The 57,671-nt window shown below is 37.1% G+C and carries 55 protein-coding genes, 1 pseudogene and 3 riboswitches (2 of these 59 cut by a window edge); of the genes and pseudogenes, 37 read left to right on the forward strand and 19 right to left on the reverse strand.

Annotation, left to right across the window (positions count from 1 at the left end; all coding sequences use genetic code 11):
- On the reverse strand, positions 1-251 hold the start of the coding sequence (locus N784_RS06605) for an MATE family efflux transporter (protein WP_036833503.1). 1,111 nt of this gene lie to the left of the window's left edge; only the first 251 of its 1,362 coding nucleotides appear in the window; its start codon is at positions 249-251; the stop codon falls past the left edge of the window.
- Between the two features lie 109 nt (positions 252-360).
- On the opposite strand from N784_RS06605, the gene N784_RS06610 reads away from it, so the two are divergent.
- From N784_RS06610 to N784_RS06620, 3 genes are all read left to right on the forward strand, one after another.
- Positions 361-1,425 carry an undecaprenyldiphospho-muramoylpentapeptide beta-N-acetylglucosaminyltransferase gene (locus N784_RS06610; RefSeq protein ID WP_036833505.1) on the forward strand — a complete coding sequence of 355 codons (1,065 nt, stop codon included), beginning with the start codon at positions 361-363 and terminating at the stop codon, positions 1,423-1,425.
- A gap of 116 nt (positions 1,426-1,541) precedes the next feature.
- Entirely contained in the window at positions 1,542-3,803 is a 2,262-nt protein-coding gene (gene helD, locus N784_RS06615; RefSeq protein WP_036833507.1) for an RNA polymerase recycling motor HelD, read from the forward strand.
- Positions 3,804-3,872: 69 nt separating this feature from the next.
- Entirely contained in the window at positions 3,873-4,706 is an 834-nt protein-coding gene (locus N784_RS06620; RefSeq protein ID WP_036833509.1) for an aldo/keto reductase, read from the forward strand.
- A gap of 35 nt (positions 4,707-4,741) precedes the next feature.
- Here the strand turns inward: N784_RS06620 and N784_RS06625 are convergent, their stop codons facing one another.
- The 3 genes from N784_RS06625 to N784_RS06635 are packed head-to-tail and all read right to left on the reverse strand — an operon-like array spanning position 4,742 to position 8,474.
- Positions 4,742-5,854, reverse strand: coding sequence for a Ger(x)C family spore germination protein (locus N784_RS06625; protein ID WP_036833510.1), 1,113 nt, complete (start codon positions 5,852-5,854; stop codon positions 4,742-4,744).
- Positions 5,851-6,969 carry a GerAB/ArcD/ProY family transporter gene (locus tag N784_RS06630; RefSeq protein ID WP_232305983.1) on the reverse strand — a complete coding sequence of 373 codons (1,119 nt, stop codon included), beginning with the start codon at positions 6,967-6,969 and terminating at the stop codon, positions 5,851-5,853. The genes N784_RS06625 and N784_RS06630 overlap by 4 nt, the downstream gene beginning before the upstream one ends.
- A gap of 8 nt (positions 6,970-6,977) precedes the next feature.
- Positions 6,978-8,474 carry a spore germination protein gene (locus N784_RS06635; protein ID WP_036833512.1) on the reverse strand — a complete coding sequence of 499 codons (1,497 nt, stop codon included), beginning with the start codon at positions 8,472-8,474 and terminating at the stop codon, positions 6,978-6,980.
- A 139-nt stretch (positions 8,475-8,613) separates the two neighbouring features.
- On the opposite strand from N784_RS06635, the gene N784_RS06640 reads away from it, so the two are divergent.
- The 7 genes from N784_RS06640 to N784_RS06670 all read left to right on the forward strand — a co-directional run bounded on the left by N784_RS06640 (position 8,614) and on the right by N784_RS06670 (position 16,825).
- Positions 8,614-9,465, forward strand: a complete 852-nt coding sequence (locus N784_RS06640) for a S1C family serine protease (protein ID WP_036833514.1) — start codon at positions 8,614-8,616, stop codon at positions 9,463-9,465.
- Positions 9,466-9,806: 341 nt separating this feature from the next.
- Complete coding sequence (gene sigI / locus N784_RS06645; RefSeq protein ID WP_036833516.1) at positions 9,807-10,547, forward strand: RNA polymerase sigma-I factor; 741 nt, start codon at positions 9,807-9,809, stop codon at positions 10,545-10,547.
- Positions 10,544-11,893 carry an anti-sigma-I factor RsgI family protein gene (locus tag N784_RS06650; RefSeq protein WP_036833517.1) on the forward strand — a complete coding sequence of 450 codons (1,350 nt, stop codon included), beginning with the start codon at positions 10,544-10,546 and terminating at the stop codon, positions 11,891-11,893. The genes sigI and N784_RS06650 overlap by 4 nt, the downstream gene beginning before the upstream one ends.
- 337 nt (positions 11,894-12,230) lie before the next feature.
- Positions 12,231-13,820, forward strand: coding sequence for a DUF6583 family protein (locus N784_RS06655; protein ID WP_036833518.1), 1,590 nt, complete (start codon positions 12,231-12,233; stop codon positions 13,818-13,820).
- Between the two features lie 35 nt (positions 13,821-13,855).
- Positions 13,856-15,082: an ABC transporter permease gene (locus N784_RS06660; RefSeq protein ID WP_036833521.1), complete on the forward strand. Its 1,227-nt coding sequence runs from the start codon at positions 13,856-13,858 to the stop codon at positions 15,080-15,082.
- Entirely contained in the window at positions 15,045-16,103 is a 1,059-nt protein-coding gene (locus tag N784_RS06665; protein WP_036833523.1) for an ABC transporter permease, read from the forward strand. Before N784_RS06660 ends, N784_RS06665 begins: the two co-directional genes overlap by 38 nt.
- Complete coding sequence (locus tag N784_RS06670) at positions 16,100-16,825, forward strand: ABC transporter ATP-binding protein (protein ID WP_052127170.1); 726 nt, start codon at positions 16,100-16,102, stop codon at positions 16,823-16,825. Before N784_RS06665 ends, N784_RS06670 begins: the two co-directional genes overlap by 4 nt.
- Before the next feature lie 191 nt (positions 16,826-17,016).
- On the opposite strand, the gene N784_RS06675 is transcribed toward N784_RS06670, so the two are convergent.
- On the reverse strand, positions 17,017-17,613 hold the full coding sequence (locus tag N784_RS06675) for a TetR/AcrR family transcriptional regulator (RefSeq protein WP_036833524.1): 597 nt from the start codon (positions 17,611-17,613) through the stop codon (positions 17,017-17,019).
- A gap of 152 nt (positions 17,614-17,765) precedes the next feature.
- Positions 17,766-18,020 (reverse strand): YhdB family protein, encoded by a 255-nt coding sequence (locus N784_RS06680; RefSeq protein WP_036833597.1) that lies wholly within the window; start codon positions 18,018-18,020, stop codon positions 17,766-17,768.
- 171 nt (positions 18,021-18,191) lie between these two features.
- Between N784_RS06680 and N784_RS06685 the strand changes: the two genes are divergently transcribed.
- Both N784_RS06685 and N784_RS06690 read left to right on the forward strand, forming a co-directional pair.
- Positions 18,192-18,338: an imidazoleglycerol-phosphate dehydratase gene (locus N784_RS06685; RefSeq protein WP_156965195.1), complete on the forward strand. Its 147-nt coding sequence runs from the start codon at positions 18,192-18,194 to the stop codon at positions 18,336-18,338.
- Between the two features lie 81 nt (positions 18,339-18,419).
- Complete coding sequence (locus N784_RS06690) at positions 18,420-19,001, forward strand: YhcN/YlaJ family sporulation lipoprotein (RefSeq protein ID WP_036833527.1); 582 nt, start codon at positions 18,420-18,422, stop codon at positions 18,999-19,001.
- A 264-nt stretch (positions 19,002-19,265) separates the two neighbouring features.
- Here the strand turns inward: N784_RS06690 and N784_RS06695 are convergent, their stop codons facing one another.
- On the reverse strand, positions 19,266-19,952 hold the full coding sequence (locus N784_RS06695) for a DUF421 domain-containing protein (RefSeq protein ID WP_036833530.1): 687 nt from the start codon (positions 19,950-19,952) through the stop codon (positions 19,266-19,268).
- A gap of 126 nt (positions 19,953-20,078) precedes the next feature.
- Here N784_RS06695 and N784_RS06700 point away from each other — a divergent pair, with 126 nt between their 5' ends.
- Together N784_RS06700 and N784_RS06705 are read left to right on the forward strand one after the other, a co-directional pair.
- Positions 20,079-21,491, forward strand: a complete 1,413-nt coding sequence (locus tag N784_RS06700; protein WP_036833531.1) for a SpoVR family protein — start codon at positions 20,079-20,081, stop codon at positions 21,489-21,491.
- Positions 21,492-21,598: 107 nt separating this feature from the next.
- On the forward strand, positions 21,599-22,102 hold the full coding sequence (locus N784_RS06705) for a ferritin (protein WP_198134405.1): 504 nt from the start codon (positions 21,599-21,601) through the stop codon (positions 22,100-22,102).
- Between the two features lie 67 nt (positions 22,103-22,169).
- Here N784_RS06705 and N784_RS06710 read toward each other — a convergent pair whose 3' ends face one another.
- Entirely contained in the window at positions 22,170-23,222 is a 1,053-nt protein-coding gene (locus N784_RS06710) for a 2,3-butanediol dehydrogenase (protein ID WP_036833533.1), read from the reverse strand.
- A gap of 126 nt (positions 23,223-23,348) precedes the next feature.
- Between N784_RS06710 and N784_RS06715 the strand changes: the two genes are divergently transcribed.
- A complete protein-coding gene (locus N784_RS06715; RefSeq protein WP_052127171.1) occupies positions 23,349-24,260 on the forward strand; it encodes a LysR family transcriptional regulator in 912 nt (303 codons plus the stop codon).
- 85 nt (positions 24,261-24,345) lie between these two features.
- Positions 24,346-24,768 carry a DUF6526 family protein gene (locus tag N784_RS06720; RefSeq protein WP_036833535.1) on the forward strand — a complete coding sequence of 141 codons (423 nt, stop codon included), beginning with the start codon at positions 24,346-24,348 and terminating at the stop codon, positions 24,766-24,768.
- A 120-nt stretch (positions 24,769-24,888) separates the two neighbouring features.
- On the opposite strand, the gene N784_RS06725 is transcribed toward N784_RS06720, so the two are convergent.
- Both N784_RS06725 and sppA read right to left on the reverse strand, forming a co-directional pair.
- Positions 24,889-25,434, reverse strand: coding sequence for an RDD family protein (locus N784_RS06725; RefSeq protein ID WP_036833537.1), 546 nt, complete (start codon positions 25,432-25,434; stop codon positions 24,889-24,891).
- A 12-nt stretch (positions 25,435-25,446) separates the two neighbouring features.
- Positions 25,447-26,430 carry a signal peptide peptidase SppA gene (gene sppA / locus N784_RS06730; RefSeq protein WP_036833539.1) on the reverse strand — a complete coding sequence of 328 codons (984 nt, stop codon included), beginning with the start codon at positions 26,428-26,430 and terminating at the stop codon, positions 25,447-25,449.
- A gap of 195 nt (positions 26,431-26,625) precedes the next feature.
- Between sppA and N784_RS06735 the strand changes: the two genes are divergently transcribed.
- The 11 genes from N784_RS06735 (at position 26,626) to N784_RS06785 (ending at position 40,064) form a co-directional block, all read left to right on the forward strand.
- Positions 26,626-27,024 carry a hypothetical protein gene (locus N784_RS06735; RefSeq protein ID WP_036833540.1) on the forward strand — a complete coding sequence of 133 codons (399 nt, stop codon included), beginning with the start codon at positions 26,626-26,628 and terminating at the stop codon, positions 27,022-27,024.
- 155 nt (positions 27,025-27,179) lie between these two features.
- Entirely contained in the window at positions 27,180-28,361 is a 1,182-nt protein-coding gene (locus tag N784_RS06740) for a glycerate kinase family protein (protein WP_036833542.1), read from the forward strand.
- Between the two features lie 14 nt (positions 28,362-28,375).
- Positions 28,376-29,812: an SLC13 family permease gene (locus tag N784_RS06745; protein WP_232305985.1), complete on the forward strand. Its 1,437-nt coding sequence runs from the start codon at positions 28,376-28,378 to the stop codon at positions 29,810-29,812.
- Between the two features lie 35 nt (positions 29,813-29,847).
- Positions 29,848-30,513, forward strand: coding sequence for a response regulator transcription factor (locus N784_RS06750; RefSeq protein ID WP_036833602.1), 666 nt, complete (start codon positions 29,848-29,850; stop codon positions 30,511-30,513).
- Between the two features lie 7 nt (positions 30,514-30,520).
- Positions 30,521-31,879, forward strand: a complete 1,359-nt coding sequence (locus N784_RS06755; RefSeq protein WP_036833544.1) for a HAMP domain-containing sensor histidine kinase — start codon at positions 30,521-30,523, stop codon at positions 31,877-31,879.
- Positions 31,879-32,874 (forward strand): PepSY domain-containing protein, encoded by a 996-nt coding sequence (locus tag N784_RS06760; RefSeq protein WP_036833546.1) that lies wholly within the window; start codon positions 31,879-31,881, stop codon positions 32,872-32,874. Before N784_RS06755 ends, N784_RS06760 begins: the two co-directional genes overlap by 1 nt.
- An 80-nt stretch (positions 32,875-32,954) precedes the next feature.
- Entirely contained in the window at positions 32,955-33,299 is a 345-nt protein-coding gene (locus N784_RS06765) for a four-helix bundle copper-binding protein (RefSeq protein ID WP_036833547.1), read from the forward strand.
- Between the two features lie 668 nt (positions 33,300-33,967).
- Positions 33,968-34,846, forward strand: coding sequence for a D-amino-acid transaminase (gene dat, locus N784_RS06770; RefSeq protein ID WP_036833549.1), 879 nt, complete (start codon positions 33,968-33,970; stop codon positions 34,844-34,846).
- Between the two features lie 214 nt (positions 34,847-35,060).
- Positions 35,061-36,128 carry a C40 family peptidase gene (locus tag N784_RS06775; protein ID WP_052127173.1) on the forward strand — a complete coding sequence of 356 codons (1,068 nt, stop codon included), beginning with the start codon at positions 35,061-35,063 and terminating at the stop codon, positions 36,126-36,128.
- A gap of 275 nt (positions 36,129-36,403) precedes the next feature.
- A riboswitch (cobalamin riboswitch) is annotated at positions 36,404-36,580 on the forward strand.
- A 169-nt stretch (positions 36,581-36,749) separates the two neighbouring features.
- Positions 36,750-39,005, forward strand: a complete 2,256-nt coding sequence (locus N784_RS06780) for a ribonucleoside-diphosphate reductase subunit alpha (protein WP_084600162.1) — start codon at positions 36,750-36,752, stop codon at positions 39,003-39,005.
- A 12-nt stretch (positions 39,006-39,017) separates the two neighbouring features.
- Positions 39,018-40,064: a ribonucleotide-diphosphate reductase subunit beta gene (locus N784_RS06785; protein ID WP_036833550.1), complete on the forward strand. Its 1,047-nt coding sequence runs from the start codon at positions 39,018-39,020 to the stop codon at positions 40,062-40,064.
- 320 nt (positions 40,065-40,384) lie between these two features.
- Here N784_RS06785 and N784_RS06790 read toward each other — a convergent pair whose 3' ends face one another.
- On the reverse strand, positions 40,385-41,812 hold the full coding sequence (locus N784_RS06790) for an MFS transporter (RefSeq protein WP_036833552.1): 1,428 nt from the start codon (positions 41,810-41,812) through the stop codon (positions 40,385-40,387).
- Positions 41,813-42,000: 188 nt separating this feature from the next.
- On the opposite strand from N784_RS06790, the gene N784_RS06795 reads away from it, so the two are divergent.
- The gene (locus tag N784_RS06795; RefSeq protein ID WP_036833554.1) at positions 42,001-42,324 is read left to right on the forward strand and encodes a hypothetical protein; all 324 of its coding nucleotides are present in this window, start codon (positions 42,001-42,003) and stop codon (positions 42,322-42,324) included.
- Between the two features lie 110 nt (positions 42,325-42,434).
- Positions 42,435-42,599 carry a hypothetical protein gene (locus tag N784_RS16585; RefSeq protein WP_156965196.1) on the forward strand — a complete coding sequence of 55 codons (165 nt, stop codon included), beginning with the start codon at positions 42,435-42,437 and terminating at the stop codon, positions 42,597-42,599.
- A gap of 159 nt (positions 42,600-42,758) precedes the next feature.
- On the opposite strand, the gene argH is transcribed toward N784_RS16585, so the two are convergent.
- Positions 42,759-44,081: an argininosuccinate lyase gene (gene argH, locus N784_RS06800; RefSeq protein ID WP_036833556.1), complete on the reverse strand. Its 1,323-nt coding sequence runs from the start codon at positions 44,079-44,081 to the stop codon at positions 42,759-42,761.
- Positions 44,078-45,601 (reverse strand): Na+/H+ antiporter NhaC family protein, encoded by a 1,524-nt coding sequence (locus N784_RS06805; RefSeq protein WP_036833557.1) that lies wholly within the window; start codon positions 45,599-45,601, stop codon positions 44,078-44,080. Before N784_RS06805 ends, argH begins: the two co-directional genes overlap by 4 nt.
- Positions 45,602-45,770: 169 nt before the next feature.
- A riboswitch (TPP riboswitch) is annotated at positions 45,771-45,878 on the forward strand.
- Between the two features lie 77 nt (positions 45,879-45,955).
- Here N784_RS06805 and N784_RS06810 point away from each other — a divergent pair.
- The 3 genes from N784_RS06810 to N784_RS06820 all read left to right on the forward strand — a co-directional run bounded on the left by N784_RS06810 (position 45,956) and on the right by N784_RS06820 (position 48,816).
- Positions 45,956-47,230 (forward strand): acetylornithine deacetylase, encoded by a 1,275-nt coding sequence (locus tag N784_RS06810; protein ID WP_084600163.1) that lies wholly within the window; start codon positions 45,956-45,958, stop codon positions 47,228-47,230.
- A gap of 13 nt (positions 47,231-47,243) precedes the next feature.
- Positions 47,244-47,933, forward strand: coding sequence for a thiaminase II (gene tenA / locus N784_RS06815; RefSeq protein WP_036833559.1), 690 nt, complete (start codon positions 47,244-47,246; stop codon positions 47,931-47,933).
- Between the two features lie 106 nt (positions 47,934-48,039).
- Entirely contained in the window at positions 48,040-48,816 is a 777-nt protein-coding gene (locus N784_RS06820) for a nucleotidyltransferase domain-containing protein (protein WP_036833561.1), read from the forward strand.
- Positions 48,817-49,188: 372 nt separating this feature from the next.
- On the opposite strand, the gene prpB is transcribed toward N784_RS06820, so the two are convergent.
- The 4 genes from prpB to N784_RS06840 form a co-directional block, all read right to left on the reverse strand.
- Positions 49,189-50,109, reverse strand: a complete 921-nt coding sequence (gene prpB / locus N784_RS06825) for a methylisocitrate lyase (RefSeq protein WP_036833563.1) — start codon at positions 50,107-50,109, stop codon at positions 49,189-49,191.
- A gap of 17 nt (positions 50,110-50,126) precedes the next feature.
- Positions 50,127-51,569 carry a bifunctional 2-methylcitrate dehydratase/aconitate hydratase gene (locus N784_RS06830; protein WP_036833565.1) on the reverse strand — a complete coding sequence of 481 codons (1,443 nt, stop codon included), beginning with the start codon at positions 51,567-51,569 and terminating at the stop codon, positions 50,127-50,129.
- Positions 51,570-51,644: 75 nt separating this feature from the next.
- Positions 51,645-52,760, reverse strand: a complete 1,116-nt coding sequence (mmgD, locus tag N784_RS06835) for a citrate synthase (protein WP_036833566.1) — start codon at positions 52,758-52,760, stop codon at positions 51,645-51,647.
- Between the two features lie 57 nt (positions 52,761-52,817).
- Complete coding sequence (locus N784_RS06840; RefSeq protein WP_036833568.1) at positions 52,818-53,057, reverse strand: hypothetical protein; 240 nt, start codon at positions 53,055-53,057, stop codon at positions 52,818-52,820.
- A gap of 150 nt (positions 53,058-53,207) precedes the next feature.
- A riboswitch (cobalamin riboswitch) is annotated at positions 53,208-53,403 on the reverse strand.
- A 182-nt stretch (positions 53,404-53,585) separates the two neighbouring features.
- On the opposite strand from N784_RS06840, the gene N784_RS06845 reads away from it, so the two are divergent.
- The gene (locus tag N784_RS06845) at positions 53,586-54,620 is read left to right on the forward strand and encodes an enoyl-CoA hydratase/isomerase family protein (RefSeq protein WP_036833569.1); all 1,035 of its coding nucleotides are present in this window, start codon (positions 53,586-53,588) and stop codon (positions 54,618-54,620) included.
- Between the two features lie 30 nt (positions 54,621-54,650).
- On the opposite strand, the gene N784_RS06850 is transcribed toward N784_RS06845, so the two are convergent.
- The gene (locus N784_RS06850; RefSeq protein ID WP_052127174.1) at positions 54,651-55,334 is read right to left on the reverse strand and encodes a YczE/YyaS/YitT family protein; all 684 of its coding nucleotides are present in this window, start codon (positions 55,332-55,334) and stop codon (positions 54,651-54,653) included.
- 598 nt (positions 55,335-55,932) lie between these two features.
- Here N784_RS06850 and N784_RS17060 point away from each other — a divergent pair.
- From N784_RS17060 to N784_RS06865, 3 genes are read left to right on the forward strand one after another with little or no spacing between them, the layout of a single operon-like run.
- Positions 55,933-56,466: an MFS transporter gene (locus tag N784_RS17060; protein WP_269745326.1), complete on the forward strand. Its 534-nt coding sequence runs from the start codon at positions 55,933-55,935 to the stop codon at positions 56,464-56,466.
- A gap of 44 nt (positions 56,467-56,510) precedes the next feature.
- The gene (locus N784_RS17065; RefSeq protein WP_332307846.1) at positions 56,511-57,092 is read left to right on the forward strand and encodes an MFS transporter; all 582 of its coding nucleotides are present in this window, start codon (positions 56,511-56,513) and stop codon (positions 57,090-57,092) included.
- Between the two features lies 1 nt (position 57,093).
- Positions 57,094-57,357, forward strand: coding sequence for a hypothetical protein (locus tag N784_RS06865; protein ID WP_036833613.1), 264 nt, complete (start codon positions 57,094-57,096; stop codon positions 57,355-57,357).
- Here N784_RS06865 and N784_RS16805 read toward each other — a convergent pair.
- Positions 57,342-57,461, reverse strand: a pseudogene (locus N784_RS16805) (IS4 family transposase); the annotation flags it as partial. The gene N784_RS06865 and the pseudogene N784_RS16805 overlap by 16 nt on opposite strands.
- Before the next feature lie 162 nt (positions 57,462-57,623).
- On the opposite strand from N784_RS16805, the gene helD (N784_RS06870) reads away from it, so the two are divergent.
- Positions 57,624-57,671, forward strand: partial view of an RNA polymerase recycling motor HelD gene (helD, locus tag N784_RS06870; protein ID WP_036833574.1) — the 5' end (the start) only. The gene runs 2,262 nt beyond the window's last position; only the first 48 of its 2,310 coding nucleotides appear in the window; its start codon is at positions 57,624-57,626; the stop codon falls past the right edge of the window.

The raw sequence follows: 57,671 nt of genomic DNA on the forward strand, positions 1-57,671 counted from the left end.
TTTTTATTTGCGCCGATTAATTGTGCTACTATAGGTGATAAGGCAAGTAGAATACCGTTTACACCAGTGAAGATGGGAACCCATAAGCTAGAACCAATGGCGACACCTGCTAAATCACTTGCGCCAGCCTGCCCAGACATAATCGTGTCAAAGAAATTCATCGCATACATACCTAACTGTGTAATGAGAATAGGAAATAAAATGCGTAGTAGTAATTTTGTTTTTTCGGATAGTGTATTGGTTTGAAACATATAGCTCTTCCTTTTTCTTATTTGTTCTTATACTATGTAAGAGGATTATAGCACACAATGTTTCCAATTGGATGGGGAATGGAGTTTTACAATAGAAAGGAAGTTAAATATGAAAGCGAATAGGATTTTATTTACCGGTGGAGGTACAGCTGGTCACGTTATTGTTAATCTTGCCCTGATTCCTGTATTTCAAAGAGAGGGATGGGAAATAGATTACATCGGTTCACATAATGGAATAGAAAGAGAATTAGTAGAAGGTATAGAAGGAGTTACCTATTATCCAATCTCAACAGGAAAGTTAAGAAGGTATTACTCAAAAGAGAACTTCAAAGATCCATTCCGAGTTTTAAAAGGAATTGGGCAAGCTCATTCGATTATACGAAAGCGTAAGCCGCATGTTATTTTCTCTAAAGGCGGGTTTGTATCTGTGCCGGTTGTAGTAGCGGCGAAGATGAACCGCGTTCCAGCTATTATTCATGAATCTGATTATACGCCAGGATTAGCGAACAAATTAGCGATGCGCTTTGCTAAGAAAGTGTTAACTACTTTCCCAGAAACGAATAAGTATATTAAGGAAGGGAAAGCAGAATATATTGGTGCGGTCGTACGTGATGAGTTATTTACTGGAAATGCACAAAAAGGATTGTCCATGACGAATTTCACAAAGTCCAAACCAGTAATCTTAGTAATGGGTGGTAGCTCAGGATCAAAGAAAATGAATGATGCGATACGGGATAATTTAGATGAATTATTACAAACGTATCAAATCATTCATTTGTGCGGACAAGGGAATAAAGAAGAATCACTTAATCGCCCGGGTTATGTTCAATTTGAATATGTAAAAGAAGAATTAACCGATTTAATTGCTATGACTGATTACGTCGTATCAAGAGCTGGCTCTAATTCTATTTTTGAATTTCTCGCTTTACGTAAGCCAATGCTATTGATTCCTCTTTCCCGCAATGCTAGTCGTGGGGATCAGATTCTTAATGCCGACTCTTTTGCTAAGCAAGGGTATGCGAGAAAGTTAGAGGAAGAAGAATTAACAAGTACACGTTTTTTACATGAAATAGAGGAGCTTGTAGCGAATCAAGATACGATGCTTAAGCACATGGAGCAATATAAAAGTGAACGAGCCAAGGATAAGATTATTGAAATCATTAAAAAAGCGTGATGGAGCCTTTCATCTCGCTTTTTTAATGATTATTTATATGATAAAGTAGTAATGTTGCTTTGATTACCGCATGTAAACTCGTCATTCAACTGAAAAATGGAAAGGGGAATGACAAGATGAGAAACCACCCAGATTATATGCAGGAAGAAGAACGTTTAATCTTTACGAAAGTTTATATGGATACCGTTATCCATGCGCAACAATTGGATCAACAAGCGTTGCAAAAGCGACAAACAGAAACGGTAGAAGCGTTAGAGTTCCAAGATAGTAGTTTGAAGTACCAAGAAATGTTGACCCATTCAAACTTTATGAGAATGTCGAAGCAACAGCTAGAAAACCTCATAAGACTTCGAAAAAAACCGTATTTCGCCCGCATTGATTATCAACCAAAAGACAAAACAGACAAAACAAAAGAAGAAATCTTTTACATTGGGAAAGTTTCGTTATTTGATAGAGAAACGCAGCAACCAGTTATTCTAGATTGGCGTTCGCCGTTAGCTAATGTGTATTACGAAGGTAGAATTGGTCAAGTGGAATACGAAGCACATGGTGAGATATATGAAGGGTATGTTTCTCTTAAACGTCAGTATTCTATTGAAGACGGAGAGTTATTAGAGTTTCGTGATATTGATATTACGACGAAGGATGATTTATTACAGCAATCATTGTCGCAAAGTACTGACCATCGTCTTAATGAAATAGTCGCAACGATTCAAGAGGAACAAAACCGTGTTATTCGTGCTGATTTAAGCAAGCCAATTATTGTTCAAGGGGCGGCTGGTAGCGGGAAGACAACGATTGCCTTACACCGCGTTTCCTACTTTTTATATTCCCTTCAGCATATTTTTCATCCAGAACAGATGCTCATCTTAGCACCTAATCGGCTTTTTATTAATTATATGAAAGAAGTGTTGCCAGAATTAGGTGTCGAAAAAGCTCGATCTACGACTTTTGCCGATTATGTGCAGCTTGTGACGCAGCATCCATTCAACGTTCGTTCCCAACATGAAACGTTAATGGATATGCTAGAGCGACCGAAAGAGCACCGCAAATTACAAATGGTGGCACAAATTAAGGGAGGTTCATCCTTTCAGCAGGTGCTTGATTGCTACATCCAACGATTAGAACAAGCATTTTGTGTAGAGGAAGATTTGAAAATTGCTGATTTTCGTATTAAGAACGGGAAGAAAATAAAGCGTATGTTTTTGCAAGATTTTACGTACCTTCCTTTTTATCAACGAAAAGAAAAAATACGGCAGATTTTAAGGAAAGATGTTCGCCAAAAGCAAAGACTGTTATTGGATAAAATAACACAAAAATATGATGATGCCGTAGAAGATGCAATATATTCCATTCGCGATCAAGACAAACGCAAGAGAAGAGTCACCTTTTTGTTAGAACAAAAAGAGCTCAAGCTACAACAAATTAAAAAAGAAGCGAAATCAGCCGTTTCTAATTACATGAAGAAATATCCTAACGATTCACTTATTTCTATTTTTAAAAATCTGTATCAAAATAATGACACATTTCATGTTGTATTCTCTCCTTTTCTACAAGAGGATAAGCGAACCGTATTGCAACAACATACGAGCCGCGGTTTACGTCATAACAGAATAGATGCCGAGGATTTAGCGACGTTATTATATTTGCAAGCGATTTTATTTGGAGTACACAATGATTATAAAGCGAAAAAAGTCGTCATAGATGAAGCACAGGATTATTCTTATATGGAATTTGTCAGCTTGAAAACAGCGTTAGGTACAGAATTATTTACGATTGTAGGAGACCTGGCACAAGGAATTTATCAATATAGAGGGTTATCTTCGTGGGAAGAGTTACTGCATAACGTATTTACGAAGTCCAATTACTTAACGTTGCAGAAAACATACCGAACAACGATGGAAATAATGGGAGAGGCCAATGAGATATTACAGCAAATAGATGGTGACCTTCCACAAGCAGAGCCAGTCGTTAGACATGGGGAAGCACCTATCTTCCTTTCCATGTTAGAGGAAGGCTGGGCGGAGCGGATAATGCATGTATATGCTTCACTGCAAGAGGAGGGCTTTCGAACCTTTGCGATTATAGGGAAGACGAAACGAGAATGTCAGTTAATTTACGAAACGCTACATCCCTTTTTTCCAAAAACGTTGTGCATTCTACAAGAAGGGAAAGAGATGGAGCAAGAAAAGCTCGTTATCTTACCTGTATATTTATCGAAAGGGTTAGAGTTCGATTGTGTGTTTCTCATGAATATAAATGAGTGGTATGAGGATAACGAGTTAGATTTAAAACTGCTTTATGTAGCGATGACAAGGCCGCTTCACCGTTTGTATTACATCGGTATGGACCGGCAAATGTTTATTAATGCGAAATAGTTGTTAGAACTTCCTTGTTTTCGATATGATGTATAATACAGTAAATAATAAAGAGAGGAGCATTACAGGATGAGTTTAACTGCTACAACAACATTAGCAAATGGAGTACAAATGCCTTGGCTCGGTCTAGGTGTATATAAAATGGATGGAGATAATGAAGTAAAAGAGGCGGTTGCGTCAGCACTTGAAATCGGATATCGCAGCATTGATACGGCTTCTTTCTATGATAATGAAGAAGGGGTAGGACAAGCAATTAAACAATCGACTATCCCTCGCGAACAATTATTCGTAACGACGAAAGTGTGGAATAGTGAACAAGGATATAATGAAACATTAGCAGCGTTTGAAAGAAGTTTGACGAAATTGGGACTTGAATATATTGATTTGTATTTAATCCATTGGCCAGTACCAGGGAAGTATAAAGATACGTGGAAAGCGTTAGAAAAGCTTTATAAGGATGGGAAAGTTAGAGCTATTGGAGTTAGTAATTTCCTTGAGCATCATTTAAAAGATTTATTAAAAGATGCAACCGTTAAACCAATGGTCAATCAAGTCGAGTTTCATCCACAATTGAGTTCACGATCTTTAAGGGACTATTGTAGCCAACATCATATTCAAGTAGAGGCATGGTCACCATTAGGTAGAGGGAGATACTTAGATGACGATACGCTACAAGCACTAGCAACCAAACACGGTAAATCGCCTGCACAAATTATGTTACGTTGGGATTATCAGCACGGAGTAGTAACGATTCCTAAATCAACGAAAAAGCATCGACAAGAGGAAAATGCAGCAATTTTTGATTTCCAACTATCTGATGAAGATATGCAGCAATTGGATGGTCTTGATATCGATAAGCGTTACGGAAGACATCCAGATGAATTTGATTATGAAAATAGTTAATAGGAAGAAGCCCACATTCGATGGGCTTCTTCCTATTAACGTATAATACCGCTGCGAAGCAATTGTGTTTCTACATTGAATTGTACGCTTATATCAGGGAAAATTTCTCGCCATTTATCTTCTTTTAAAGCTTCGGCTCCCGTGTGCTTCTGATAGATTAATCCAAACCCAAATGGATCGGATTGTAACTGCTGCAATTTTTGGAGTAGCTCTTCTAATTGCATGGGTATATACTTATTCATATATTGCTCAATTTGCTTCACATTCTCTTCTTTATCCAGTGGGATATTCTCGGATATTTCCAACAACCTCGCTTTTAGATTTATATTCACTTCAAAATGTAAGTTGTGCATGTCAGTTAACTGGATATTAGAACGGCTACGGATTTCATCTAAGTTTATATAGATAGTAGGTGATTCGGTCTTTTGATTCATGACTTCTTGTGGAATAGATAAATCTAATTGACCAGCTTTATATTGATCGCGTATCAGTTTAATGAAAAAAGCATCATCTGTTGAAATCGCCCCTACCATTTGATCATTTTGCATGATGGCAAGCTGTTGTATAGTTGCTTTCCCATTCACCGTTGAAATCACTGGTAAAATGGGATCAGATCCATAGTCATAATAATTGTATAGAAATTCATGAAGGGTCGTGTCAGGAATGATTTCATCTTCAATGTTTTTCTTAATCAGTTTGTGCAAATAAACACCAATGTTCGGTGCATCCTCATAATTCTCAATAGCAAGCACTTCTTTAGAAGTTGTGTCACTAACTGCTAAATACAACATGTCTGAAATGTCAGAGTCGCGTTCTATTGTATCTAGTAATCGCATAAGGCCTTTTTCTGCTACTTCTTGACCGTATAGAATGACATGTAGCTGGCCAAAGGAGAGGTCCTTACTCGTCTTTAGATTAGCCTTATATAGAATCCCTTTAGTAGTATTTCCTTGACTAGAAATGTTTTGTGAAATGTTGGTTGCATTCGGATCAAATTGATGAATGATATGGGTTCCTTCTATGCGCTCGTTTTCAAGTAAATCAAAACCAATTGCAGTAACAATACCTAAATATTCTATATAGTTTTTTTGAACGCATCCTGAAATAATAGTTACGATACATAATAGTACGATAAACATATTCCTCATGGGGTGTTCCTCCCCTTTAATTGTTGCATTTTTTTCTTAATCACTATAAGAAGATAAAGTATCCAAGGATATACGAAAACGATATAGAACCCAATGTTTCCAGCGGAAGTAGATAGATTACGAATCATGGTACGATCATATACTATACTAACAACAAGATAAAGAAGGAACGCTAAAACATAGAGGGCATGCTTTTGTTTGACATGGTATAATCGTTTTGCTCCGTAACTAATGAGCCAAGTAAATAAAATAATGTTCGGTAATATGATGAATATCCAAAAAGCAACAGCTAGAAAATCAAACCGTTCAATAATTGGTGAGGTAACAATTTTAAACATAGAAAGAGTGGGCCAGATTTGATTTTCTAATTGTGGACCACTGAAGTAACCAATAGAAACAAAGGTAACGAAAAATAAAATAAAGGTCGTATAGAAAACAGCAGAATGGGCTGCTACGGCGATTTTCCTCTTATTTATAATGAAAGGGTAAATAAATAGCAAGATTTCTAATCCGATCACTGTATAAGATGTTTGATAGGCGCCCATTAGTATATCTCGCAAAGGCGCTTGAATAATGGGGAGGTAATGAACCCATTCAATCAATGTAATCGGCTTAATAAGGAGTAGCATCATGAAAGAACTAACGAAAAAAAAGATGAAAGAGGTTCCTACTGCAACTCGAAAGCCGCCATTTATAGCGTATACAGCTAAAGCAATTAACAGAAATGACAATTGGTAGTTGGGTATATCTGGGAAAATATACACTTGTACTACTTCAATATAAGTTAAAATAATGCTACTTACAACTAAAAATAAATACGATAAATAAATAGTTCCGAGCAATAAACTAATCCATTTACCGAATAATTTCTTCTGAATCATAAACAAATCAGCATTTTCGTATTGTTGAAGCAGTTTCACCATAATAAATACCGTTAAATGGAGAAGTATGCCAGTAAGTAGCACAGATATCCATGCGCTGCCTTTTGCTTGGATAAATAGTATTTGAGGAATGCCCATGATACCTGCCCCTATTTGCATCGAATGGATAACGAAGAAAATGTAGAAAGCAGATACTTGAGCGTTTTTATTTATATTTGGGCCTGATGGATGCACAGTTATCCCTACTCATCAATGTCTTTTTTTTCTTTTGCTTTTAAACTAGAAAAGCGAAAAGAGTCTTTTGGTTGACTAGCTAAAGGTCTTGTATTATTTTTATTCCAAGGTAATCGAAAGAAATTATTATTGACATCCTTTAAAATGAAAGGATAAATCGGTTCTAAATAAGGTCTTCCTAATGAAGATAATCGTAATAAGTGAATAATAAAAAAGGCGCAAGCTGCAAAGATGCCGATGAATCCCCATAGTCCAGCCATAATGATGGTAGGGAAACGGATGATACGTATGGCTGTACCCATCATATAGTTTGGGGCGGTGAAAGAACCGAGCGCACTTAAGGCAATAATGATAATAAGGATGTTGCTTGTAAAACCAGCTTGTACAGCTGCTTGACCTAAGACAATACCACCAACGATGCCCATAGTTTGACCGACCTTCGTTGGTAATCGTACTCCTGCCTCACGCAATAGTTCGATGACTAACTCTAATAAGAGCGCTTCTATAAGTGGTGGAAAAGGAACATTTGAACGTGATTGTCCTAAGGAAACTAATAATGATGAAGGAATGACTTCATAATGATACGTTAATGCAGCTACATATGCAGGTGTTAGTAAGATGGATAGAATTGTCGCAATAATACGTAAAATCCTTAGAAATGTTCCCATATTCCACCGCATATATACATCTTCAGTTGATTCTAATAAATTAAATATCGATATAGGTACAATGAGGACGTGTGGGCTTTTATCAAGTAATATTCCAATTCGTCCTTTTTTTATTTCATAACATAACCGGTCTGGTAATTCTGTTTGTAGTGATTGAGGAAACATACTTGTTGATTTATCTTCAATTAATTGCGCTAACACAGATGTATCTATCACATCATCTATTACTAAATCATTAATGCGTTGTGTAACCGTTTGGACATTCTCTTCATTGGCTAATGATTTTAAATAAACGACTCTTACTTCTGTAGGAATTCTTTCGCCAACCATAAGTTTATCCGCTTCTAGGTCACCGGTGTTTAATCGCCATTGAACGATGTTTAAATTCGTCTCTAACGACTCGGTAAAGGAAAGTTGTGGTCCGTAGATGAGGGACTCATTTTCTGCTTTATCAACAGATCGTTGTTTTACTTCAGAAATGGCATATGTTAAAGCTTGATCATCATGCTCTATATACACACAACAATGACCTTGCAATAAGCTTTTTATGATAGGTGTTAACGCTTCATACGATCGTCCTGCTATAGGAATCGTGTTCAATAAATGTTGATAATGAGCGTGTTGTGAAGGTAATTGAACAATCGTACTTAAAATATGTTTGTGTAGCTCTTTTTTGTTAATTTGATAGGAAATATAGAATATCGCCACTTGCTTTCGACCAATCGTATAGGTAACCATCTCTAAGTCTGGACTGTCGTGTAATGCGCTTTTAAACTGATTGTGTAGCACCTCAATAGAACATGGAAAATGGGGACGATTTTTCTTTCTTTTCCACATATATAATCCCCCTTCATTACGTCACTATTGTTAGTATGGGGGGAATTATAAAAAATATTACGAAATACTTATGTCGAATAATATTGACTCTAAATTAATTACTATACTTGGTGTAATATGTAAGGAAAGGGAGACGGTAATGAACGAACAAAATGATCAAGGTAAACGTGATGTTGTGGATGATGACTTATTTGAAGAAATAGAGGAAGAAGAATTGCTTCAGCTTGTTGAAGAAGAGCGAGAGAAAGCATTGAAAAATAAAAATACATCAGAAAAGCGCAGAACTTTGCCTAAATGGCCGTTTTGGCTGATTGCTATCGTGTTATGTATTAATATTATCGCAGTGATACCGAATACATTTTCGATTCCTGCTATTGAGTTTCTAAAAACGTCAGCACAGTTATCTACAGATCCAATCATTAAGGAAGATAAAGAAGCTGTCGTAGTAGTTAAGGCAGGGAAGTCAAAAGGAACAGGGTTCTCGATTACGAGTGATGGTTATATTGTAACGAATTATCACGTCATTGATAATGGAGAAAAAGTAACCATAACATTTCCAGAGGACGGTCAATTTCAAGGGGAGGTTGTCGCAGAATATGAAGAAATTGATTTAGCGCTGTTAAAAGCGAGAGATGTACAAGGTGAGCCAGTTGAGCATATACCTTATCTCCCTTTAGCAGAACAAACATCCTTTGAAGAAGGAGAAGCCGTTCATTTTATAGGTAATCCTCTTCGTTTTTCTGGCATTGCCAATGAAGGGAAAGTAATTGGTTATACCCATTTGGGGGATTGGCAAGAGGAAGTATTTATGTTAGATGCTCCAATTTACCATGGGAATAGTGGCAGTCCTGTTATTAACGCAGATGGTAAAGTAATCGGAGTAATCTTCGCTACAATAGATAAAAATCAATATGGAAAAGTAGGCTTAGCGGTACCAATTACATATTTTCATGAACATGTAGAAGAGATTCCTAATCTTCATGTGCCATAAGGAATACAACTATCTCCTCCAATAAGTGGGAGATAGTATTTTTTGTTATTTCTGAAAAGCCAAGTTTTTAAATTAGAAAAGTAGGGTATAGAGTAAAGGTTCTATTGTGTTTACAATAAGTGAGAAAAAACCACTCTATTAAATGGTAGATTCCTAGTTTGATTTAGTGTATGATACCCTTATTGAATATGGCTCAAACCCTTGTCATGATAGGAAAATGATGTATCAATTATGACAAGGAATGAAATCATTCTGTAACAAAAATGAAAAAAACAAAAGGAACACCACCCTTAAATCAATCGACAAAAACGAAAAAATATAATAGCTGGAGGTGATAAAGGTTGATTAGGCGCCTACTTCATAATAAAGGAGAACAAAGTCTCGAGGAACAAGTAGAACTTGCTAAATCGGGCAACGAACAAGTATTGAATGATCTCCTTAAAAATTATCAACCTTTTATCGCCAAAAGTGTCTCAGAAGTTTGCAAACGATATATAGATCCTTCTAAAGATGATGAGTTTAGTATTGGGTTAATGGCTTTCCATGAAGCAATCCAGTCGTACTCTCGAGAGAAAGGCAGTTCATTTCTCTCGTTTGCTAAATTGGTTGTGAAACGAAAAACGATTGATTATATTCGCTATGAGCAGCGGAACCTAGCTGTAGCTACTTTAGATCAAGACTGTGATGAAGAGGAGAAAAGTGAGAATCCTCAAGAAGTTCGTGCTGCGCTTGATCGTTATGATATAGAAACAGTGAACTGGTATAGGCGAATAGAAATCCAAGAGTATTCGGAGCAATTAAAAACGTATAACTTATCTTTTGATGAGCTAACTAAAGTGTCTCCGAAGCATAGAGATGCCAGAGAATCTGCCGTCAAGGTAGCTCGTACTATATACAATGATGAATATTGTAGAAGCTTTGTTTTGCAAAAGCGTAAACTTCCTATGAAACTTTTGGCTGAAAAAGTCGATGTTAGCAAGAAAACACTAGAACGTAATCGCAAATTCATATTGGCAATCTTTATTATATTGCATGAGGATTACGTTTATTTAAAAGACTATATTAGGGAGGTGGGCCTTTGAGAAAAGGGGTCATTATGGAATTGCACCGTCGTTATACGATTGTAATGAGCCAAGATGGGACATTCCATAAAGCGAAACCTGTGGGAAAAGGTATACTAGGGGAGGAAATTATCTTTGAACCATTAGAAGAGAAGAACCGGTTTCCCTGGCTTTTTTCCAGAAATTTAATTCCTAATGCTCGATTTATCGCTGTACTACTTGTTGTCTTAATAGCCGCGATTCCTTTTTATACGTGGTATGAATCCAAACAAGTGTACGCGTATGTAAACATTGAAATGAACCCGAGTTTAGAGTTAAGAGTAAACGAGCATATGAATGTAACAGAACTCATCCCATTAAATGAAGATGGGGTATCATTTATAGATTCCATTCACCATTGGGAGAACGAACCAGTTGAACAAGTAGTTGCTTCTATTATTGAGCGAGGACGACAGAAGAAAGATATGAGTGAATTAAGAGAAGTTCTAATTGGGATTAGTTATGATGAACCGACAGATAATCACTTACTAATCGATCGTATTGACAAACATCTTGAATCCAACGTGTCTGATGTTGTATATGCAACATTTGAAGTACCTAAAGAATTTTATAAAGAAGCTCAACAAGTGGATGAATCGATGAATGAAATATATGCGGAAGCGTTAGAAGGTACCGAAAGTTCTGTGAAGCAGATGAATACGAATCAAGAAACATCTCCTAATCCGACAATGGATAGTAAAGAAAAAGAAATGATTCAATCTTTTTATTATAATTCAAGTGAAAAGGCAGATCAGCTGGAGAGTATATCTAGTGAAATGAAATATGATATTACGAAAAGAAGCGATGAAGGAGCTTCTTCATTTATATATAATGAACAATACAATGTGGACGAACTTCTTCAAGGTATCCCACCTAGTTTAAAGAAGGACAGTAGCGAGAATATTGCTCAAACCTTACCGGCACATATTCAAGAAGAAATCCAGAAATCAGTAACAGTAAGAGAAGCAAGAGAAGTATTGATTCAATATTTACAATCGACTAAGCCTATAACACCATCTAAACATAGTCAGCCAACATTAAAAGAGTCGCCTGACCGACCTAAAAAAGCGAAAGACCACGAAGCAGATGCTCCACCTAAAAAAGCGAAAGGCCATGAAGCAGATGGCCCGCCTGGAAAAGCGAAAGGCCATGAAGCAGATGGCCCGCCTGGAAAAGCGAAAGGCTACGAAGCAGATGTTCCACCTGGAAAAGCGAAAGGCTATGAAGCAGATGTTCCACCCGGAAAAGCGAAAGGCCACGAAGCAGATGTTCCACCCGGAAAAGCGAAAGGCCACGAAGCAGATGGGCCACCAGGACAAGTGAAATGAATTACACAAAAACATCGTTATCTATAGAAATGGATAGCGATGTTTTTGGATGATTTTAAGATCGCGCGTAGATGTTAAATGTCGGTTAGAAATCCCGAGTGCGATATGTTGGGTTGAATTAGGGGGGAGCCCAATATGTAGTTGGTATTTCTTTGTTATAGGGGTAGTAAAAGTGTAAGAGGTGTTATATAATGGAGCGCGTGGTATGTAGTTGTTATGCTGGTATAGGGTACTATTTTAGGAATAAAGAGGGTTTTCAATAGAATATCAACATAGTATAATAATAACCGAATTTACATACTGTGATTAGTAGTTTAATTAAAAAGGGGAGAAATGCATGACTGAACAGAAAAAAGGTGTGAACAAGTGGCTTGTTATCGTTATTTCTGCCATTGTCGTTATTGCATTAGGTGCTACTGCTTTTGGGGTAATGAAGAGCAATAGTCCGATGGCGATGTATGCGAATGCAGAAAAGGATACACTTACTACTAAATGGGATAGGTTAAAGGAATATAATAAGAATTCATTTGTTTTGCAAGAGCGTTTAATGGAAGAAGCGTATAAAGCGGATGCAGATATGTCTGTAAACGTAAGTGCAGAAGGTACACAAGTAATACCTGAATTACAAATGATTCAAGGAATTCTTTCTACTTTACAACTGAAGATGGATACACAAGTTAATCCAGAGACAAATGAAATGTTTGGTGGATTGGATATTCAGCTACAAGGAACAAGTTTAGCTAGCGGAAGTATATATCAAAATGAAGAAAGTACTGGCGTGAAAGTTCCATTTCTTTATGATAAATATTTCGCTTTAAAAAACAATGAACTTGGTGACTTTATGGAACGTATGGGGGAGCCGAGCCAAGGAGTTACAGAAATTCCGAATTTCGTTGAATCAAATAAGGCAGCTTTTACACCTGAACAAATCAATGAAATTGTAGAAGACTATAACGAGGCATTAATGAAACATATTTCTGAAGATCAGTTCACTTTAGAAGAAGGTGTAACATATAACGAAAAGAAGTATGACAAGGTAACGATTGAAATCAGCGAAGAAACGGCACAAGCAATGGTTACAACGCTTTTAGAGAAATTGAAAGAAGATGAAAGATTGTGGGAAGAGTTTGATAAACAAATGAAGCTTCAGGGGCTTAACCCTCAATCAGAGCAAGAATCTATTAAAGAATCCATTGATGAAGCGCTTGCGAACGTAGAGAAGATAACGTTGCCAAATGGTATTGTAGGCGAAGCATATATTAAAGATGACGTAGTGGAACAAGAGACTTGGACGATTGAAATTGCTAATGCAGAGGAAAAAGACACTTTTACTATTGTTTACGCGAATGATTATTTGAAAGAATCTGAAGATGCATACACATCAAACACAACACTTGAAATTTCTAATTCTAAAGGTAAGATGACATTGAATCTTGATGAAAAAGGAAAGCCAAACAAAGATGGTTTTCACGTTGATTATACAATTGGTGTAGCAACAGAAGGAGAAGCAGGTGATTTCTCTGGAGATGTTGTTTTAAATGCAGATTACACTGAAACTTCTATTAACATGGAATTTGATGTTAATATGCAAGAGCAAGAAGGTATGGAGTCGATTCCTGTTGTTGATGGTTACATGAACATGGAAACATTGAATGAAGAGAAGGATACATTCAACAATAAGATGGACATTGGTGTAAATGTTGTGCCAAATGATCCAGCGATGGCAAATAGCAAATTTAATGTTGAATTCAACATAGATCAGAATTATACGTTCACTGACGACTTAACCTTCCCATCTCTTGAAGGAGAAGAAGCAGTGCAAGTAATGGAGAAATCCGATGAAGAACTAGCGAAAATTGTTCAAGAAATAGAGAAGAATTTTGAAACGTATATGCAAGGCATGATGGGTGGATTAGGCGCCTTTTAATTACAAAAAAACAGAAGTAGGAGGCAGAGTCGAATATGAGTGTGTTCTCGTTAGCATTAAATGAATTGAGGGGGACCATTCTGAGGCCTGCCCCTCTTTTTTTGTCCATTTTTATTCCGTTCATGCTAGCTTTAGTGGTATTTTCGATTGGTGTTTCTCTAAAGGAAGACATTCCTATTATTGAAGTCGCTATTGTGGATGAGGATCAAACGTTTGAAACGAAAGCGTTAGTGAAGCAACTGTCAAACGAAGAGGACATCCAAGAAGTGTTACAACTTACAACAGTCGACGAAGCTGAGGCAAGAACAATGTTTGCAAGTGGAGATACTCCAGCTATTATTCACATACCTGCTGACTTCACTTCTAGCTTACGAGCAGGAGAAAATACACCGTTACGAGTTATTACAAACCAACATACTCCGTTACAAGCGAATATGGTGGAACTGTTATTATCAAGTGGTTCTCAATACATATCGGCATCACAAAGTGCGGTGAATACGGTGTACGATTTATATTTGAAGGATATACCAGTGAATCAACGCAAGGAAAGGTTGCAACAAACAATTATTACCTATACGTTGTTTGCGTTAAACCGAAACAAAGCATTTGATACAGAAATGGTGCCTAGTGGAACGAATAGCGGTTGGGCCATTCATTTATGTGTTAGTGTTAGCATTACGATGTTGTTCATTTGCGGGCTCATATTGCAATGGTTGCAAGCTTCTTTTCTATCCACAGCTATGAAACATCGACTAAGGGCGTTTCATGTTACAGAACTCCAGCTTTATATAGCTAAATCGTTTAAATGGCTTGTCGTATGCAGTGTATGTAGTCTAATTGCTAGTTACAGTACGTTTTTTTTCGACGTGAATTCTGATGTGTCTATACAACAGTCACTCCTTTTTATCATGGTTGGTATTTTCATTGCTTCTTTTCTGTCATGTATGGAAGGAGTTGTGCAACAGCCACATATAAGGAGCTGTATGCTGCTTGTGATTGGCTTTGTAGCAATGGGGGCTGGCGGAGTATGGATTCCATCTATTTATTTACCATCCTACGTAGAAACTGTCTGGAATCCATTCGCAGCAAGCTATTTACTAATGGAGAACGTACTGATGAATGAACCGCTTTCTACACAGGTGATTGCACCACTAATCATCGTTAGTTTGCTGTTATGGATGTTCGGTTTACTCGGTGCAGTTAGAAGGGAGCGACAACAGTCTTATGTACCTTTCTTTACATCTTCGAAAATGGAAAACTAAATCCGTACGCTCGCTCCTTGCTATTACATTCCCACTCATATGCTTTTTTCTCGTGTATCCATTTATGCAAACAACTGTACAAGATACTGCTGTTCCCATCGCACTTGTTGATGAAGATCAACAGGAGTTTAGCGAATTGATGGTGGAAAGGCTTTATCAGGAAGAACGGATCCGCATTCAACTTATGACGCTAGAAGAGATGAATCATGTTGTACAAACTGGGGAAGTAGAAGCAGGCTTTGTTTTGGAAAAAGGGTTTACAGAAAGTGTTCATAATGGACAAATAAACGATTCGATTCGTTGGATACGGTCTGAGCGTTCTACCTTCGACCCGTTTGCAAAAGAGCTTATTGGTGCAGAACTGATGAGAATCGTGTTAAGCTCCAAAGCAGCAAATGTTGTCTCTGGAGAAGGGGTTGCTACATGGGAAGAGGCTTACCGATATGCAGAAAGCTTTTGGCAACCAACACCATTGTTTGAAATGGAATTTGAACAAAGAAATCAAAACAATCCGTCATCTTCCAGTCCTGTAATACAAATTAGCGAGCAAATCATATTCGCTTTGTTTTTGTTATATGCTTGGGGACTGGGCCTTGTATTGTTTCCTTCGATCATTAGAGAGAAGAATTCTGGAATTGTCCAACGAATTAAGTTGATGCAACATCATCTATTCTATTATTATGCTGGAAAATGGTTGAGTATTTTAATTGCAGTTATTGTCACGTATATCCTTTCTTCCTTTGGAATGTTGCTCGTAATACCAACATCATTATGGTTGCCGTGGGTGATATGGGGAGTATGTGTACTAGCTGTGACTGTGACGATTTGTTATGGATTGTTTGTCCTTTGTCGTCATTCGAAAAATGTATTAGTAGTAATTGGGCTTTATAGTCTCGGTTCATTTATCATGTATATGATGGTGTTATCCAGTATCGATTTGGGAGGAATGGAAGTAGCGTCATTCTTTCCGCATGTTTGGTTTGGAAATAATCCATTGACGTATTTAGGAGGGATAGAATGATTGAACTTGTGCAAATTGAAAAGTATTATAAACGTAAGCAAGTGCTAGCGATTCCTTCTTTTTCGATAGAAAGTGGTGCGGCATATGGGATTTTGGGTCCGAATGGAGCAGGAAAATCGACGTTACTTAAATTAATTGCCTCTATCGAGAAACCGACAAAAGGTACACTTTACTTTAATGGTCAGCCTTATCGTCACGTGTTGAAACAGGTGAGACAGTCGATTGGGTACATTCCTCAAGATATCGCATTGTATCCAGAATTAACTGTTACGCAGCAAATGGATTTTTGGTTGCGTCTATCATGGAAACAGGCCGATCAAAATTTTTTGAAGAAAATGAAACGAACCCTCCGACTTGATGAAGTAGCACATAAACGGTTGAATGAGTTATCAGGTGGTTGGCAGCGTAAATTAAATTTATGTATTGGAATGATTCACAATCCTAATATATGCCTATTTGACGAACCAACTGTTGGAGTAGACATTGCTGCAAAAGAAGATATTATAGAGTGGTTATCCACGCTACATAACGAAGGGAAAACACTTTTATATATTAGTCATGACCGATATGAGTTAGAGAGGTTAAGTGATCATTATGTTGTCATGGCAAATGGTACGATGTTGTTCCATGGCGATAAGTCACTACTACAACGTAACAAGGATACAATTTTACAACATGATAGTTCCCATCAAGAGTTAACTAAAATTCTTTCTCATTTATAAATAAGTCGCTTGCCCATTTAGGCAAGCGACTAGTAGTAGGAGAACGTTTTCATACTTCGATTCCGTATAATAAGCAATTGCTTATCAGCTAGAACCTTTGTAGTAAGAAAAAGCGCATCTCTCTCTTTAATAGAGAGTACGCTTATTATAAACGTCCTTTGCGTGGGACATGTGTGGTATGTTATGGGAGGTTAGTCAGTACCTGCTATACCGTAAAAGAATAAGTGCATTACTTGCTCGTAAAAATGCTGCAATTGTTCATGGTCATAGGACTCGTTCAAATGGCGTAACGATGCTTCACTGTACATGTTAATGTAGAACATGAGCGTGTCTACCGTAATATCATCTCGAATGAATCCTTCAGCTTTTCCTTGCTTTAAAAACTCCGTAAAAAAAGGCTTGCTATACGTTTCATTAAACTGTTCCATAAATGCATGAATTTCAGGCTGATCGAACATGACGGATCGAATGAATTCTATATGAAAGTGCTGCATATCTTCCTGTTTTAAAGACATGAGCATTTGAATTTTTTTATCAAAGACAATCGTTTTGTCATATAAAATGGATTCCATTTCATCCAATTGTTGAAAAGCATAATGCTTGATGGAGTCAATTAATAATTGTTGCTTACTTCCGAAATAATTATAAATAGTAACTTGAGACACTTCAGCATGTTTTGCGATTTGCTGTATACTTACTTTTTGCAATCCATGTTCAGAGAAAAGGCGAAAAGAAGTATCAAGTATGTTCTTTTTTTTCATTTCTGTTCTTTTTGCAAATCCATTCATTAATTCCACCTCTTACCTCACATCATACCTTTAGTTTTGAAGTAAAGCAAACGTTTTAGTACAAAATTATGCCAGTTAAATATTAAAAAGGAATAGCGCTAGGTGCTTCCCCCAAAAAGTCTTTGGTGGTTCCCCTAATGCTATCCCTTTTATTACGTAAACGATTCCTGTTGTTCTAAAGATCTGTGTGGTGGTAAGTGCGTCATTGCGTGGTCAATATATTGCAGTAATTGTTGGTGCGATGCAATTACCTTGTCATCTTCTCTAGCGTAATGATACGCATGTAAAAACATTTCAATTCGTTTAGACAATACATCATCTTCCGTTCGTACCATTAATACGAGCAAATCATCCCATTGCCCCCACAATGTAAAATACAATGCCTTATCGTAATCAGCAATATAAATCGACATTTTTTTGCCCCTTTCATAAAGGGTTGTTTGTAGTGTGACCTACTAACAGGAAGAGCACGCTATAATAATGTTGGTGTACTTGTTAAAGTATGGCGACAACAGGAAAAAGTGCTTGTCATATTCCACTTTTGCCTCACGCATGATACATGTATAGGAGGGATTTCATTGACAAGTAAAAATGGAAGTAAAGGTAGTCGCAACCAAAGCACTCAACAATTTACCGGTGAAATAACAGGCGATACAAACAAAGGCAAGGCATATCGCTCGAAAAAAGGGAGTAAATCACAACTGAAAAATCCACAAAATCATTAAGGGGATTTTTTTAAGCATAAAGTAAAGGATGCTAAACATACTAAGAGCATAGATAAAAAATTGCTTTTAGGAGGAATGAACATGAATTTAAAAATATTAGGTGTAACAGCACTTTCCGCGTTTATGCTATTTGGATGTAATACAGACAATAACAACAAAGAAGAAGCGGGAATGAACAACAGCTATGAAAATCAAAACAATGATTATTCGCCAGAGGATGATGGATTTAACAATGTAAATTATGACCGTCCAAATGGTGGACTAGATGGACAAGACTATAATGAAGAGAACATTGGCAATGAAGATACGTATAGAGATAATAATCGCAATGAATATACGGTAGCACGTAAAATTGCTGATCAAGTTTCCGATAAGGTTGAGGATGTAGATAGAGCCTACGTTTTAAAAACAGAAAATAATGCGTATGTAGCGGTAACATTAGACAATGGGGAGAACCGTTTAAATGATCCGCTAAAAAAAGAAGTAGCAAAAGTTGTAAAGAAAACGGACAATGATGTGGATAACGTGTATGTATCTGCTAATGAGAAGTTTTTTGATATGACGAATGATTACGCACAAGATGTACGTAACGGAAAGCCGGTAGAAGGGTTCTTTGAAGAATTTGGCCAAATGATAAATCGCATTTTTCCAGAAGCAAAGTAAATAAATATGTTCCCTGTGTAATATTAACTGTGTAAGTAGGAAATGCGTACAATTTCTTACTTACACAGTTTTTTATTTGGAAGAATATAAAATATAAAGTTAAAGACCTGCGGTAATATGTTAACTGAAAGAGACGAATGGTAAACCGTTAAAGGAAAAAATAACTACCCTTCTATTAAGAAAATTGATTCCTATTTAGCGACTAGAGGAAACCCATTAGAGAGCTTCAGGAACTGAGCTGAAAGATAACTTTTGTCCCCATGCTTATGCTTCAGAGCGGGGGGATTGTTCATATAACATCACTTCCAATGCATCGTCATTTTCTAAACAATAAGCGAAAAAAATATCATGAATGTTATTGAATCCCCGCTCGTGTAACATTTCTTCTAACCACGTTACTTCTTTGTTTATTAATTGCAGGTTTCTCTTCTGAATAACACCTTCTACAATAACAGCAATCGGGATGCCTTCATAATCTTTCTCCAAGTGCAAATCGGCAGGTGTAACTGCTGCATATTCACGCTTTGGTATGACGCTCACATCTCCATTTGGTTCTAAAAAAGCATATTCAATGGATGCAACGTGAGCGTGACCAGACGTTCTTAAAACGGAAAGAAGTTCACTAAGCGAGAAATGTGACTTCCTTAAATTATTCGGCAGTATTTTTCCGTGACGAACGAGTACAGTTGGTTCTCCTATAATCCAGTGCTTGATTCGATTGTTTAAGGTAAGTTTTGAAATGAATAAATGCGTTACACCAATCCCTATTATACCGATAAAACTTTGCCAATATGTCTCAATCTTTATTGGTTGAAACGCAACGTAAGCTAAGAAGAACAATGCAGCAAAATCATGAGGTGTAAGTTGTGCTAAAGCAGATTTCCCTAGTAAGCGAATGACAATGATGTACAAAACGAATACGAGCAACAAAAGCGGAAGGAAGGTTAACATAGCAATATCTCCTTTCTTCTGTAGTGTTCGTTGTTCAAATAAGATTATACGAGTATTACCTTCAAGTCATTCTCGAATGCTTCTTTCATACACTAATAGTAAGACAGGTACGAAAGGGAGATGAACGTGAATACACAGGATCATAAAGAATTGCAGCGTGCGATACAAGAGATTACAGAGATAGCAGAAGGATTTGGTTTAGACTTTTATCCTATGCGTTATGAAATTTGTCCTGCGGATATTATTTATACATTTGGTGCATATGGAATGCCAACGCGTTTTTCCCATTGGAGCTTTGGGAAGCAATATCACAAAATGAAACTACACTACGATTTAGGCTTAAGTAAAATATATGAACTCGTTATTAACAGTGATCCTTGTTATGCTTTCTTATTAAATAATAACAGTCTGATTCAAAATAAACTCATCGTTGCCCACGTCCTTGCTCATTGCGATTTCTTTAAAAACAATGCTCGTTTCGCCAACACAAACCGTGATATGGTCGAGAAAATGGCCTCTACCGCAGATAGAATAGCTTATTACGAAAAAGTACATGGACGTAAAACAGTAGAGGAATTTATTGATGCTGTCCTCGCCATTCAAGAACATATTGATCCGTCTTTGCTACGACCGAAACTCGCGTGGACATTAGAAGATTTAGAAGAAGAGGAAGAAGACAAACCTCTTCCAAGTCCGTATGATGATATTTGGCAAATTGGCGAAGAAAAGCCAAAGAAGGAGACAAAAAAGAAAAAAAAATTCCCACCACAACCGGAGAAGGATGTCGTTCTCTTTATTGAAGAATATAGTCGTGAGTTAGAGGATTGGCAACGGGATATTATGACGATGATGCGCGAGGAAATGTTGTATTTTTGGCCTCAGCTAGAAACGAAAGTGATGAATGAAGGATGGGCTTCTTATTGGCACGCGCGTATCTTACGTGAATTAGATTTGACAAGTGGAGAAGCGATTGAATTTTCAAAATTGAATGCAGGAGTTGTGCAACCGTCCAAAACACAAATAAATCCATATTATTTAGGGGTGAAATTATTTGAAGATATAGAAGAACGATACAACAATCCAACTGAAGAAATGAGGAGATATGGTATTAAAAAAGGGTCTGGTCGGGAGAAAATATTTGAAGTGAGGGAAGTGGAGTCAGATACTTCTTTTATTCGTAATTATTTAACGAAAGAATTATGTGCCCGGGAGGATATGTATTTGTTTCAAAAGCAAGGAAGGGATTATAAAATAACAGATAAAGATTATGAAGCGGTTCGTGACCAGCTCGTGACGATGCGGGTGAACGGAGGTTTTCCTTATATTACAGTGCAAGATGGAGATTATTTGAAAAATGGCGAGTTATATTTGAAACATCATTACGAAGATGTAGAACTAGATGTCGATTATTTAGAAAAAACCTTTCCATACTTGTATCAACTTTGGGGAAGAACCGTTCATATGGAAACATTTATTGAAGAGCGAAGTGTATTATTTTCCTATGAAGGGAAGAAGGTGAATCGGAAGTTTATCTCCTGAGTGTGTTTGTAGCAAGACGATTTCCTTTAATCCTCTAAGTATTAGGCATAAGAATGGGTATGTTTCATATCGTGTATAGAATATATAATAAAATAGGAGGAGTTGAAATGCTGAAAGAAGAAGTTCAACAGTTGATTAATCACTTGATTCAAATCGAACATGTTTCAACAACCTTATATTTAGCTATGTCAGCTTATATGGATCGCAAAAATTATACAGGGATGGCAAAGTGGTTACGGTTACAATCAGAAGAAGAGCGTGAGCACATGTTGATGTTAATCCGTTATTTATCAGGAAAAGATGGTGTAGTGGAAATTAGTGAAATGTCGAATCAACCAACCGACTTTGGCACTCCACTAGAAACATTTCAAAAGGTTTTGGAACATGAACAATTTGTTACCAATGCCTATCGAAAAGCTTACGACTATGTCAAGCAAGTGGATCCTCAAACCGTAGTTATTGTCGAAGACTTTCTAAGAGAACAAATAGATGAAGAGGCTCAGTCCCTAACTATTGTCGAACGGTTGAAATTAGCTGGAAATAGTCCTTCTGCCTTATTACTTATTGACCAAGAACTAGGACAAAGGCAAAATGGCACTGCAGTAATATAGATACACAAAGTACTTGTCAAATAAAAAAAGCTATGAAGACAGGTTTTGCTGTCTTCATAGCTACTATTTATGATTTTTGAATATCAATTAGAATTTTAGCTTGGCTCTTATCATGAGTGAGCAGTTCCATTCCATCTTCAACAATATTCTCTAATTTAATCTTCTTTGTAACTACTTTTTCTATATCAAGTTTTCCAGCTGCTACTAAGCTAATGACTTCTGGATAGATGTGGCGATAGCCAAGAACAGATGTTAAATAAGCTTCTTTCAACGTCAGTTGCATCATATCTATTTTGATTGGTTCAGGAATGATTGATACAACCATAACTTCGCCTTGTTTTCTAATTACGGAAAGGGCATTTGCTAATGTTGCTTCGACACCCGCAACTTCATATGCTACATCAACGCCGCCTGGAGCTTGAGAAAGTATTGTTTTTATAGCATCTTCTTCCATAGCGTTAATTGTACGAGTGGCGCCTACTTCTTTCGCTTTTTGTAATCTCTCTGAAGAAACATCTATTGCATAAATTTCGGAAGCACCTGCCGCTTGTGCAGCAATAATGGTTAATAGTCCAATTGGTCCTACACCAAAGACAGCTACTTTGTTTCCAATTTTCATGTTACTTTGTTTAACTGCATGAAAAGCAACAGCTGCTGGTTCAATTAAAGCCCCTTGTTCAAGAGAAAGGTTATCAGGTAACTTGTGCACAAAATGGGGTTCTACAGTAACGTATTCAGCGAAACCACCGTTGTCATGTAAGCCGATAAACCCAGAATTATCACACAGATTATAATTGTTATTCTTACAGTGTTCGCATTCACCACAATATATAAGTGGTTCGATAGCGACACGATCACCTACAGATACGTTGTCAACACCTTCTCCAACTTCCGTTATTACACCAGAAAATTCATGACCCATTGTAAGCGGTGCCATTACTCCAGTAACTGGATGAGGCGTACCTTGTTGGATGACATCTGCACCGTGATAAGCGTGCAAATCACTACCACAAATCCCGGCAAAGGCAACTTTTACTTTTACTTTTCCTGGTTGAATGACTGGTTCTTCTACATTTTCTACGCGAAGATCATTTTTTCCATACCATACAGCTGCTTTCATATTTTACATCCCCTTTTAAATATCTAAATAATAATCTTATAATTTTATTATAATGGTACCATATGATTAAATAAAATTAATGATAGTTATATATACTTAACTGTAACTTATGGAAAGGTGACCTTTATGAACATTGAACAACTTGAATATATCGTAGAAGTAGCGAAGTGTCAGTCTGTATCTAAAGCGGCGGAGTCACTGCACATTACTCAATCAGGTGTAAGCTTGTCTATTACGGCATTGGAAAAAGATTTAGGGATAAAAATATTTACTCGTTCAAGGCTAGGGGCTATTCCTACTGAAGAAGGTAAAGTAATAATAAATAAATCGATAAAAGCCTTAGAGGCGATACAAGATATTAAGAAAGAAGCGTACTTTTATAGTAATTCTATGTCTGGCTCATTACGTTTTGAAGCAATACCTGGTCTCATGTCTCCTATGGTAAAAACGTTTTCCTTTTTGAAGAAAAAATACCCAAATCTTAATATAGAAATTTCAGAAAAAGGTTCAAGTGAAATAGTGGAAAATTTTAAAGCGAATAAAATTGATGCGGGGTTCGTAGCTTTAAATCAAGAGATGTTACAAGATAAAGTAGGGTCGGATTTTGAACCATTCGTAACGGGAAAAATGGTTGCTTGTGTTGGAAAAACTTCTCCTTTAGCACAGCGGAGTCGAATTCATCCTGAAGAAATACGAAATGAATCGTTAGTTTTATATAAAGATGATTCGGTTGAGTGGTTTGTGGAAGACTTTAGCGCTAAATTTGGTTCCGTTCAAGTGTTGTATAAAACGAATAACATCCACGCAATTGAAAGTGCTTTAAGAGAGGGAGGGGCTATGACAATTGGCCATGATTATTCTTTTCTCAATCATCCTAGTGTTATAAGTGGGGATTTAGTAACGCTTGATTTAGCGCCATACCCACAACAAATCGTCTACTTCGGTTGGTTAAAGAAACCAAATGAGCAAATGCACATGATTTCTAAACAAATTATTCAATTGTTTAAGCAAGCATTAACAGGAACGGATTTATTGTGATATGTATTTCGGTATACTGAGTCAATATGATACCCATGTAAGATGAAGTTATTATAGTATATATAAAGAGAGGGGAGATGAAATAATGAGTAAACAATCCTTTGAGCACCACAGCCGCTATCACCCTTTACAGCATTTCATTTGGTTGCCGCTTAGTTTCATTACGATTATTACGGCTATCGTATATGTTGTTCGGGAGGGTTTTTCATTAGGTGTATTCATCATGTTCATGCTGATTATGATTAGCATTATTGCTGGCATGTTAGCGAGGTTGAATGCATTAAAGCTGCAAGATCGTCTGATTCGGTTAGAGGAACAATTTCGCTATTATACGCTAACCAATAAGCGGATAGATTCACGCTTGACGATACCGCAATTAATAGCGCTAAGGTTCGCCTCAGATGAGGAGTTTCCAGCTTTGGCAGAGAAAGCAGCTAATGAAGCAATGAAACCAGATGAAATTAAAAAAGCGATTCAAGATTGGCGTGCAGATGAACACAGAGTGTAAGCAGTGAATAAGCATCCCTTTCGGTTTGTGTTAGAGAGGGGATTTAAGTGCACCTATGTTTGTATTTAGTGAAATAGTAAATAGGAAAGCAGGACCTACTCTAAGTAAGTCCTGCTTTCCTTATATTTCGTCAACCGTTTGTTGTTCAAGGTAATCATTAAGCTTTGTAAATCGATTGCGAATTACGGAAGTATCTGCGAAGAGATCATGAATGCCTTGATGGCGCTTAGTAAATGCAACGACGATGTAGGGTAATCCGCTAAACGCCATGCTAATGTAACGGCCAACACACTCTCGGAAAATAATTTGTCCGATTGTCAAAGGTTGGTCTGCTAATGATACGACAGAAATGCCAAGAATCATTTTACCTAAAGTCGCTCGAAAGAACTTCGTCATTAAAATAAAGTAGAGAAAGAAAATAATCGTTGTAGCGATATTGGATACGCTAAACATGTTAATCCACAACGTTACTTCTTGTAAACCTGCCATTTTGATGATAGGGTGCACTACAATCGAATTGATTCCCCAGATGACCATTAAGTCAATGATATAGGCGACAAAACGAGAACCAAAGCCTGCAAATAGAAAGCGTTGGATGTCATCCTTTTGATGCTGAATCACGGGTAGAATAGGATTGTAGGACGTTTGTTGTTCTGTTGTTTCCATGTGAGTCCCTCCTTATTCAGTGTACATGTACATCAATTTTGGACCTTGTCGGTTTTTCAGCAGTTGTTCGACCATGCGTGCTTCACTGTTTGGTAGGATGTTCTCAGCTAATGGCATACCAAATAATGTTCCGAAACCAGCATCGTATTCGATGATTTGTGGATTACCACCAATTTCCTCTTTTAGAGCAAGTAAAGCATCTTCTTGGAAACCAATTTCGTCCACTAGCCCATTTTCTACAGCTTGTTGTCCAGAATAAATACGTCCATCTGCTAGTCTCTTCACTTCGCCTTTAGGCATATCGCGGCCTTCTGAAATGATTTGGACGAATTGCTCGTAGGATTCATCAACCATTTCTTGCATAATTGCTTTCTCTTCCTTTGTCATCTCTCTCATTGGATTCATAATATCCTTAAATTCCCCACTTTTGAACGTATTATATTTAATACCAAACTTATCAGCTAATTCTTGATAGTTGACACTTTGCATAATAACGCCGAGAGAGCCTGTTAACGTTTCTTTTGATGCATAGATTTGATCAGCAGGTGCAGCTATGTAATACCCTCCTGAAGCGGCCATACTCCCCATAGATACATAAAGGCTTTTATCAGCTTCTTTGATCTCTAGTAATTTATCATGAATTTCTGCGCTTTCATATACACCACCACCTGGAGAGTTAACATTTAATAAAACGCCTTTAATCGAAGCATCTTCTTTAATGGTTTCTAACTCTTCGAGAAACTGCTCGTGTTGGTAGCCTGCTCCACCAAACGGAGATGCAGCAGTGTTCATAATTGTGCCATCTACATCGATCATCGCAATTCGATTAGTTAAATCCCCATTTTCCACAACTTTTTCAGCCGGTTCATTTACCCCTAACATGGAAGTAGTGCTTTGAGTGAAATTCTCCGTCATGAATAATCCGACTGCTTGAAAAATGATTCCTACAAATAAAATGCTTGCAGCAATAACTAGTGCTATCATTCTTTTTTTCATTTGTTGTGCTCCTTTCTTTTCCATTGTTAAATAAATAACATTCCACTTACATTGTATTCTACGAATGGTGCTTCATGTATGTTTCACTTCTTTAAGTAATGAACGATAAAATCATAACATATTCTGTTATAATATGTATATCGTATGTTCACTTCAATCGTTATTCGTTTGTTCATTAGGTATGAGGAGGAAAAGATGAAGGACGTTATTTTATTTTTAGCAGAAGTGGTTGATTTTTTTCATGATGCCTTTTATGCGCTATCTGAATCGTTAGGGTTACAGCTGACAGATAAGGAATTGCATTTTTGGATTATTGGTATCATGGGAATTGTTAGCTTTATCATAGTTGATTTGGTGTTTCATCAACTAGCGAAATTAAGTATTTCTGTGTTGTCGTTTATTTATACGTTTACGTTTGTTCTTGTGTTTGTGTTCGCTTTAGAGATTCAACAAGGTGTAACAAATAGTGGTAATATGGAATTTGATGATGCGGCGGCTGGTATTATTGGATTCTTTGGTTTCTTTGCTGCATATGGAATCATTCGTATCCTTTTGTATAGTTTAAAGAAGATAGTTCAACATATACGTAAGTAAAACAATAAAAATGCTTTAAGATGCAGGAACCTGTATGTTAAAGCATTTTTTTCATGTTCATATTTTCTAATCAATTTCTAATGTTCTGTTAACGAAGTATTAGCTTTAGGACGGTACGATGGCAAGTAAGATGTAAAACTGAGGAGGAAATGATAATGAAAATCGTATTAGTGCCGTCCGGCTTTAAAGAGTGTATAGATGCTGAAAAAGTAGGATTAGCAATGGAACGGGGAGCGAAGAAATTTGATGACCGTAATGAAATAGAGATGATTCCAATGGTAGATGGTGGAGAGGGATTTGCAAAAACGATTACCAAAACAAAAGAAGGAGAAATGATATATGGTGATGTACGTGGACCTGTTGGTGACCCAGTTACTGCTCACATTGGTATTTATGTTGAAAATGGGGAACGTATCGCGGTTATTGAAATGGCTGCTGCCGCAGGGTTGAAGCTAGTTCCATTAAATCAACGGAATCCGTTAAAAACGACGACTCATGGGGTAGGAGAACTGATATTATGCGCATTAGATTATGATGTGGATCGTATTTTAATCGGTTGTGGTGATTCTGGCACATCTGATGGTGGTGCTGGTATGGCTGAAGCTCTAGGGGTACGTTTTATGGATGATTTAAATCACACTGTCAAAATCAATGGTGTAGAGGACATAATAAAAGTTAGGCATATTGACATGTCACAACTAGACCCACGTATAGCTGACGTTGTAATCGATGTTGCATGTAATTGGACAAATGTATTATGCGGCGAAAAAGGGGTTGCAAGAGTATTTGGACCACAGAAAGGAGCTACACCACAACAAGTTGACCTACTATCGGCAGCACTTGAACATTTCGCGAACCTAATCGAGAAAGCGTTTTCGATAGATATGAGATTAACGCCAGGTAGTGGAGCATCAGGAGGACTTGGAACAGGATTAGTCGCTTTTGCCAAGGCAACGTTGCACCCTCGCTTTGACGTCATTAAACGTTATATTCAAATGGAGCAGAAAATTAAAGAAGCTGATATTGTCTTTACAGCAGAAGGTAGTATCGATTTTCAAACGCCAAATGGAAAAATCCCAACAGAAGTGGCTCGAATAGCTAAGAAATATGATAAACCAGTTGTGGCTATTACGGGGACTATTGGGAAAGGGGCCAAGTTAAATTATGAAGTAGGGATTGACGCATTTATTAGCATTATTCCGAAACCGACTTCTTTACAAAAAGCCATGGAGCATGCTAGTAAATGGATTGAAGGCAGTATGGAGTCCGTGCTTCGACAAGTGACAATTGGCTATCAAATGGCTAAACGTAAACCAGATGATGAAAAGGTAAGTTAACGATGGAGACAAGAATGGCAAGACGGGAAAAAAGGCATAATAGCTTTCTATCCATGATAGAACACTTTTCAACGAAATCACTAGCCATTGTTAGTGCTCATGTTGGATATTTATTGCTTGTGTTGTTAGTAGAAGGTCTAGACTATGAAGCGCGAGTTGCCTTATTTGCTTTTTTATCGTCTATGACGTTATGGGTTACAACTAAGCTTCCTGCCGGATTAGTAGCAACTTCTCTTATTGTTTTTATAGTATTGATGAAAGGGAGCAGTCCTGAACTGCTCTATCACTCTTTGTCAGAAGAAGTGGTTTGGCTCATACTTGGTTCATTTATTATAGGAGAAGCGGTCATGCAATCTGGATTAGCTGATCGACTAACCGCCATTTTGGTACAAAAAGCAAAAACAAAAAATAAACTAGTGGCAAGTGTTGCTTTTTTATTATTTTTCTCTTCTTTATTTATTCCATCAACATCTGGAAGAGCAGCCTTATCGATGCCTATGATTCATCAATTAAATAATCGCTTTACATCAAAAGAGTTAAGTGTTTTAGCTATCATGGCACCTACAGTCATCTTAATGAGTACTTCCGCTACGTTAATAGGTGCGGGTTCTCATTTAATAGGTGTTAGCTTGCTAGAGCAAACGACAGGGGAAACGATTTCCTATGTACAATGGTTTATTTGGGGGATTCCTTTTGCTTTTGTTATTACCTTTTTAACTGTAGTTATTATAAAATGGATACTGTGGCCAAAATCCCCAACTACTTTTAATGAGGAGCAAGAACAAGGAGAAAAAATAGTATCAGGTAAGCTATCAAATAAAGAGAAAAAGTGTGTGGTTCTTATAGCGTTTTTAATTATTGGATGGATGACTGAAAGGGTACACAGCTATGATATTGCATTCATTACAGTAATAGGTGCCTTACTTATGATGGTTCCGCGCTACGGTATTATTGTATGGAAACAAGGTGTAAACGCTGTATCATGGAACTTGATTTTATTTGTAGCGGCTGCGACCGCCTTAGGAAAAGTGTTAGTAGATACAGGAGTCGTGTCATGGATCGAACAAGAATGGATGCAGTTTCTCTTTATGTTTGACCATGCTCCTGAATGGTTTATTGTATGCACTATATTAATTGTAACCACTACGAGTCATTTATTGATTACTTCGCATACTACACGTGCCATCGTACTCATTCCAATGTTGCTTATTTTTAGTCAAACGATGCAGGTTGACCCAACAACGGTTGTGTTTTTAAGTTTAATTGGAATAAATTACTGTGTCACCTTTCCAGTCAGTTCGAAAGCGTTACTTCTTTTTTATGAAGAGGGGAATGTTTCTTATGATGCGAAGCACTTACTTAAGATAAGCGCCATTCTTTTACCTGTATATATTATCCTAACACTATTATTCTATTTCACCTATTGGCAGTGGACGGGGATGAATTTATAAATGAGGTGATACATGTGGCAGAACATATACTAATTATGGAAGATGATGAGAAAATTGCTCGCGTTATACAATTGGAGCTTGAATATGAGGGCTATGAAGTAAGTGTAGCTCACACTGGTAGAACTGGTCTTGATATATATGAAAAAGGAGGAATCGATCTTATTCTTTTAGATGTTATGATTCCAGAATTAAATGGTATGGAAGTGTTAAGGAGAATTCGGCAAACAAACAATGAAATCATTATTATTATGCTTACTGCTCGTGATTCGGTTTATGATAAAGTAAATGGGCTTGACTTAGGTGCAAATGATTATATGACGAAACCGTTTGAAATAGAAGAATTACTAGCTAGAATTCGGGCTAACTTCCGATTTAAACCGTCTGCTGAACAACATCTTGATCATGATGTTGAGCACATAGGGAGTGTCACGTTGCACAAGCAGACAAGAGAAGTGTATCATCATGAACAATTAGTCGATTTAACCCCAAGAGAGTATGAACTTCTCTATTATTTAATGACGAACAAAAATAGAGCCTTAGACCGCGAGCAAATTCTCGATAAAGTATGGGGTTATGACTATTACGGAGATACGAATATAGTAGATGTGTATATTCGATATTTACGAAAAAAATTAACAGACGCAAGCGGAGATACGATCATTCATACTGTTCGTGGTGTCGGTTATATGATGAAGGAGTAGTATCATAGTGAAGCTACGGACACGTATACAGCTACTGACAACGGTTGTTTTAATGGTCTTATTGTTAATTGCAAACACATCTATCTATTTTATTTTCAAAAACCAGACGATTGATTCGGAACAGCGAAGACTAACGAATACAGCGAACAACATTATAATGGAAATGACCGAACAGCAAAATGTGCCGATGGAACAAGTGTTAAGAGCATATATAGTGAATGATGGTGTGTTGCGTATTGTTGATGAAGAACAAAAAGCCCCGATTGTGCAAGTGGCGGCAGACAAGCGGTATAGAGGGATGGAAGTTAGCTACACCAATAATCAAATTGATGAAGTATTTGAATATAACGGATCATGGTTCGTCGGTATATCGATTCCAATGATTAGTAATGAAACAGGGGAAATTGTCAATTTGCAAGTCATTGAGAATATAAATATGCTGTATGGCAATATGCAAGACTTAAAGTGGGTACTAATCATCACGACGACTATTGTTATTATTATTCTATTTATTACGAGTAGATTTCTAGGTAAAGTGATTACATTACCAATCTATAGGTTAACTAAAACGATGAAGACAATTGAAAATCAAGGTTCATTTGAGCACATTACAGTGGACAATGATTTAAAAGATGAGCTAAGTGAAATGGCAAGAACGTTCAATCGTATGATGACTAGACTAGAAGAAAGCTATGAAAGACAAGAACAATTCGTTTCAGACGCCTCTCATGAATTAAGAACACCTTTAACTGTTATAGATAGTTACGTGAAGTTGCTCAATCGCTGGGGAAAAGAAAGGCCAGACATATTGGAAGAGGCTATTCAGGCAATTGGCTCGGAATCGGTTAGGATGAAATACTTAACGGAGCAATTGTTATTATTAGCTAAGGCAGAGGAAACGAAAGAAGAGCAGAAAGAAGTTATCGATATAGCTGCCAATTTGAACAATATGGTAAAAAGGTTGCAACGCGCCTTTCCACAGAAAATTATATTTCATCATGAGATGGATTCATGTTATTTAAAAGTGCATGAACCAAGCTTTGAACAATTAATGATTATTTTGTTAGACAATGCAAAAAAGTATAGTGAAGAGACCATTACGTTGCAAATGGTAGAAGAGGAGCAGGTCGTTCGTATTGATGTGATTGACAAAGGAATTGGTATTCCAGAAGAGGCTCAATCTCATGTGTTTAGTCGAATGTATCGTGTTGATAAAGCACGTAGTCGAAAAACAGGGGGCTCCGGACTTGGGCTATCCATCGCGAAACGAATCGTCGATCGGCATAATGGTACTATTTCTGTTAAAAGTAAAGAAGGAGTAGGCTCAACCTTTACTGTGACGTTACCAAAGGGAGGTATCGCATAATGAAGTGGAAAATAGCGCTTGTATTATTTATCATAACAGGGCTTTCCTACAGCATGTTTGTATTAGTTTTTCAAGATGATAGGCAATTGATGTCTCCAAATGATGCAAAAGTATTTGCAGCGGAATTGTATGGAGGCGAAGTAGTTGATTTAACAGATGACCAGCACCATTATTTCATTACGGTGGAAAATGAGAAAGGCGTCTATCATTTTAAATTAGATAAAGAGTCTGAGAAGGTAAGTAATGTTGAACTTGTTCAAAAAAAAGATTTTGCAAGTCAACTGGCAACCTATACGGAAGTAAAAGCGGCTATTGAAGAAGAAGTAAATGGAAAAGTGAAGAAAATGGAACAAGTAAAGACCGACGGAAAAATAATCGTGGAAGCTACTGTTGATATAAAAGGAAAACAGCACGTCATCGCTTATGATATGGATAAGCAACAGGTGTTATCGAATAAACTATTTAAAGACGAAGCCAATGCGTTAGTGATGACAAAGAAAGAAGCACAACAAATCGCTAAAGAAGAAGTGAACGGTCAAATTATTGATACTTCTATTGTCGATAATAAAAATGGCCAGAATTATAAAGTGACGATTGAGAATGAACTAGAGGTAACTTCTGTGTATGTGCAAGGAAATACAGGAGAGGTTTCATATATTTCAATGCGATCAAAACAGCCTATTAAAGAAGAAGAAGAAGATGACGATGATGAAATCGATGATGAGAGAGAGGATGAAAGAATCGAAACGAATACCCAACCATATCAAGCTGATCAATCTACCTCCAAGCAAAAGAGTGGAAGTACGAAGAAAGAGAAGAATAATGCTCAGACGAATCAAGAGCAACCAATAAATAAACCCGTACCTAATGAGAAGCCGGCGAATACTGACACAGAAGAAGACGATGACGATGATGATGATGATGACGAAAATGACGCAGAAGAAGAAGATGACGATGATGCAGACGACGATGATGATAATGATGACGACGATTGATGTAACGAGCCATTATTTGAATAGGAATTTAAATGGGAGGCATGATAATACGGAAATTTTATAATAGGAGGGTTTGCAACATGGGAGTATTATCAGCATCATCAACTAATATGGACAACTGTATGGAAGCCTGTATAAAATGTGCAAGAGCTTGTGAAGAATGTACAACTGCGTGTTTACAAGAATCAGATGTTCAATCAAGAGTTCATTGTATTCAAATTTTAAATGATTGTGCGGAATTTTGTTTACAAGCTATAGCTTATATGGGGAGAAATAGTGAATTTGCCACCCAACACTGTCAACTATGTGCGACAATTTGTGAAGCGTGTGCAACAGAATGTGAAAAGTTTCAAGATGCTCACTGCCAAGAGTGTGCTAAGATTTGTCGTGAATGCGCAAAAGCTTGCCGAAATATGAACGTATAAGCTGCTGTTCACATACGAAGCATACAAATCATGTAAGATGCGGTTCTTCAATAAGGAAGGGGCGCGTCTTTTTTTAATAGAGAATAGTGATTTTAAACACTTTCCAGATTAACATAATCGGTAAGGGCAATATAAAAATCATTCCCCTTGTTATATGATTTTTGGCATCGAACCCTTAAAAATCCGAATCCTGATAGATTTCGCTCTATCGGGATAACACCAAAAAAAAAGATGTAACTAAAAATACTACATCTTTTATTTTTGCTTCATGCGATTTGTAAGGGGAGTCAAACCTCTCACAAATCGTATTTTTGCGCTGTATGACAGAATTAACCTCTTTTTTTGATTTACTAATAAATATTATTAGTAAAACTAAAAGTAATAATGGAACTCTATACGCCCCTAGCATACATAAAAAATCTCCAATAAACCTTTTTATTCGAACAATTCATATAGCCAGAACCACCAGTACAATTACCTAATGTGGTTATACCTCCATCTTGTAGACAGCTAAACGTGTAAGGAATTTTTTTAAGCCTGCTTGCTGTAATTTATCAAAATAAAATGTTAATGATACACTTTTTTCTGAATGTTTGATAAACTGTTACAAATAGTGGTTGATGTTTCATAAAATGATGCTAGCCACTCATAGTTAGGAGGCTACCTAGATGAGTATAGGTCCATATGTATTAACGGAAAAAGAATTTGTCAATCGTTATGATTTGACATATCCATTTGAAGAGCGAGGGTTGCAGTTTGGAGATGGAGTGTATGAAGTTATTCGTGTATATAGAGGGAATTTGTATTTAATTGAAGAACACGTGGAACGTTTATACCGATCAGCTGCAGCCATTCACCTACAAGTACCATATGAGAAAGAAGAGATGTATAAGCAGTTAAAACAATTACTCCATCTAAATGATTTTACAACAGATGGAAAGGTTTACTTACAACTTACAAGAGGATCAGCACCTCGTGATCATGTTTTTCCTGTGGGAGTGCAGCCGAATTTATATGCTTATGTAGCACCATTATCTCGCAAGCATTCGCTCATGAAAAACGGAGTAGCCACGATTACGCAAAAAGATGTCCGCTGGGATTACTGTTATATAAAAAGCTTAAACCTATTACCAAATGTAATGGCAAAGCAAGCAGCAAAGGAGCAAGGTTGCTTTGAAGCAATATTGCATCGAAACGGCAAAGTTACCGAGTGTAGCTCATCAAATGTGTATGTAGTTAAGGATGGAGCAATTTATACGCACCCTGCCGAGAAAAACATTTTACATGGCTGTGTACGTATGCGAGTAGAGGCTTTTGCGAAAGAGACTGGTATTCCATTTCATGAAGAGGCATTTCATTTAGAGGATATTCAATATGCGGATGAGTTATTTTTATCGAGTAGTACAGCAGAAGTAATGCCCATTATTGAAGTTGATGGTAATACAATAGCAAATGGAAGGCCAGGCCAAGTTACAATGCAATTGCAACAAGCATATGAAGCAGACGCTAACATCCCAATGAGTGACTCTATTTTTTACGTTCAATAGAATAATATGATAGAAATCCTAGGCTATTATATAAAGCCTAGGATTTTTTTAGTGCAAAATAAAAAATGATTTTTGTTTTGTACTAAAAAACCAATTAAGTGTGAATTATTACGGCGAATGTTACAGTTATATTAAATAAAACATAGGCATATAGATTTATCTATTTAAAATATAATATAATAGACCTATGTTTATAATGAGGAGGGAAATAGAAATGGGAAAGATGTTTACTAAGAAGACGGTACTTCCAGTGCTTGTAGCAGGTATGGGAATTACGCTTCCGAATGTTGTACAGGCTGAAGAAAGTCATACGGTACAAAAAGGAGACACGCTCTGGGATTTATCAATAAAGTACAATACAACAGTTGATTCATTGAAAAAATGGAATAAATTAAATCATGATAGTTTATCAATTGGTCAAACCCTTTTAGTATCAGCACCTTCATCTAGCTCTGAATCCAACCCATCATCATCTTCACAGTCAAATAATTCTAGTTCAAGTACATACACCGTCCAAAAAGGTGACTCATTATGGGTGATAGCAAGAAAGCAAAATACAAGTGTAAGTCATTTGAAACAGTTAAATAACCTTTCTGGTGACACAATTTATGTAGGACAAACGTTGAAAGTTGCTGGATCAGCTTCATCTAATGAAAGTACTTCAAATTCAACTAACAATTCCAACAATGAAGTGACGAATAATAATTCTCAAGCAGGCTCAAATTCAGTTCATAGAGTTCAGAGAGGCGAGTCATTGTGGTCCATCTCGATGAAATATAATACGAGTGTGAGTCATTTGAAGAAAATTAATTATTTGTCGAGTGATCGTATTTATGTAGGACAATCGTTAAAAGTGACTGGTTCATCTAGTAATCAAGGATCTAATAATTCAGGTTCAAGTAATCAAGGTAATACGTCGGTAACATCTAGTACGGAAAGTTTAATTAAGGAAGCAAAGAAGTATATGGGTACGCCTTACGTATGGGGCGGAACATCACCATCAGGCTTTGATTGCAGTGGCTATATTCATTACGTTTACAAGCAAGAAGGGAAGCATGTACCACGTACAACCGCTACGATATGGGCTGCTGGAACGAGTGTGTCTGAACCATCCGTTGGGGATATTGTTTTCTTTGAAACGTATAAAAAAGGCCCATCTCATGCAGGGTTTTATTTAGGAAATGGAGATTTCATTCATGCTGGGTATAGCAATGGTGTAGAAATCTCGAATCTATCTAATAGTTACTATAAGCAGCGTTACTTAGGTGCTAAGAGGCTATAATACAATTTAGTATAAAGAACTTTCACGCTTTTAAAGCCTGGAAGTTTTTTTATTGATATAAGGATAATATTCCGATAGAATATGTAATCAGTGTACATACGTTTTTAAGCAAAGTTTAGCAAAAAATTTTTCACTATTTTAATCCACTTACCAATAGGGTTATGGAGTTTGTTTCATTTGTTATTAAAAATTTTCACTTGCTATTTACTACAATATTCGGTATCGTTAAATACAACATATTGATGAAAAAAATAATAAAACAACTATATATTGATAATCTAACGAGTTGATAAGGTGCCATGCAGGCTTAATAGGGAATCTGGTGCAAGTCCAGAACTGTCCCCGCAACTGTATGTGTGACGAATTGAGGAAATCCACTATATGTAATATAGGAAGGGCTCATAGTAGGAAGAAGCACAAGTCAGGAGACCTACCTTAACTCGTAAATAGTTTCTTTATTCTTCGGGGAGTGAGAAGGTGGAACGATAGACATAGAGTGAGGGAGAAGACTACTCCTTTCTATGTTGCTGTCGTAAGCCGTTTTCCTTGAGGAAGGCGGTTTTTTTTGTTATTTATTCTATCACTTTGATTAAAGAAAGAGATTTAGGAGGGAGAAGTAAAATGGGGCAAACAGTGCAATGTAATCGAATAGAAGAAGGTTGGTTAAAACGACTAAAGGGAAAGCTACAAGCATTACCATCCGAATTTCCACATATAGAGGTAGAGTTGCTACTAGAAGAAGTAATGGATGCAGTTGTTAAGAAACAAGATGTAGCGAAAGAACAAGTATATAATGAGTTCATTCTTAAAGCGCTTGACTACATGGATGAAGAAGAGCCTGATTGGACGTATGTAAGCGCGCGTATATATTGTGAACAACTATATGAGGAAGTAGCGCAACGACGCAATCATTATGAAGATACGATTTATCCGCCTTTCGCTCATTTATTGCAAATATTACTTGATTTAGGTGTGTACAGTTCCTTCATTCTAGAACAGTACTCAGAAGAAGAAGTACATATATTAGGAGATGTGATTGATCCAGAGAAAGATAAGTTATTTACGTATATTGGCTTGCGTACGCTTGCAGATCGTTATTTAGCAAAAGGACATAATGGAGAGCTTTACGAATTACCTCAAGAACGTTTCATGATTATTGCGATGACATTAATGGCGAATGAATCAGCTGAAAAACGTATTGACCTTGTGAAAGAGGCTTACTGGGCAATTAGTAATTTATATATGACGGTTGCCACGCCAACACTGTCCAATAGTGGAAAAAGTTATGGACAATTATCAAGCTGTTTTATTGATACAGTCGATGATAGTTTACAAGGCATCTTTGATAGTAACACCGATATTGCAAATCTCTCTAAAAGTGGTGGCGGCATTGGAGTGTATCTAGGGAAAATCCGGTCCAAAGGTAGCGATATTAAAGGGTATAAAGGAGTAAGTTCTGGGGTTATTCCATGGATGAAGCAGTTGAACAATACAGCGGTGAGTGTAGATCAGCTTGGCCAACGACAAGGAGCAATTGCCGTATATTTAGATGTATGGCATCAGGACATATTCGCCTTTTTGGATGCGAAGTTAAATAATGGGGATGAGCGCCAGCGTACACACGATTTATTTACAGGTGTGACGTTGCCTGATTTATTTATGGAAGCAGTTGAAAACCGTGAAGATTGGTATTTATTCGACCCTCATGAGGTACGTAAAGTAATGGGATTCAGCCTTGAAGATTATTACGACGAACAAGAAGGCGCAGGAAGCTTCAGAGATAAGTATCAACAATGTGTGGAGCATCCAGACTTAAATAAAATCGTTGTGCCAGCTATTGAGATTATGAAGCGTATTATGATTAGCCAGCTTGAAACAGGTACACCGTTTATGTTTTATCGTGATGAAGTAAATCGTAAAAATGCTAATACCCATAAAGGGATGGTGTATTGCACAAACCTTTGTACAGAAATTATGCAAAATCAAAGCTCAACAACAGTGGAAGAACAATATACACAAGATGGAAAAATCATTACGGTCAAAAATCCAGGAGACTTCGTCGTATGTAACTTATCTAGCATTAATTTAGGTCGAGCTGTGCTAGAAGAAGTACTAGAACGTCTTATTCCTATCCAAGTGAGAATGCTCGACAATGTCATTGATTTAAATCGGATTCCAGTTATTCAAGCAGAAATAACGAACCAAAATTATCGAGGGATTGGTCTTGGTACGTTTGGCTGGCATCATCTACTAGCGTTAAAAGGTATTCGCTGGGAATCAGATGAAGCTGTTTCTTATGCAGATACTTTATATGAGCATATTGCTTATTTAACGATTGAAGCAAGTAAAGAGCTAGCGAAAGAAAAAGGTGCTTATCCACATTATGAAGGTTCTAAATGGCAAACTGGTGCGTATTTCACAGATCGTGGTTATACGTGTGATAAGTGGAGTCAATTACAGGCGGAAGTACAACAGTATGGTGTGCGAAACGGGTATTTAATGGCTGTAGCACCTAATTCATCAACGTCCATTATAGCTGGTAGTACCGCAAGTATTGATCCAGTATTCCAGAAATTTTATTCCGAGGAAAAGAAAAATTACAAAATTCCAGTCACCGCTCCAGACTTAAACACGCAAACGTACTGGTTTTATAAATCAGCCTACGAAATAGATCAAATGTGGAGCATTCGACAAAATGCCAAACGCCAAAAGCACATTGACCAATCGATTTCTTTTAATGTTTATGTGAAGAACACGGTCAAGGCAAAGGAAATATTGAACTTGCATTTAGAAGCTTGGCGTCACAAAATGAAAACGACATACTATATGCGTTCAACATCATCAGAAGATATCGATTGCGAAAGTTGTTCATCATAAGGAGGAATAAAGATGAGTCAGCATTTATTAAATAAACGAAATTTATATGATATTGATGCACCAAACCAATCAACAGGTATTATAAATGGACGTAGCTCAAACGTGTTAAATTGGGACGATGCTCGATTTACATGGGCTTATCCAATGTATAAGAACATGCTTGCTAACTTCTGGATTCCCAATGAAATTAATATGAACAATGACTTGAAGCAATGGAGTCATTTAAGTGATAAGGAACAAGATACATTTAAAAAAGTAATCGGCTTGCTCGCTTTTCTGGATTCGATTCAAACCGACTATAGTGGGAAAATTGCTGATTATTTAACGGATTCTAGTCTAGTTGCTTTAATGCAAGTACTATCGTTTCAAGAAGTAGTTCACAATCAATCCTATTCTTATGTACTCTCTTCTCTTGTGTCGAAACAAGAACAAGATGCGATTTTCGAATATTGGAAGCATGACGAAGTGTTATTAGAACGAAATGAATTTATCGCAAACGGCTATAAAGAGTTCGTTGAGCAGCCAACACCAAAGTCCTTTCTCCGTTCGATTGTATATGATGTTGTATTAGAAGGATTATTCTTCTATGCAGGTTTCGCTTTCTTCTACAACCTTGCTCGCAATCAGAAGATGGTATCCACTAGTACGATGATTAATTACATTAACCGCGATGAACAAATACACGTCAACTTATTTGAGCGCATTTTTAAAGAGACGTTAGCGGAGAATCCGAACATCGATCAAGAAGAAATGCTCACCTTCGCAACAGAGACGTTTAGAAGAGCGGCAGAATTAGAAACGAAATGGGCTACTTATATTATTGGTGATGATTTTGATGGCTTAACGATGACAGAACTAGAAGCATATATTAAATTTATGGCGAATAAACGTTGTAAAGAACTTGGAGCTGAGAAGCCATTCCCGCAATATAAGAAGAATCCGTTGAAGTGGATCCGTGCTTATGAGGATGTCAATAGTGGCAAGTCAGATTTCTTTGAACAGAAGTCCCGTCAATATACGAAAGTAAATTACACGGATAATGGATTTGATGATTTGTAAAAAAGCATATCGCTTAAGCTAATTGTACTGTTTTCGTAGAGAATAGTGTTAATGTAAATAACGTGTAATTTATTATTAACACTAACAAGAACATTACAAATAGCGAACAAAAACGCTCAGGAACCTGGGCGTTTTTGTTTAATAAAGGATTATTATGATTGGTCCAAAAACATTGATTACATCTAGAAGGATTGGTCGTGTTTATTACTTCTACAATCAAATATTTAGTTAATGGCTTTGCTTCCTACTTTTGATTTTCTGGATTTTGCAAGGGAATGGAAGATGTAAACTGTAAAAATAAAGGGATACGATTACGGGAATCATATTCTTTTATAATAATAGCGTTGTATTGCAAGATAAGCCCCTAATAAAATGGTGACGAAGATAGCATAAAGACTTAGACTATTATATAGTTTTTGTAAACTCGTGTAAGCGGCAAGATTCACTGCTGAATGAGGCATGAGTAATTGATGTAAAGATATGCCGTTCAGCGACGGTATTTCGTTAGTAAACCAAAATACTAATGCGTAACTTACCAAACTAAGTAATAAGACTCCTCCAAGTTTGAAAGTGAAATATGCTAGTGATGGAGCACCAATCTTCCGATGATTAGGGCTTAATTGTACGATACTTCCATTAACAGCAGGTGGTAATGTACCTATAGAAATGCCTATTAGAAAGAAGAGTGTCGCCAATATGAATATAGGGAATGAATCCCACCACAAAGCATTAATCGTAGTGAGAATCGTAATAGCTAACCAATTAACAAGTAGAAACGTTGCTAATTTTGTTTTTCTTAATATATATGGTGTTGCAATATTTCCTATCGTCATACCAATTGCAAATGGCAATGTAGAAATAAATAAACCAGACCAAGGGTGTTGCGTAACGTAAATGCCAAATAGCGCAGAGAACGTAATGTAAAAGTATATGAAGCTCCCAGCAAAGAAAAAGAACACAATAAGAAAAAGAACATTCGTTTTTTTAAATTCATGCAAGGATAGAAACCGTTTTGTAAAATAACGCTCTCGGATAAAAAATATAATTAAGCTAGTTATAAATAAACCAGTTACAATATACGTTATCACGCTATTTGATCCCCAGTCTTGTATATGTCTAATCCCATACGTAAAACATGTAATACTAAACGTAAATAAAATTCCACTAGGTATGTCAAATACGACCTTATGAGAAGGTTTAAGCTGCTTCACATAAGGCTGAATAAAAAATAAAGCTAGCAAAGCAAACGGAATATTTAATAAGAAACCCGCCTGCCAACCTACATAGTAAATGAGCAAACTAACGATAATAGGCCCTGCTATAATAGCGAATCCTAACGTTGAACCTGTATAGATACTAATATTTTTTCTTTCTTCAGGCGTTAATATTGTAAATAGTAGTGGAGGAATCATTGGGATGAGTGCAGTTCCAAATAAGCCAATAAAAAATCCACCTAACTCTACCCAACCGAAAGACGGTGCAAAAGATATAAGTAAAGAACTAGTTGCTAAAGCAGTTAAAGAAAGTGTATATACAAGAGAACTTCCCTTTTGATCAATAATACGAGAATAAAAAGGGAGGCCAATAACTGTTCCTATTAAAAATAACGATAGCCCATTAGCTAAGGACTGCAATTGTTCAAATGAAAAAGCAGCATACACAATTGTAATTCCAGTACTAATTTGACTTGCAATGGCAATATACATGCAAATTATTAAACTATAAAACGCTCTTTTCTTATGCTTCAATAAAACCTCACTCCTATTCCATAAATTAATTATAATTTTCTTTTCGACAAGGGACAAGAAAGAAAACTATATATCGAGAAGAAGCGTCGTTTATACGGAATATATAGAAGGAATACAGCTATTTGGTGAAGAATAAAACAATCCTACTTAAACTTAGTTAATATATTAAAAATAAAGGAGTTGATATTATGAATAATCTAATGTCTTATACTATTGTAGCTTTGCTTGTTATTGGCTTTATTTATGTTTTGGTGAGACAGATAAAACATATTATGTCATTACGAAAAAATAGAAGTTTTTCTTATTCAAAAAGATTGTTGTTGAGTATCTACTTAACAATAATTGCAATTGCTGGATTTTTAATCTCCTTTTTATTGAACGTAGCAATATTTATGCAAGTATTTCAATCAAATGCACTTACGAGTAATAATACTGCTATTGCCTGTTTTTTATTTATTTTTATTCTCCTAATGGCTAAGTATGTAATTTTACCTAAGAATCAAAGTAATTAAAAAAGTAGTAATAATTCTTTTGAAATGGTAGATACTCCCTAGATGGTATGGTAAGTTTATACTTGATCAATTCAGATATTTTTAAGATTATTAAAATTGGAGGATGAGAGATGAAAAAGGTGTGTAGTTTTTTGTTTGTACTAATTTTGTTTGTTATTTTTACTACACCTACTTTATCGGCAGCATCAGAAAAACAACAAGAGTATGAAATTAATTCTATAGGAGAATTAGAGGATTTTATTAAGAATGATCGTTTTTTCAATGATGATTTATAAAAGGGAGTCGCAAACTCATTATGCGACTCATTAAATTTGTTTTTAAATGTGTCCACAAATTGAATTTAGAAAAATGGATTTATGAAAAAGATAGTTAAGAAAATAGAAAGTTGAACAAAAAAGAAGCGGGACAAAGGGGAAAGAGCCCTTTGTTCCACTTTAGTTCGCCATTTCTTTTTTGTTTCCACGTTTAATTATTGCTTCATAATCAATATATTCATATACATCATCTGTTATCACATCGCTAAATTGTTGCAGTTCCTTTAGAGTTAAATCTTCAATGCATGTACCGTTTTCCTCGCAGTACAACACGATTGCCCCTACTATACCATGGGCACTTCTGAACGGGACGCCTTTTTTTACGAGGTAGTCGGCAACTTCTGTCGCATTAAGAAAGCCGGCTTTAATGGACTTCTTCATTTCTGCTTCATTTATCTTTAATGTCGTAATCATTCGTGACATAAGCTGTAGCGAAGGAGCAACTTCTTCAAGTGCTTGGAACAGTGGTTGTTTCACCTCTTGCATATCTTTGTTGTAGGCTAGAGGTAACCCTTTCATAGTCGTTAATGCAGAAACAAGATGACCATACACTTTCCCCGTTTTACCGCGAATCAACTCAGCCGCGTCTGGATTTTTTTTCTGGGGCATAATGCTACTACCTGTTGCATAGGCATCATCTATTTGCACAAATGAAAATTCTTGACTACTCCACAATATTAGCTCTTCGCTTAAACGACTTAAGTGCATCATAATAATGGATAAATCGGATAGCAGCTCTATTATGTAGTCACGGTCACTAACTCCATCTAAAAAGTTCGCTACTGGTCGAGCAAATTGCAGTTCTTTCGTCGTCTCTTCTCTATTGATGTCATGCGTTGTTCCTGCTAATGCCCCACATCCGAGTGGGTTTTCATCTAGTAATTCAATCGCATGGTTCAGCCTTTGTTGATCTCGTTTGAACATTTCCACATAAGCGAATAAATGATAGCCAAATGTTACGACCTGTGCACGTTGCAGATGCGTATAACCTGGCATCATTACTTGTTTATGCTGTGTCGCTTTTTCTATAAGACTTTCATTTAGTTCACTTAATAAGCCCAAGACCATGTGTGCTTGTTTTTTCGCAAATAATTTCAAGTCTGTTGCCACTTGATCATTTCTACTACGTGCTGTGTGAAGCTTCTTGCCCGCTTCTCCAATTCTTTCTGTTAACGTAGCTTCGACAAAACTATGAATATCCTCATGCTTTCCTTCAATTTGTAAGGCACCACATTTCACTTCTTCTAAAATGTTGTGTAATTCATGTACAATTGCTTCTCCTTCTTTTTCAGAAAGGATGTGATTGTTTAGGAGCATGTGAACGTGCGCAATGCTACCTTGAATATCTTCTTCTACTAAATAATGATCTTCTTCTAAAGAAGTATTAAATAGTTCCATTAATTCATCTTCGTCTTTCGTAAATCTTCCGCCCCATAATTTCATTGTGTTACGTTCACTCCATTTCGTTTTGTTTGTATGTTAGAAATAATAAAGAAGGTTAGAACCATTAAAGGGATGCTAAACAAGATTGTATATGCACTTCCTGTTACGCCTGCAATACCAAAGGAAATTAGTGCGATTAAACCGTTGATTAGTGCATAAGGCAATTGTGTTTTGACATGATCCACATGGTCACAACCGGCGCCAGTAGATGCGAGAATAGTAGAATCGGAAATCGGCGAGCAATGATCCCCGAATATACCACCAGATAGAACTGCTCCAATGCTTACTAGTAGTGGTGCATCAAGCCCATACGACATCGGGATTGCTAGAGGAAGCATAATAGCGAAGGTTCCCCATGAACTTCCTGTTGCGAAAGACATCGCGCTAGACGCAGCGAAAATAACCATTGGTACAATCCAAGGGGCTATATTCCCTTCTAACAATTCAATAATATAAGCGGCTGTTCCCATTTCATTTAATAAGGAACCTAATGCCCAAGCTAAAACTAAAATTAAAATGACATGCATCATTTTCTGCATACCTGAAATGTATATATCAAAAATTCTTCCTATCTTCCTCACTTTATAAAAGATCATAAGTATAATGAGCGAGACAGAAGCAAATAAATAGCCAGTGCTTAAAGCTACTCGGAAATCACTTCCAGGCACAGGATTGAAAGGGAAACCTTGTGGCAACAATAACCCAAATAACGTCAGAAACAAAATCCCCAAGGGAAGTAGGATAAGAAGCGGATGACTTTCCTTCGTATCTTCCTGAGAAACTTCTGGTTTGCGAAGTGGTTTAGAATCTGGCCAAAATAAAGCACCTGTTTCTTCCACGCGTTTATTAGCTTTTGACATGGCTCCGAAATCTACTTTCGTTAACGCAACTACCGGCACAATGAGTATAGATAAAATGGCGTAAAATTGGAATGGGATCGCATGTACAAACGTTGTAAATTCAGATGTTGCCACCCCAATGCGGTCAAATTCCTCTTTTATCAGTCCCATAATATAGACGCCCCAGCCAATGAAAGGGATTAAAACAGCAACGGGCGTAGAAGTAGAATCAATAATCCATGCCAACTTTTCACGTGATAATTTTACTTTATCAAATATCTTCTCAAAAATAGGTCCAATAATTAAAGGAGTTCCCATATCAGAGAAAAAAATTACAATCCCGCCAAACCATGCTGAAAGTTGTGTTTTTCGTTTAGAGTTAAGGTGCTTTGCTGCTTTATTGGCTAAAGCTAATCCCCCTCCAGATTTCTCCACTAAAGCCACAAATCCTCCAATAAATAATAATAAAACGATCACGGCAGCATTATAGCTATCGGTGAATTGAGGTGTAATATATTCATTTATCGTTCGAGTTGTTGCTGTAATGGGATTTCCGTTCGACATAATTAAAAGGCCGACAAATACTCCTGTAAATAAAGATACAATGACGTTTTTAAAGATGATAGCCAAAATGATTGCTATGATTGGTGGTATAAGAGATACAAACCCAATGTGGTCCAAATTACTTCCTCCTTGCTGCTCATACGTGTTAGTGTCAATGATTTAATAGTAGAGTAGCTTAGGAGAATAGTCAATAAAAAAATAATAAATATACATACTTATTGATAAATATTCATAACTTGAGTATTTACATGAAGTGTGATTAAATGGAATTAACAACTTTATATGACATCTTCACTAGGGGAGCCGCTTAATCGGCTGAGAAAAGCAGTACAGCTTTGACTCTTAGTTACCTGATCTAGATCATACTAGCGTAGGGAAGTGAAGCGAGCTTTTGTATGGACGTACATATGTTTATCTAGCAGCCGCTTCTTGGTTAAGGAGCGGTTTTTTTGTATGGAAAGGGGTGTTTGAATGAAGGAAATGGAATTGACATCGTTACTTGCAGAAGTCGAAAGTAGAGAGGAAGAATTACTAGATTTAGTGAAAGATCTCGTATCGTTTCCGACGACGAGTCCTCCTGCTCGTAATGCGAAAGAGGCACAAGATTATGTAACGAATTATTTACACCAATTAGAATTCGAGATTGATAGGTGGAATTTGTATGATAACGATCCTATTGTCGTAGGAAAAAAGCGTGGAGCTGACCCTTCAAGTAAGCGCTTAATTATTAATGGTCATTTGGACGTTGCCGCTATTGAGGAAGGACAAGTATGGAAGTTCGATCCGTTCACTTGTGTGGTGACAGATGAGCGGCTATATGGTCGTGGTGTTGCTGATATGAAAGCGGGAATGGCCGGCGCTTTGTTTGCATTACGTCTATTACACGAACATGGTATCGAACCAGAAGGAGATGTCATGATTCAATCGGTCGTTGGAGAAGAAGTAGGCGAGGCAGGAACGAAATCGTGCTGTGATAAAGGATATGATGCTGATTTAGCTATTGTCGTTGATACGAGCAATTGTGAGATTCAAGGGCAAGGTGGTGTTATAACTGGCTGGATTACAGTGGAAAGTCCAACTACATTCCATGATGCTACACGCCGCTCGATGATTCATGCAGGTGGTGGCTTGTATGGAGCAAGTGCCATTGAGAAGATGATGCTCCTCCTTCAAGGATTACAGTCGTTAGAGCGCCATTGGGGCGTTACAAAGCAAAGTGATGGATTCCCGCCTGGCAGTACGACGATTAATCCAGCTGTTATTCGAGGGGGTCAACATGCTGCTTTTATAGCCGACCGTTGTGAACTATGGATAACGGTGCATTATTATCCAGAAGAACATTATGAAGACGTAGTAAAAGAAATAGAAGAGCACCTTCACCACGTAGCGATGGCAGATCCATGGCTGCAAAATCATCCACCGACATTCACTTGGGGGGGGACGTCCATGATTGAGGACGAAGGTGAAATCTTTCCATCTTTCTCCATAGATCAAGATCATTATGGAGTGCAATTGTTAGCGCAAGCACATGAACAAATGTTTCAAGAGCCTGTTAACTATTCCATGTCACCGACTGTTACAGATGGAGGATGGTTAGCCGAAGCAGGTATTCCCACCGTACTATATGGTCCTGGGACATTGGAACAAGCGCATGCAGTGAATGAATCGTTAGATCGAGACCAATTTCTTAAATTTACGAAAACAATGGTCTCTTTTCTATATAAATGGTACCAACAAAAAAATTGACTGAGGTGATGACATGTTTACAGAACAATTATTTGAGAAAGTGAAACCAATTTGGAAGTCTTATTTGGAGCATCCTTTTGTGAAAGGAATTGGTGATGGAACGCTAGACGTGGATAAATTTCAATTCTACATGCAACAAGATTATATTTATTTAATAGAGTATTGCCGCGTGTTTGCGTTAGGAAGTGCAAAGGCGAGCACGCTCGATACGATGAGCCTTTTCTCTGAACTGCTACATGCTACGTTAAATGGAGAAATGGAGCTACACCGACAATATGCGGAGCGGCTTGGCATTTCTCGAGAAGAGCTAGAGCATACGAAACCTTCTGCTACAATGTTAGCATACACCAGCTACATGCTGAATAAGGCATATCAAGGATCAGAAGCGGACGTCGTAGCATGTGTATTAGCATGTGCATGGAGCTATAATTACATCGGACTCCATTTAAATGAAATCGAAGGAGCAGCTGATCACGAATTTTATGGTGATTGGATTCGTACTTATTCCTCGCCGGAATTCACCGCATTGGCGGAGAAATGTAAAGCATTAATCAATGAACTAGCAGAAGGGAAATCGTCCCAAGAAAGACAACAGTTAGAGGATATTGTTCTTTATACGAGTAAATTTGAATACATGTTCTGGGAAATGGCCTACACGAAAAAGATGTGGGTGACAGAGGAAGAGCATGTGATGAATGTGTAACATAAGAGACAAGGATGTTCGCCGTAGAGTGAACATCCTTTTTACTATAATTGGATTTAAAACTGGTTCATACATGATACAATATTAGGAAAGGAGGGCTAGTTAGATGAATAATTTGATACTAAAATCCTTACATAAATTAGAACATAACGAAAAAGTAAAGGTGATTTATGCTAGTGAAGTCGGTAGCAGGGCATATGGACTAGCGTCTCTGAAAAGTGATTACGATGTACGATTTATATATATTCATCATCCGGAGTGGTATTTGTCCATTGATAACCACCGTGATGTCATCGATAACCGTATACATAAGAATATTGAATTAAGCGGCTGGGAGCTGACGAAAGCGCTGCGACTGTTTCGGAAATCTAATCCTTCTATGATGGAATGGCTTCATTCTCCAATTATATATGACAAGGATGAACGGTTTAGTAACGAGATTAATCATCTAATACCAACGATGTTCGCACCTGTTTCAACATTGTATCATTATATTCAAATGACTAAACGAAATATAAATACGATAAGTAAATACGAACATGCAACCCCAAAACAATACGTCCACACGATCAGGCCATTATTAATGTGCATGTGGATAAGACAACATGGTCATTTCCCGCCACTTCTCATCAATGAATTACTCAACGACGTCCATTTACCAGTTAATGTTCAATTGAATATGGAACGGTTATGCGAACTAAAAAGAAATGGGGAAGAGGCAGTGACAGCACAGCCAAGACTGTTGCGTTTTATTCAAGATCAAGTTGTTGAGATGGAATCATATGTGAAAGAACTTGGACCTAAAAATCAAGGACAAACAGAACCACTTAATCACTTGTTCCGTCAAACTCTATATCGCCAATGGGAGAGCTTTTTTGAATAATCTCTTATTTTAAAGCCGATGAGTCGCAAAAATGGGAGCGAAATCCACATCATTTATGATTATTTTAACGGGAGGGAGCAAGAGTCAAATGAAGGAAAAAGAAACTGCTTCAATGCTAAACAAAGAGCTATACAACGACAGTTAATCGTCTAATAGCTCTTTGTTTTTGTGATAGGATTTTCGAAGGGATAAATAGCTAACTCCAAACATGATGAGCCCCGATAATACACTAACACCGACTATATCTATAAACTCATCTCTGTTTGAAGGTACCCCTTTAACAAGGATATTAGCGTAAAAAAGAGAAGGAAAAAGCCAAGTGACGACGTTGAAATAATACGTTTCCCGTTCTCTTTCATAAAAGAGAATGTCTTATTTACGCTCTTTCCCTAGTTCAGGGAGAATCGTTTTTGCAATAGTCTTATCTAATTTTTCATAATCGTAGTAGTGTATTGTTTCGTACAGTTGCTCTCGTGTTTGCATATCTTCAAGCATATTGCTTTGTGTTCCTTGCTTTAAAATAGTGGTAAAAATACGTTCATAAGCTTTAGCTGCTACTCGTAAGGAGGTGACAGGATAGATGACCATGTTCATCCCGAATGATGCAAATTGTTCAGCTGTATAATAAGGTGTTTTTCCGAATTCTGTCATATTGGCTAAAAGCGGACCTTGAATGGCTTCTGAGGCACGTCTAAAGTCTGCTTCACTTGTTAAGGCCTCTGGGAAAATAGCGTCTGCACCTGCTTGTAAATATTGATTGGCACGAGTGATTGCTTGTTCGATACCTTCTGTTGCTTTCGCATCGGTGCGAGCAACCACGAGTAGGGAAGGAGAGGCGGCTTTAATTGTTTGGATTTTTTGCATCATTTCTTCTGTGCTAATGAGTTTCTTTCCATTTAAATGACCGCACTTCTTTGGCAGGTGTTGATCCTCGATTTGAACAGCTGCAACACCTGCTTCGACCATCTCTTTTGCGGTACGGGCGACGTTGAGCACGCCACCGTAGCCTGTATCAATATCGACGATAAGAGGCAAATCGGAAGCTTGGATCAATTCACGAGCTTTTGCCGCCATTTCATTTGAGTAAATCATCCCTAAATCTGGAAGTGCGTGACTAGCCGTATAAGCAGCACCAGAGAGATAAATTGCTTGAAAGCCAACATCTTTGGCAATTCTGGCGGCCATTCCGTCATGAGTTCCTGGAATTTGTAAAATTGTTTCTTCCTTAATTAAGTTGTGCAGCTCTTTGGCTCGTTCTACTTGTGTCTTTCTATTCTCTACAATCCATGTCATTAGTAAAGCCTCCTGTATTAAATCGTGAACATGTCCATAAATTCGTTGACTGGTTTCCGCATCAATACATCGTGATCTTCACATAGGTTTAAAATTTGGTTCACTTGACGAAGAGGGAAGCGAGTTTTTAAGTTGCTTTGGAATTTGTTTAAAAGCAATGGTAGTCCTTCTTCGCGACGACGGCGGTGACCAATTGGGTATTCAATCTTTACTTGCTCAGTGCTCGTGCCATCTGTGAAGTGCACTTGAACAGCGTTAGCGATGGAGCGTTTATTCGCATCAAGATAGTCGGCACTGTATTGTTTATTTTCCACTGTTTCCATTTTCTCTCGAAGGCGGTCGATTTGTGGGTGACGAGCGGTAGCATCTTCATAATGATCGGCTGTTAGTTCACCGTAAATAAGGCCAATCGCTGTAATGTATTGTAAGCAATGATCGCGGTCAGCAGGATTATGAAGTGGTCCCGTTTTATCAATAATGCGAATAGCAGATTCATGAGTTGTAATCGTTACTTTATGGATTTCTTCCAGTCTATCTTTTACTTCATGATGTAATTGAATGGCTGCTTCTACGGCTGTTTGAGCGTGGAATTCTGCTGGGTATTTAATTTTGAATAGTATATTTTCCATTACATAGCTATCTAAATCTTGGGCTAATGTAAGTTCTTGTCCGTTCATTAATACGTCTTGAAATCCCCATCCTGGGGCGGAGAGAGCCGTTTTGTAACCCATTTCACCAAACATGGTCATCATGGCAAGTCGCACACCACGGCTCGTCGCATCCCCTGCTGCCCAAGATTTGCGGGAACCAGTATTAGGAGCGTGACGATACGTGCGAAGGCTAGAGTTATCGAGCCATGCCTGTGAAACCGCATTGACGACATCCTGCTTATTCCCGCCTAACATAGCAGTAACGACAGCTGTTGTTGCTACTTTAACGAATAGTACGTGATCGAGTCCTTGGCGATTTAGACTATTTTCTAATGCTAGAATGCCTTGGATTTCATGAGCTTTAACGGTGTATTCTAATACGGTTTCCATTCGAATTGGCGCTTTGCCTTCTGACAGGCGCTTTTGGCTTATATAATCAGCAACTGCCAAAACGCCACCAAGATTATCAGATGGATGGCCCCATTCAGCTGCAAGCCAAGTGTCATTGTAGTCGAGCCAGCGGATCATACAGCCAATATTAAAAGCAGCATGCACTGGATCTAATTTGTAAGAGGTACCAGGAACGTGTACACCATTTGGAACGACTGTGCCTGGTACAATCGGGCCAAGATGTTTTGTGCATTCTGGATACTTTAAGGCGAGGACACCACAACCGATAGTATCCATTAAGACGTAGCGTGCAGTTTGCCATGCTTCCTCGCTCTTAATTTGACCATTTATAGCATAGTCGGCAATTTGTTCTAACACTTGATCTGTTGAGTGAACTGTCTTTACTTTTGTATGTGTCATTACGTATTTCCACCTTTCCATTTAATATGTACAACTACCGGTGAATTCTATTTGTCACCGGTAGTTATACAGCGTTTACGGATGAAGCCCTCGAGGACCTGTGTAACGTACTCGTGGTCGAAATAGTTTATTGTTTTGTTGTTGTTCAGCTACATGGGCGCTTAATCCTAACGTCCGCGCAGCGAAGAAGATTGGTGTATATAACGGGATAGGGATACCGAGTAAGTAATAAACCGGAGCAGCATAGTAATCAAGATTAGGGTATAACCCTTTTTCTTCCTTCATGATCTGCTCTCCAGCTTCACACATCTCGAATATCTCTGCTTCACCTTTTTCAGTGGCTAATTCACGAAGTGCTTCTTTCATTAAAGCTGCACGTGGATCCATCTTCTTCATGTACACTCGATGTCCAAACCCCATTACTTTTTCTTTTTGTTGTAGCTTGTTGTACAAAAGGTTACGATAGCCATCGACTGTTTTTCCTTCGAGTAACATATACATGACTGCTTCATTTGCGCCACCATGTAAGTTACCTTTTAATGATGCAACGGCACCAGTAAGAGCACCGTATATATCTGCATTTGTAGAAGCAATAACTCGAGCGGTAAAAGTTGAATTCGGCATTTCATGTTCGCTATAAACCATTAACGATTGATCAAAAATTGCCGCTTCTCGTTCATTCGGTACATGCCCGGTAATCATATATAAGAAGTTGGTGCTATAAGCTAAGTCTTCTCTTGGTAAAATAGGTTGTTTGTTGTGTAATATGTGGTAGCTGTTCGCGACAATATTAGGTATTTTCGCTAGTAGGTGAATGGTTTTCTGACGTGTTTCTACTTCATTGTGGATGTCTAGTTGCTCGTCATAACTTGCTAGTGTCGATATGGATGTTCGTAATGCGTCCATTGGATGAGTGGTATGTGGCAATTGCTTTAGAATAGCTAGAATGTCAGAAGGTAAATGATAAGCTTGCACTAATTCTTTTTCTAATGATACTTGTTCTTGTTCAGTAGGGAGAGAACCTTGTAAGAATAAGTGAATGAGATCGATATACAGGACACTTTGGGCGAGTTCAATCAAATCGTATCCTTTAATGACGATTTCTTCAGCATCCACATCTAAGTAGGACAAGCAAGTTTCTGCCGCTATCACACCATTTAATCCAGGTTTATACGTTATTTGTTCTTCCATAAAGCCCCTCCTTATAAGGAATAGCGGAGCAAGATTGCGCTTACAAATGGAAGTGTATTAGTTCGAATCATTGAATGAAGGTAGAGATGCTTCTTTTCCTGTTAACTCTAATAGAATAAAATTGTAAGCATGCTTGATGTTTTCGACATGCTGCTCTTTCCTTGCATCCGAATTATTTTGTTCGTAAACGTTTGTAATTAATTTTTTATACTCATCTTCTAGCGTACTAGGTAACAACGGTTGATTCATAACAAATGCTTGAAAAATATTAATATAATAATCGACTGTTTCCATCACTAGTGAACTCTCCTGGCTCAATTATTTAGTAGAAAAGGCAATAAAAAAACAACTTCCTAAAAAGTTGTTAAGTTGAGAAACGGTTTAAAAAACACATACTTTACCACATGCCATTCTCTCGCACTTAACACCCCCTATCCTCGTAGGTAATGATGCTTGCTAAAACAGGCAGGTCTCCTGACTTATGGTCAACGCAAATCAATTCCTTCCCATTTTCCTACGCTGGAAAACAGTGGTTTTATTGATTGCTCCCAAATACAGTTGCGGGACAGTGTCGGATTTAAACCGACTTCCCTTTTAAGCAGACAAGCAAATTTATGTCTACACCTGTTTTTACAGATTATTCAATTGTCCATTTCAATATATCAAACTTTTCTAAAAAGAGCAATAATTTGAGTTTGTGGCAGAGTAGAGGAAGTTCTGTTCGTGCATCATATACAACATATCGTCTAACTATCATTTGTCTAACGAATTATTATTTGCCATAATTGTTGTAATGATCAATGACAACACATAGGAGGGGTTGCAATGATAGAACAGGTATTGTGTACAATAAAAGAAAATGGGATTGGATCTATTGTATTAAATCGGCCAAAAGCGTTAAACTCTTTAACGTATGAGATGGTAACTACGATTCACCAAGCGCTACGTGCATGGGAAAACGATGATCAAGTTCAAATTGTAGTGATGCAAGGGGCTGGGGAAAAGGGTTTTTGTGCTGGTGGGGATATTAAAGCAATCTATGAATCTCGAAATGATCCAACTTTACTAGAGAAAGCAAGCACATTTTTTTCAGCAGAGTATGAATTGGATCAGTACGTATATCATTATTCGAAACCGATTGTGGCTTGTTTAGATGGGATTGTTATGGGTGGTGGCGTTGGCTTAAGTTTTGGCGCGAATTACAAAATTGTCACAGATAGAACGAAATGGGCGATGCCTGAAATGAACATTGGCTTTTTTCCTGATGTAGGTGCTGGTTATTTTCTCAATCAAGCACCAGGGTATATCGGGCGTTATCTTGCTTTAACGGCATCTGTTATTACAGCTTCTGACGTATTATACATTCATGCGGCGAACGTATATATGCCAGTAGAGAAATTGCAAGCATTCATTAATCGTATAGAACAAGTCAATTGGCATCAACAGGACAATTCCCTAGCTGAATGGATACACCACTACGAAGAGGAAGCTCCAAATGAGAGTAAACTCGCGACCATTCAAGAAGATGTAGATCGACATTTCGCTGATGAAACAGTGGAAGAAATCGTTGAATCGTTACAAGCGGAGGAGAGTGCGTTTGCTAAGGAAACGAAAGAAACTCTGTTATCTAAATCACCCATTTCTTTAAAAGTAACGCTTCACCATATCGTTGATTGTGCAGACAAATCATTTGCGACATCATTTCAAAATGACGTAGTGCTCGCGAAGAATTTCGTGCAAAATGAGGATTTCTATGAAGGAGCACGCTCTGTGTTAGTAGATAAAGACCGCAATCCTCAATATACATACAAACATTTGGAAGATGTAACGTATGAGATGGTGCAATCTTTCTTTAGATAATTATAAAAAAGTGAGCGCTTAGGTGAGCGCTCACTGTAATACACTTTTTGATTTAGTTTTAGGGTGACTAAGTCGCTCGATGAATGCTGTTTTCTCAAAGCTATATTGAATAATAGGTCCTAAGAATAGAGCGGTAATTAATGTTCCAAACCCAACAACGCCCCAACCACCTAGTAAAAAGCCGAGGAAGGCAAGGGAAAATTCGAATATAATGCGGATAAAGCGTTTAGATTGATTCGTTCTTTCGTTCACAACCATCATAAAATGGTCGACTGGAATATGTGGTAACGGTGATCGTAAATAAACCCCTGTTCCTAGCCCAAACAATACTACTGCAAGGACGAAAACACTCCACTGCACCCACCAAATTTCAAATTGGGAATCCCCTAAAATATCGTACAACCATATGTTTAGTGAAAATCCTCTTAGTAAAATCGGTAAGATAGACTCGAATCGAGGTCGTTTTTTCTCAATTTTGGCGTTGACCATGACGAGGGCAACAAAACCAGCAATAAGAAAATAGCCGACTCGAATGTCAAAACGTTCTGCTAGTCCAAAAGCAACCGTATCACCAGGGGCAACGCCAACCCCAGATTTAAATAGTAAAGCTAGTCCTAAGCTAGATACAATAATACCGGCTAAATACAGCACAAATTGAATCTTCTTGTTGCGGTTCCCGAAGTAATGTTTATAAAGCTGTGAAATGGTTTGCATGTTTTAACTCCTTTTAACACGCTAGACAGAATCGTAACGAAAATTTCAATTATTTCATGTCGTCATTTATTATACCGAATATACTCCATAAATATAAAGACTAATGTCACATTTAAAGTTGATTAATAATAGTCAAAAAATAAGAATCATGCCACTGTGATATATAAACTGCTATGAAATATGCCTTTTGAGGGGATGGGCAAAAACAAGAATGGAGTAGAGCGGCGGTTCAGGTTAAAAGTCTTTCCGGAGTAAATCATAAAACAAACATTTTTAATAATTTTCACAATTAACAGAAAATAAAATAAATTTGAGCTTGAATTTATTTTATTTATTTAGTAATATTTAGTTAATTTTTAAATTCAAATACCAACATAAGGAAGTAGGTTTAATGAGTATTGAGGAAAAGTTAGAAAAATTAACTCAGCGACTAGGATATAAAACAAGTAGAGAAATCATTTTACAATATTGACCAGTAATAGGGGGGATTCGTATAGAAAAAAATCAAAAGAAACCAAAATTTTTTGATTTAGGAAGAAGTTTTTATTTACTCTGGGCAGGGCAAACAGTTGGGGGATTTGGACGCCAGGTAACCATAATTGCTTTGCCCTTAATTGCTATTAATGTTTTAGATGCTAGTAACTTTTTAGTAGGATTGATAACCACAATATCCTTTCTTCCTAATCTATTGTTAGGTTTTCATGCTGGGGCTATAGCTGATAAGTATAATAGAAAAAAAATTATGTTGTTATGTCAAAGTAGCAGTGCTATTTTACTAGCATTAATCCCTCTTTTATACGTACTAGACGTCCTTAATATATGGATTTTATTATTAATCACCTTTTTAACTGGATGTTGTTCATTGTTTTTTCAACTTTCAGGTGCTTCTTATTTACCTGAAATATTATCACCGAATCAATTAATCAAGGGAAACGCAAATCTACAATTAACTCATGGCGCTTCTCAAGTAATGGGACCTACTATAGGTGGAACAATAATCCAAATACTCACAGCGCCTATTGCGATTATTGTTGATGCATTTAGTTTTTTTATTTCGTTTATCTTTACACTTTTTTTACCTGCTAAAAGTAAAAAAAGCAGCAACAAAAAGGTGCCTTATTTTCCAGTATAAAAGAAGGAATTATATTCACTTTTAAACATGAAATTCTTAGACCTATACTTGTAAGTTATTCTATAAGTGTATTATTTATAGGTCTATATCAAGGTATCTCTATTTTATATATGACAAGAACACTTGAATTATCAGCATATCAGATTGGAATTGTAACAGGAATTGGAAATATAGGATTCCTTATAGGAGCAGCAATTAGTAAAAGGCTTACAGAAAAATTCGGAGTAGGTAATATAATTATATACTCATTAGGGTTAATAGCATTAGGGTTTCTTATTGTTGGTATAGCAAATGCCAGCAGCCCGATTGCATACTTAATAGTAGGTCAATTCATTATGAGTATAGGTGTTCCTTTATATAATGTTAATTTAGGGAGTTTAAGGCAGGCTATTACCCCCAATGATCTACTAGGGAGAGTTAACTCTGTCTCACGGGTATTTGGTCGAGGAGGTGTGCCCATTGGTTCCGCCCTAGGGGCAATGATAGCTTCAGTTATTAATCCTAGAACAGCTGTTATTATAGCTGGTATTGGAGGTGTGTTAGCAATTTTACCAGCACTACGTTCAAGTGTCATTTGGGTAAAAACAATTTCTGATGCTGATAAAATTAGAAACAAGGAGGGCTAACATGTCTACATATTTTACAGATGAAGAATATTCACCAAAATTTAATGAAAGTTTTGAAGAGATTTGTACTGAATTAAAATCTATAAGTGACAGACTCTATGAACTGTTGCCAGACACGTCACTGTCACCAGATGAGAGACTTGAAAGACTTGCTAGAGTTGTTCCTACAAGCCTTTTAATATCAGATAATCATAAAACAGCAAGAAGTAAACTAAATAAACTTCGTTATAGACTTGATGAGCTTGTTCACTTTGCCCATTTGTAATTGTTCAAGTTTAAAGGAAAGGTACTAAAATCGATAATTTTTAATGGCGTTGTTGTTTTCCGTCTTGATTAAAAATCTGTTTTGTCATGAATTTGTGCCACCAGTAAACGTATCCATGGGTTTGGATTGGTTTACTACCAACAATCATTATAAAGGATTTTTTATAAGAAAGTAAGATTACAGCAAATTCAACTCAGTTTCATGGCGATTAACCATCTTAATGCGACGCTAGTAAAAATATTATTATGATAAATGGGGTATGTTTGGTGGGTGAAAAAAATGAAATTCAAGAAAAAGAACAACGTCGTGTGAAT

The organism is Pontibacillus litoralis JSM 072002, from assembly GCF_000775615.1.
GTDB lineage: Bacteria > Bacillota > Bacilli > Bacillales > BH030062 > Pontibacillus > Pontibacillus litoralis.

Excerpts from the sequence above, each read along its gene's own strand:
- N784_RS06610 (WP_036833505.1), top strand. The coding sequence starts at position 361 with ATGAAAGCGAATAGGATTTTATTTACCGGTGGAGGTACAGCTGGTCAC.
- helD (WP_036833507.1), top strand. The coding sequence starts at position 1,542 with ATGAGAAACCACCCAGATTATATGCAGGAAGAAGAACGTTTAATCTTT.
- N784_RS06620 (WP_036833509.1), top strand. The coding sequence starts at position 3,873 with ATGAGTTTAACTGCTACAACAACATTAGCAAATGGAGTACAAATGCCT.
- N784_RS06625 (WP_036833510.1), bottom strand. The coding sequence starts at position 5,854 with ATGAGGAATATGTTTATCGTACTATTATGTATCGTAACTATTATTTCA.
- N784_RS06635 (WP_036833512.1), bottom strand. The coding sequence starts at position 8,474 with ATGTGGAAAAGAAAGAAAAATCGTCCCCATTTTCCATGTTCTATTGAG.
- N784_RS06640 (WP_036833514.1), top strand. The coding sequence starts at position 8,614 with ATGAACGAACAAAATGATCAAGGTAAACGTGATGTTGTGGATGATGAC.
- N784_RS06655 (WP_036833518.1), top strand. The coding sequence starts at position 12,231 with ATGACTGAACAGAAAAAAGGTGTGAACAAGTGGCTTGTTATCGTTATT.
- N784_RS06660 (WP_036833521.1), top strand. The coding sequence starts at position 13,856 with ATGAGTGTGTTCTCGTTAGCATTAAATGAATTGAGGGGGACCATTCTG.
- N784_RS06665 (WP_036833523.1), top strand. The coding sequence starts at position 15,045 with ATGTACCTTTCTTTACATCTTCGAAAATGGAAAACTAAATCCGTACGC.
- N784_RS06670 (WP_052127170.1), top strand. The coding sequence starts at position 16,100 with ATGATTGAACTTGTGCAAATTGAAAAGTATTATAAACGTAAGCAAGTG.
- N784_RS06675 (WP_036833524.1), bottom strand. The coding sequence starts at position 17,613 with ATGAATGGATTTGCAAAAAGAACAGAAATGAAAAAAAAGAACATACTT.
- N784_RS06690 (WP_036833527.1), top strand. The coding sequence starts at position 18,420 with ATGAATTTAAAAATATTAGGTGTAACAGCACTTTCCGCGTTTATGCTA.
- N784_RS06695 (WP_036833530.1), bottom strand. The coding sequence starts at position 19,952 with ATGTTAACCTTCCTTCCGCTTTTGTTGCTCGTATTCGTTTTGTACATC.
- N784_RS06705 (WP_198134405.1), top strand. The coding sequence starts at position 21,599 with ATGCTGAAAGAAGAAGTTCAACAGTTGATTAATCACTTGATTCAAATC.
- N784_RS06710 (WP_036833533.1), bottom strand. The coding sequence starts at position 23,222 with ATGAAAGCAGCTGTATGGTATGGAAAAAATGATCTTCGCGTAGAAAAT.
- N784_RS06715 (WP_052127171.1), top strand. The coding sequence starts at position 23,349 with ATGAACATTGAACAACTTGAATATATCGTAGAAGTAGCGAAGTGTCAG.
- N784_RS06720 (WP_036833535.1), top strand. The coding sequence starts at position 24,346 with ATGAGTAAACAATCCTTTGAGCACCACAGCCGCTATCACCCTTTACAG.
- N784_RS06725 (WP_036833537.1), bottom strand. The coding sequence starts at position 25,434 with ATGGAAACAACAGAACAACAAACGTCCTACAATCCTATTCTACCCGTG.
- sppA (WP_036833539.1), bottom strand. The coding sequence starts at position 26,430 with ATGAAAAAAAGAATGATAGCACTAGTTATTGCTGCAAGCATTTTATTT.
- N784_RS06735 (WP_036833540.1), top strand. The coding sequence starts at position 26,626 with ATGAAGGACGTTATTTTATTTTTAGCAGAAGTGGTTGATTTTTTTCAT.
- N784_RS06740 (WP_036833542.1), top strand. The coding sequence starts at position 27,180 with ATGAAAATCGTATTAGTGCCGTCCGGCTTTAAAGAGTGTATAGATGCT.
- N784_RS06745 (WP_232305985.1), top strand. The coding sequence starts at position 28,376 with ATGGCAAGACGGGAAAAAAGGCATAATAGCTTTCTATCCATGATAGAA.
- N784_RS06750 (WP_036833602.1), top strand. The coding sequence starts at position 29,848 with ATGGAAGATGATGAGAAAATTGCTCGCGTTATACAATTGGAGCTTGAA.
- N784_RS06760 (WP_036833546.1), top strand. The coding sequence starts at position 31,879 with ATGAAGTGGAAAATAGCGCTTGTATTATTTATCATAACAGGGCTTTCC.
- N784_RS06765 (WP_036833547.1), top strand. The coding sequence starts at position 32,955 with ATGGGAGTATTATCAGCATCATCAACTAATATGGACAACTGTATGGAA.
- dat (WP_036833549.1), top strand. The coding sequence starts at position 33,968 with ATGAGTATAGGTCCATATGTATTAACGGAAAAAGAATTTGTCAATCGT.
- N784_RS06775 (WP_052127173.1), top strand. The coding sequence starts at position 35,061 with ATGGGAAAGATGTTTACTAAGAAGACGGTACTTCCAGTGCTTGTAGCA.
- N784_RS06780 (WP_084600162.1), top strand. The coding sequence starts at position 36,750 with ATGGGGCAAACAGTGCAATGTAATCGAATAGAAGAAGGTTGGTTAAAA.
- N784_RS06785 (WP_036833550.1), top strand. The coding sequence starts at position 39,018 with ATGAGTCAGCATTTATTAAATAAACGAAATTTATATGATATTGATGCA.
- N784_RS06795 (WP_036833554.1), top strand. The coding sequence starts at position 42,001 with ATGAATAATCTAATGTCTTATACTATTGTAGCTTTGCTTGTTATTGGC.
- N784_RS16585 (WP_156965196.1), top strand. The coding sequence starts at position 42,435 with ATGAAAAAGGTGTGTAGTTTTTTGTTTGTACTAATTTTGTTTGTTATT.
- argH (WP_036833556.1), bottom strand. The coding sequence starts at position 44,081 with ATGAAATTATGGGGCGGAAGATTTACGAAAGACGAAGATGAATTAATG.
- N784_RS06810 (WP_084600163.1), top strand. The coding sequence starts at position 45,956 with ATGAAGGAAATGGAATTGACATCGTTACTTGCAGAAGTCGAAAGTAGA.
- tenA (WP_036833559.1), top strand. The coding sequence starts at position 47,244 with ATGTTTACAGAACAATTATTTGAGAAAGTGAAACCAATTTGGAAGTCT.
- N784_RS06820 (WP_036833561.1), top strand. The coding sequence starts at position 48,040 with ATGAATAATTTGATACTAAAATCCTTACATAAATTAGAACATAACGAA.
- prpB (WP_036833563.1), bottom strand. The coding sequence starts at position 50,109 with ATGACATGGATTGTAGAGAATAGAAAGACACAAGTAGAACGAGCCAAA.
- N784_RS06830 (WP_036833565.1), bottom strand. The coding sequence starts at position 51,569 with ATGACACATACAAAAGTAAAGACAGTTCACTCAACAGATCAAGTGTTA.
- mmgD (WP_036833566.1), bottom strand. The coding sequence starts at position 52,760 with ATGGAAGAACAAATAACGTATAAACCTGGATTAAATGGTGTGATAGCG.
- N784_RS06845 (WP_036833569.1), top strand. The coding sequence starts at position 53,586 with ATGATAGAACAGGTATTGTGTACAATAAAAGAAAATGGGATTGGATCT.
- N784_RS06850 (WP_052127174.1), bottom strand. The coding sequence starts at position 55,334 with ATGCAAACCATTTCACAGCTTTATAAACATTACTTCGGGAACCGCAAC.
- N784_RS06865 (WP_036833613.1), top strand. The coding sequence starts at position 57,094 with ATGTCTACATATTTTACAGATGAAGAATATTCACCAAAATTTAATGAA.